This window comes from Leptolyngbya sp. FACHB-711, from assembly GCF_014695615.1.
Lineage (GTDB): Bacteria > Cyanobacteriota > Cyanobacteriia > Elainellales > Elainellaceae > Leptolyngbya_A.
Map to the genome: position 1 here is coordinate 1 of NZ_JACJOR010000515.1, position 46,781 is coordinate 46,781.

Genomic DNA, 46,781 nt, shown 5'->3' on the forward strand with positions numbered 1-46,781 from the left:
TGCTAGGTGAAAGCTTTTCGGGAGCTGTAGGCGTACAATTTAATCAGCAAAAGCGCGGCAAAGAAGGCGTTCCTGATGGGGAAATTGTCCAAACACAATTCTCAAAGGTTGACAATGCAACAGATTTAGCTGCAAAGCCGGCAGGAAAAATTTGGGATAATTATGCCTCCCTATCCTGGAGCAGTAATTGAATGAGCACAGCTCTTTTACTATAAAGAATGCAAAAAGAGGCAAAATATAATTCGCCTCTCGTTGAGATATTCGATGAAATTGAGCAGAATTACGCTTGAGTTAATACCTGAGCAGCAGCAGCAACGCCAGCGCCAGGAGATGAGTTCTCGTAGTGCAGCTCTTGCAGTGCAGCTTCGATCGCACTTACTGCAGTCAGAATATCGCGATCGCTGACAAATCCCAGGTGTCCGACTCGGAAGATTTTGCCTTTGAGCTGATCTTGTCCGCCTGCCAGGATAATATCAAATTTCTTCTTCAGAATCGATCGAATCTGCTCAGCTTCGACATTGACTGGAGCAACGGCAGTAATCGCAGGGCTTGCATTCGAGTCAGCCGCAAATAGGGGCAGTCCCAAGGCTTTCATAGCAGCGCGGGTCGCCTCGGTATGGCGACGATGGCGAGCGAAGATATTTTCTAGCCCTTCTGCTTGCATTAGCTTCAGAGCAACCTGAAGCGCGAAGAACATATTGACTGCGGGAGTAAAGGGGGTGCTGTTTTCTTTTGCAGATTTGCGATATTTGCCCAGATCCAGGTAGAAGCGCGGCAGTTTTGCGGTTTCGTATGACTTCCAGGCTCTGGAACTAACTGCGACAAATCCTAATCCGGGCGGCAGCATGAATCCTTTTTGTGAACCAGATGCGACGACATCTAAGCCCCACTCATCGATCGGTACACTGGTTGCACCTAGACTGGTAACAGCATCGACCATGATCAGAGCTTCGCCGTGCGCTTTCACATACCGGCTGATCGTTTCCAGATCGTTCAATACCCCAGTTGATGTTTCGCTGTGGGTGACGATCACCGCTTTGATTTGCTTTTCGGTGTCGGCTTCGAGACGCTCCCGGAAAGCTTCAGGATCAACAGGCTTGCCCCATTCTGCGGTGACCTGCTCGACGTTGACGCCATAAACCTGACAAACTTTTGCCCAGCGTTCGCTAAATTTGCCGTTGTTGCCCACTAGGACTCGATCACCCGGACTCAGGAAGTTGATCATTCCGGCTTCCATTGCCCCGGTGCCGCTGGCTGCCAGAATCAGCACATCGTTTTGCGTTTGATGCAGCCACTTCAAGCCCTCGACCACTTCTGCCATAATCTTGGCAAAATCGCCGCTGCGATGTCCGATTGGGTGCTTTGCCAGTGCCAGCAATACCTGTTCGGGCACAGGGGTTGGACCCGGAATCATCAACATTAACTTATCGTCCATTGCTCTGTCCTGCTGCTCTGATCTGTGGAGTTCGTTGTGATAAGATTCAAACCCTGATCATACAACTTTTAAGCCTATCCAATTTTTTGATGCTCAGAAGCTAACGTTGTCATTCTCTAAATTTCAGGCAGTCATGACGTTGCAAGGATGATAAGGGAATCGAGGGAATGTAGGAAGGCAAATGGGGTGCAGTTGGGAGATGGCTCTGGGAAGGAGCAGGAATCGGGGAAATAAGGGGAACTAGGATTAGCAATTCTGCCCAATGCATTTTGTCTGAAGTCAATTTTGTCTGAACTCAAGGTGCGATCGTCTGGATTGAAACACAAGCATGAAAGCGTTTGGCGAACCAGGAAGAGGACTAAGCCTGATTAGTTCCTGCACCTGAATCTTTGCCCTGATCTTTTACATTTTGGGCGCGACGACGCACCAGAAAATCGGGAAGTTCAACCGTTGTGAGCCGTAGCGGAGAAACGCTGGAAGAAGATTCCGCAGAATGAGCCATAACCGATTGAAACGACTGGAGCAACTCTGGGGGCAGAGCATGAGCCGAGGCGTGATGGGTAAGAAGCTGCTGAATTAAGGCTTTGATCTGAGCGATCTGTCCCTGCCCGCGATTGTAGTGATCTTTCCAATATTGCACAGCAGTTTCGTACTCTGTTCCCTGCTGTGCTTGATGCAAAATCTGCTCCTGCATTTCTGCCATGCGTTGTTCTAGCGTTGTGAGTCGTTCTTGGAGCAGCTCCCGCTCTGCTTCTAGCTCTTGCTGCTGTTGCTGCCAGCGGCTTTGCTGAATGGTGTACTGAACAAGCTGTTGCTCCAGATTTTCGACCTGGCGGTGGGCGGCTTCTAGATCTCGTTCCAGAGTGGTTTTGCCCTGGCTCTCGGTACGATGAATTACCTGCTGCCAGTGGGCAATACGCTGCTGCTGTTCGACCAGGGCAGCCTGCATTCGCTTGAGCTGTGCTTCGAGCTGGGAATAGCTGCTCTGCTGCTGAAAAAGATGGTTTGAAAGCTCGTGAATCTGCTGTTGAGCGACTTCGAGCTGTCCCTGAAGGGTTACCGAAAGCGATCGTGCTGCCAGGGTTTCCGATTCGAGTTCAACGACGCGCTGTTGGCGTAGGTCCAGGGCGTCTTGTAAGTCCTGAATCTGCTTGGCAAGGCGGTGTCTCTGATTTTGATTTTCGAGCTGATCCTGTGCGAGCCGCAGCCGCAACCGCTCAACTTCCTGCTGCTGAAGCCGAGTCATGGCCTCGATCGACTGCAATAGCTCCTGAATCGCCTGATCGCGCTGCTGGGTTTCGATCCGCTGGGTTTCGATTGCCTGCTGCTGCTCCGAAAGCTGAAGTTTGAGTCGGGCGATCGCCTGCTGCTGCACCTGAGAAAATTCTTCGGTGACAGCAAGCTGTTTTTCAAGAATGCTTTGCTCCTGCACCTGAATTCTGACTTCATCCAGATAGGCGAGTGCCTGATCGAGAGCTTGCTCCAGGTGATGGATGCGAGTTGTCCGCTCTTGATCGAGGTCTCGCGCCTGCTCCAGCTCATTCAGCAATGCCTGATAGTCCGCAGCCGTAATTGACAACCCCGACTCTGCCAAACTGGTGGATTCGGATGGAATCGTCTCTGCTGGCATCGCGGAAGGATGAGGTATCATGCTGCGATCGTGTAGCGCATCGGACTGGGACACTCCCAACCTCCAGGGAATCACGCAGGAAAGAATCCGGTCAATATCCGTCTAAAAGACGCTGCCAACAGTCTACCGGATGAATTCCAAAGTGGCACTTTTCCAATCTAAATTTCTTGAACTGCCACTCTTGGAGAATGTTTGATTCAGGATTAGGGGTTCTGAATCGCCCCCTAAATTTCTATTTGTCAGAGACTGATTAGCCAGGGACTTTAAAACTTAATCTGGAAGAGGTTCTGTCAGGAAAAAGAGAGCTTAAGCCTGCTGCTTAAGCAACACTTACTTTCAGGTCAAACCACTTGTCCAGCACAAGCCTGGGCTTAGGATTGAGGCTGACACAGATCCGGTGGTAGTGAGTTTGCCGAAGTGGAGTTCAGCGACCAGCGGTAATCGATCGGCAAATTGGCTCGCTGGCAGCTCTCTTCGAAGTGCTTTTGCTGAGACAAGGCTTTTCGCAAAGTGATGATTAGCTCATGCACTTGCTCCTGCTGGGGAGATTGATATCCAACTGCTTGCATAGTTTGACGTTCAAGCAGTTGGAGCAATAACTCGTAGTGGATATGTGAAGGAAGAGGAATAGGCTCCATGCAACCTGGGGATTAGGAATTGTAAAAAAGCTGCAACATGACTTAAGTATGCACTTAAATCTTTAAACCTGCGAGTAAATCGATCGCTCAGCGGCGCGAATTTACCAAAATCGCTTCAACGGCTTGCTGAAGATCGGGCTGCTTGACTAGCGATTCTCCGATTAAGACTGCCCCTGCACCTGCCTGACGAACTCGCTCTAGTTCCGCTGGAGTATGCAGCCCGGACTCGCTGACTATTAGGATTTCACGCGCTCGAATTTCCTCGCTCCGTGCCGCTAGCAAATCTTCAGTCGTTTGCAGATCTACCGTGAAATTCTCCAGGTTGCGGTTGTTGATCCCCACCAACGTCGCTCCTTCCAAAGCCAGGACGCGATCGAGCTCCGCCAAGGTATGCACTTCGATCAGAGCGGTCATGCCCAGAACTCGCGCAATTTTCAGGAAATACTGCAAGTCTTTGTCTGGCAAAATTGCTGCAATCAGCAGGATGGCATCAGCTCCGTTGTTTCGTGCCAGGTAGATTTGATAGGGATAAATGATGAAATCCTTACAAATCAACGGAAGATCGATCGCTTCTCGGATTTGCTTTAGATTCTCGAAGCTGCCCTGAAAGAATTTTTCGTCGGTTAGCACCGAGATACAGGCAGCTCCTCCTTGAGCGTAAGATTGGGCGATCGCCACTGGATCAAAATCTTCCCGCAGTATGCCTTTACTAGGAGAAGCCTTCTTCACTTCCGCGATCAGGGCAGGATGACTGGGAGCTGACTTGAGTGCAGCCAGAAAATCCCGGACAGGCGGCGCAGTTTTTGCCTGTTGCTGAAGCTCGATCAGGGGCAGACGCTCCCGCATTTTATCGACTTCTTTTTCTTTCTGCCAAACGATCTCTTCAAGAATATGGCGCGGCTCCGCATCTTGAAGCTGAGCTTGATAGCGGACAAACTCGACAGCGATCGTGGGGTTAGGTTGGCGGCGACGGATTTGCATTGAAGGGAGTCGGTGAGGGGGTGTATGGGTGAGGGAAGGGTGAGGTAAGGGGTAAAAAGTGGGCAGTAAAGAAGTGGGCAGTAAAGAAGTGGGCAGATGAAAGAAGCAGGGGGTAAAGGGTGATGAAATAAAGGCAGTCAAGGGAGCCAGGATAAAGAAGTAGGGAGCAGAATTGCCCCAGGGATCCAGCTTCCCCTCATCCACCGAGCCACCTACTTACTCCCTCACTGCCCCAATCCCTTCATCAATGCGCGACAACTGCCCGCTTATACGCCTCATCTAGCACTTCAGATAGCGTGGGATGGGTGTGAACAGTAAAGGCGAGGTCTTTGATCGATCGCCTTTCTGCGATCGCGTTGGCGGCTTCCTGAATCAGGTCAGAGGCGTGGAGTCCCAGGATGTGAACGCCCAGCACTTCTCCCGTATCTTCGCGGTAAATCACTTTTGCTATTCCATCAGTTTCGCCCTCGGCGATCGCTTTCGAGTTGCCTTTGAAGTACGACCGTGTCGTTGCCACTTTGAAGCCTTCGGCTTTGGCAAGTTCCTGGGCGGCGGGTTCGGTGAGCCCGACAAAGCTGACTTCGGGATGGGTAAAGGCGGCGGCTGGAATGCTGCGATAGTCCACGATGCGCGACCGACCGCAGATGTTTTCAACGGCGATAATGCCCTGCGCCGAAGCCGCATGAGCTAGCATCATTTTTCCAGTGGCATCGCCGATCGCCCAGAGATGGGGCGCAGGCTGACCGTCTACAAGAACTTCTAAGCGATCGTTCACGGGGATAAAGCCTCGGCGATCGAGTTCAACGCTGACAGCTTCCAACCCCAAATTTTGGGTGGCAGGGATGCGTCCGGTTGCAACGAGGCAAGCATCGACTTCCAGCACGTCAACGACTTCTTTGGTTTTCGCGTCTGCAAGTTCGATGACTACGGGCGAACCGGGGATCACTCGCTTTGCCAAGGTGCTGACTTTGGTTTCGATATCACGAGGGGCAATCAAAACGCGCTGTGCCTGCTTCGCAATGTCGGGATCAAAACCAGGCATCAGCTGATCGAGGGCTTCAATCATCGTCACTTCGCTGCCTAGCGCAGTATAAATATCAGCAAACTCCAGACCGATATAGCCACTGCCGATAATCGCGATCCAGTTAGGCAGGGATTCGAGCCTAACACCGTCATCGCTGGTAAAGACTGTTTTATTATCAATCTCGATTCCTGGCGGCACAAACGGCACAGAGCCCGGCGAGAGAATAATGTCTTTGGCGGTAATCGTCTTTTCGCCTGTGCTGGAGGTCACTGTGACTTTTTGCGGACCTGCAATTCGACCGCGCCCGCGAATCGTTTCAACCTTCAGCCGCTTCAGGCTATTCGTCAGGTCATCTCGAATTTTTGCAACCAGATTGTTGGCATGGGCGGCGATCGACTCCCGCTCGAATGAAACTTGTTGAACCTGAATTCCGAATGCTTTCAGGTGATGAGCATTTCGCAGCTCCCGCACTCGCCCAGAAGCTGCCAGTAGTGCCTTTGAAGGAATACAGCCGCGGTTGACGCAGGTTCCCCCCATATCTTCTGCTTCAATAATGGCAGTCTTTAGCCCACAGCTTACGGCATGCAGCGCGGCTCCATGTCCACCTACGCCCGCCCCAATAATCACTAAATCGTAGTCGAATTCGTGACTCACTTCGCTCTTCCTCTGCAATGCTCAGTCTTCCATTTTCGGTGTTGAAGGGACGATTAGACAACTGTTTACCTAATTTACCTCAGCGATTTCGATGTTTTATGCAAGAGTCAGGCTTTTGCACGGTGAAAAGATCCGTAATCCTACGTGGCAGGGTGCGATCGGATCAGCAGCTTCTGGACGAATTCTAGGAATACGTTTTCAAAAACCATCAGCGATCGACAGAGATAGTTTCAATGACTTCCGAATATCTTTACCAGAAGACAATTGAAGGGTTCCTCGGCTCTCTCAATCGCCTGGGAAACAGCAGTTGGGGGAACAGCAGTCGGCTCGATTGTCAGTTTCACCCCAGGCAAGTGCGCCAAGGGCTTCTCAAGATACCCAGTCTGCTTCTTTGCTGAGCGAAAAAGAAACTCAAATTCTCGAAGAGGCGGTTGCAGATATAGAGCAGACCGTGAAAAAGCAGCCGAAATTGCTTTGAAGCAGCCTTCGAAATCGAATCCTCATCTCAGCCTTTCTAATCCTCGGTTTGCTACTCTCGCTTGAGTTCTCGCTGGCGACGTGCTTCATACAAAATCAAAGCGGCGGAGATTGCCACGTTCAGCGACTCTACGCCTGGCACAAGCGGAATTTGTATTGCTACCTCTGCAAATGCCGCGATATCTGGCGACAGTCCGGCTCCCTCGTTGCCCAGCAGAATCAGACTGGGTAGGGTCAGGTCAATTTCCCAGTAAGTGAGGGTAGCAGTCGGCAGGGTGGCAACAATCTGAACCCCGTGACGCTGAAACTGAATCAGGTCGGATTTGAGATCGGGCGTAACAGTCATGGGCAGGCGAAACCACTGCCCAGCAGTTGCTCGCAGCACTTTGGGATGATCTAGATCCACACTGTCGGCGGTCAGCCATAGCCCTTCTGCCCCTGCAGCGGCTGCCGTGCGAATAATCGTTCCCAGATTACCTGGGTCTTGCAGCTTGTCCAGAGCGATCGCTAGCCGCAGATCATAGCCGATTGGCGTAAGAGTATTTCGCCGCACCGTTGCCACAACGCCATCGGGATTCACAGTCGTGGCGATTGCCTGCAACACTTCTTCGCTGACTAACTCCGAGCGATCGGCTTGCTCACTCACCTGTTGCCAGAGTTGTGGATGAGCCGCCTGCCACTCAGGAGTACAGCACACGACGACTAGCTCAGCATGGGTCGCACAGGCTTCTTCAAGCAGATGGGTTCCTTCGAGCAAAAACACCTGCTGTTCTCGTCGCTCTTTTGCCCGGTGCAGTTTCCGAAGTTGCTTGACGAGAGGATTTTGCAAACTGGTCAGCATTTTGGGGCTTCTACTTCGCCTTGGTCGGCTGCTTGCAGAGAATTGCAGTATCGATCAGGCTATCATTTTCGCTCTGGAGTGGACTGGGAATAGGCGAAATTTGTGGTGGCTATCGCGGCTGAAGGACGAGGTGCAGGATTTCTACCCCGTCGTGCTTCAATTCATCCTATCGATTCATCCGATCGATAGGAGTGGATGTACAGCAACAGCCCCTACAATAAAGCATTAGGAAATCACTAATTCAGAGAAGCCAGCCCGGAGCAGGTTTCTCCAGGCTTGATCGCTTCAAGGCTAATTTTTTCCAGTTGGCTTATTCAGGCTCAAGATTCGCTTGAATTTAGCTTGAGCTTATTCTGGCTTAAAATGCGGAACCCGGGACTTGAACCCGGAAGTCTTTGCAGACACTAGAACCTGAATCTAGCGCGTCTACCAATTCCGCCAGTTCCGCACGTTTCTTCGACCTCGCCTGTTCCTTGCAGACTTTCTGCTCGGTTCGGCGAACGGTTTAGCCTGCTGTGTGTCGCATCTCAACCGCGATTTCTAATCTTGCCTTAAAGTCTTTCATTCGTCAACTGGTTCGGCAATTATTTTTGAAACGGACGAGTTCTGCAAACCTACGCTATACAAATCTGCGGCTCACCTTTACACTCGTTCTGGACATTTTGAAACTTTCCGCTAGAATCATTACCAAATTTATTTCGTTTCTAGGTAACTTAGTTGCCAACCCCATTCGCTTATTTGGAGGACAGAGCCATTACTTCCACTCTTAGCCTATCGAGCCAATCTGCTCTACCCGAAGAAGACAAATCGATGCTGCAAATTTTGGGAGGGCACTCTCTTTCCGGAGAGGTCAGCATCAGTGGTGCGAAGAACTCTGCCCTTGTGATCATGGCAGGTGCGCTGCTTTGTTCAGGTGATTGTCGCCTTCGCAACGTTCCGTCTTTGATCGATGTCAGGCGGATGGGCGAAATTTTGTCTGCTCTGGGAGTAAAATTGGAGCGGCAGGGCAACGTGCTGGACATTAATGCCAGCCAGTTTGAAGTGACTAAAGCTCCCTATGAGCTGGTCAGTCAGCTTCGCGCCAGCTTTTTTATCGTGGGTCCGATGCTGGCGAGGTTGGGTGTCGCGAGAGTGCCGTTGCCGGGGGGATGTGCGATCGGGGCGCGTCCGGTCGATTTGCACGTTCGAGGTTTGCAGGCAATGGGAGCCGATGTGCAGATTGAGCATGGCACCGTTCATGCCCACATCAAGGGCGGCAAAAAACGGCTTCAGGGCGCAAGAATTTACCTCGACTGTCCCAGTGTGGGCGCGACTGAAACCCTGATGATGGCGGCAACCCTGGCAGAAGGGGAAACGATTCTGGAAAATGCGGCTCAGGAACCCGAAGTGACTGATTTGGCGAACTTTTGCCGATCGATGGGAGCCAACATTCAGGGCGCGGGAACCAATACAATCGTGATTTCAGGCGTTCCCCAGCTTCATTCGACCGATTACCCAATCATCCCCGATCGCATTGAAGCTGGAACCTTTTTGGTGGCGGGTGCGATTACTCGATCGGAAATCAGCCTGTTCCCGATCGTGCCGGATCACCTGACGGCGGTGGTGGCGAAGCTGAAAGAAATTGGCGTGAAGGTGGTGCTAGAGGCTCCCGATCGGATGCGGGTAATTCCGACGCAGCAGCATCGGGCGACCGATATTGAAACGATGCCTTTTCCCGGCTTTCCGACGGATATGCAGGCGCAGTTCATGGCACTCCTGACCCTGAGCGACGGCAATAGCATTATCACCGAAACGGTGTTTGAAAACCGTCTGCGCCATGTCGCTGAGCTGAACCGGATGGGGGCTGATATTCGGGTGAAGGGCAATATTGCGATCGTGCGGGGAGTTCCCCTGCTGTCGGGTGCGCCCGTGGTGGCAACGGATTTGCGGGCTTCAGCTGCGCTGGTGCTGGCAGGGCTGGCGGCAAATGGAACGACTACGATTCAAGGGCTGCATCACCTCGATCGCGGCTACGACAACCTGGAAGGCAAGCTCAAAGGGTTGGGCGCAAAGCTGGAACGAATCAAGGGCGATTCAACCGAGGCGATCGCGTTGCTGAGTCCTGCTCCCGTGGGTTAATCAAACCTGCGTGAAGTTAATCCTTGTGGTAAGGGTGGGCAATGCTCACCTTTTTTAGTCAGATTTTAGTCAGAATTTTTAGAAGAATGCCGATCGGAAGAGTGATAAATTCTAAAGGCTGATCGAAGGAGGAGATTTGAAGCGTTTTTGAGATCCTGCATTGCCCGCTAAATCCCCCTTTATAGGCGACTTGGAGATCCTAAAGTGAGCTAGGTTCCTCGCAGCGCAGGAAAACTAGAGAGACAAACATAATTTTAACTATCCTCCTGAACAGCTCACCCTGCTGCACCTGTGTTTTTCACTGCTGTTATTCATGCAAACCTATAAACTGCTGGCTCCTGCCAAAATTAATTTGTATTTAGAGATCATTGGCGATCGTCCCGATGGGTTTCACGAGCTAGCCATGATTTTGCAGAGCGTTGACCTTGCCGATCGACTAACGCTGCGGGCGAACGGAACCGAGCGAATTCAGGTATTGTGCAGCAATGCAGAAGTCCCATCGGATCAAAGCAATCTGGCATATCGGGCAGGAGCTTTGATGGCGCAGCAGTTTCCAGAGCAGTTTCAAAGATTTGGCGGCGTGGAGATTACGCTGGAGAAGAATATTCCGATCGGGGCGGGGCTGGCGGGTGGTTCTGCTGATGCTGCTGCCGTCATCGTTGGCATTGACCTGCTGTGGAATTTGGGACTGACGCGAGTGGAACTTCAGGAACTTGCCGCCCGCCTCGGATCAGATATTCCCTTTTGCGTCATGGGTGGCACGGCGCTCGCCACAGGTCGGGGAGAGCAACTTGCCCCTTTGACCAGTCCCGATCCGCTTTATGCAGTGCTGGCGAAGTATCAAGATTTGCCTGTTTCCACCGTTTGGGCCTATCAGACTTACCGCAAACAGTTTCAGCATACCTACGCACCCGATCGCGAAACGCTGTTAGGACGCAGAAAGAGCGTGCATTCAAGTGAGCTGGTTGCGGCGATTACTCAGCGCAACAGTCAGCAGATCGGGCAGCTTTTGCATAACGATCTGGAGAAAGTCGTTTTGCCTGCCTATCCGCAGGTAGCAGATCTGCGCCGAGTGATGGGCGAACTGGGGACGCTGGGTGTGATGATGTCTGGCTCTGGTTCCACGGTGTTTGCTCTAGTGGGCTCTCAGGCTGAAGCTGATCGAGTGAAGCAAGCTCTGCGCGATCGAATTCCTGATCCGAATCTCGGCATCTGGACAACTCGTTTGATCGGACAGGGAATTCAAGTGCTGCAATAGAATTCATTCCAGCGTTCATTCCATAAGATAAGGAAAGGAGGCTGAGTTCAATCTGCCCTCGCCTTTATTTTCTGGAGATATTGTTATGACCGAGCCAACCCCTCAACCGTCTGGACAAAGCGCGGTAGAAAGCAGTTCCCCTTCTAAGCTAAATAAAACAACCGACAGTTCAGGCTATGTACCGCCGACGCCCCTGCGCTGCTTTACCGGATCGGCGATCGCCGCAGGATTTGCCTATGTGCTGTATCTGCTCACGCAATCGATTGTTTCCTCGTTTGCGGCAAAGCCGCTTTCTTCTACAAATATGCTGGCAGCCCGAATCGGAGCAGCCGTAAGAACGCTTGTGGTCGGCATTAGCACCATGGGAACCGGAATCTTTGTGATCGCGGCGATCGGGCTGCTGGCGTTGGGGATTCAGCTTGTGTTTAAGCAGCTTCGGCAAACTGGCGATGCGAATTAAAGTGATTAACGGAAACACCTTTGAGCCCATGACGCGGGGCATTGATGAATCGGCTCAGGCAGTCCGCTCGCCTCAGACGGAAATTATCACCACGCAGCCGAAGGCGGGTCCAGAGTCGATCGAGGGCTATTACGACGAGTATCTAGCGATTCCCGGCATTTTGGAAGAAGTGATTTTGTCGGGCGATGAAATTGATGCGTTTGTGATTGCTTGCTGGGGTGATCCGGGGGTGGAAGCGGCGCGAGAGCTGACGACTAAGCCCGTGGTTGGCATTGCGGAGGCAAGTATGTATGTGGCGAATATGGTGGCGGCTCGCTGGGGCGTAGTGACGACGATGCACCGCGCCCTCGACATGATCGAGAAAACAATTCATCGGGCTGGGTTTTCCCACCGCTGTGTTTCGATTCGCACCACAGGCTTATCGGTAATCGAAACCGAAACGGCTCGTCAGGCCACGATCGCTGCTCTGGAAACTGCCGGACGGTTAGCCATTACCGAAGACAAAGCTGAAGCTCTCTGTCTAGGCTGTGCCGGAATGAGCGGACTCGATAAAGCACTGGAAGAGCGGCTCGAAATTCCCATTATTGATGCGGTGGCGGCAGCCGTCAAAATGGCAGAGGCGATCGTTGGTCTTCAGAAACAAACCAGCAAGGCTCTGACGTATCAGCGTCCTGAATCGAAGCGCATTAAAGGCTTCCCGGACTATATGCAGTTTTGAGGGATAGGGCTTGCCAGACTTCCTGAGGGCTTGACCAGTGCTGCGATCGCCTGGGTAAGCGTTTCTAGGGCAAGCGGTTTGGCAAGGTGTTGCTGAAATCCTGCGGCAAGTGCCTGCTGCTGATCTGTATCGCTGGCGTAAGCACTCAACGCGATTCCCGGAAGATTGCTGCTCTGACGATCGGGCAGTGTCCGAAGCCGGCGCATCAGGGTATAGCCGTCCATTCCGGGCATCCCAATGTCGCTGATCAAGACATCAAAGCTCAATCGCTCCAGTGCCGCTAACGCTTCTAGGGCAGAGCTGACCGGAGTAACGCAAAGCTGCTGCTGTTCGAGCAGATAGGCAATCAATGCTTGAGTATCGACATCGTCATCCACCAGGAGGACTCGCACTCCTTGTAGATTGGGTGCGGTTTGCCCGCTGGGTTGACGATCGTTTGCCCGCTCAGCCATTAGCATCAGGGGCAAATAAATCGAGAAGGTTGTCCCTTGTCCTTCGCCTGCACTTTCCACAGAAATCGTGCCGCCGTGCGCTTCGACCAACTGGCGGACGATCGCTAGCCCTAAGCCTAAGCCGCCAAATTGCCGGGTCGTTGAACTGTCTTGCTGCCGAAAATGCTCAAATACGTGGGGCAAAAACTTAGGGCTAATGCCTTTTCCGGTATCCGCAACCTGAATCCGGACGAAGGGAATTTGACAGGTGGGTGGTTTTTGCTCTAGGGACTCCAGAGGAGAAGGGAGGGAGTCAGGGGAGCTAGGGGAGGATGGAGCCAGCAGGGCATGGGGTTCTGAGGCAGCAAGTTCTGATGGAACCGACAGCCGCACGGTGACTTTTCCGCCCTGGGGTGTGAACTTAATGGCGTTACTAAGCAGATTCCACATCACCTGCTGCAGTCTGCCCGTGTCCCCAAATACACGCTGTATCGGCGCATCAAACTGCGTTGTGAGCTGAATTGCCTTCGCTTCGGCAGCAAGCCGTACGGTTTCGAGAGCGGCGGCGATCGGGTCAGCTAAATCAACAGGCGTCATTTCCAGTACCAGCTTGCCGCGCAAGATTCGCGAAATGTCGAGCAGGTCATCAATGAGCTGTGCCTGAAGCTTGACATTGCGTTCGATCGCCTCCAGCCCTTGCTGCACTTTATCTGGACTGAGTTGTCGATTTTGCAGCAGCTTCGACCAGCCTAGAATCGGGTTCAGGGGCGTTCTCAGTTCGTGAGACAGCACGGCTAAGAATTCATCTTTGATTCGGTTTGCCTGTTCTGCCTGAGCACGGGCAGTTTGCTCTTGTTGCAGAAGGCCATAGCTCTGCTCGGCGAAGCGTTCGCGCTCTAGGTCGATCTGCTTGCGATCGGTGATGTCAGTCGCGATGCTGCAAACGGCGTAGGGTATACCATCCACATTGACCAAGGGAAATTTCACCGAGAGGTAAGTGTGCACACCGTCCGGCAGGTAGAGCCTTTCTTCAAACTTGAGCGGCGTTCCGGCTTCTAAAACATCGCGATCGTGTGACCAGAACAAATCAGTGGCTTCCGACTCACGCCCTGCATCGTTGGTTTGACCCTGCTGCGCCTGGGTCTGCTGACAAAGCATTTCATACTGGCGGTTGACCAGCAAATACCGCCCCTCGGTATCTTTGAGATAAATTACCGCTTCGGACTGATTTAGAATTGCCTGAAGCCGCTGTTCGCTCTCCTGGAGGGAGGCTTCTGCCTGCTTGCGATCGGTGATATCGGTATTCGTGCCGTACCATTTCACGATTTGACCCTGCTGATTTCGTAGCGGACGCGCCTGTCCTAAAATCCAGCAATATTCTCCGTTGGCTGCCCGTAGTCTTGCCTCTGCCTGGTACTCCGTGCCCATTTTTACTGAGGCAGCCCACGTCTGGGTAATTTGTGCTAAATCATCTGGATGCACAATTTCTGTCCAGCCGTCATTCTGGAGCTGTTCGACCGCCTTCCCAGTGAACTCACACCATCGCTGGTTGTAGTAATCAATGTGACCGTCAGGGGTTGCTGTCCATACCTGCTGTGGAATGGTTTCTGTGATCAGCCGGAGCTGATCTTCCCGCTGTTTCAGGGCTGCACCCGATCGCTGCCGTTCGATCGCAACACCTGCCAAGTGAGAGGCGATCGTGATTAACCGCTGTTCAGTAGCATCCGGCTGGCGTGGCGTGCGGTAATAAAGGGCAAATGTACCTAACACTCTGCCTTGGCTGTCCAGAATTGGGGTAGACCAGCAGGCTTTCAGATTGTACTGCTGAAGCAGCATCCGACTTGCCGCCCAGCGATCCTCAGCATCAATATCAGAAACAATTACTGCCTGATGGGTATGGGCAACTGTGCCGCAAATGGTGTCGATCGAGTTGCCCAAAACTCCGTCAGCAAGGTCATAGCAGAGGCTTTGTGGCAAACTAGGGCTGGCAGCCATATAGAGTTTATTGGTCGTGTCATCCAGCAGCAAAATCGAGCAAATTGCTTCATTCGACTGGGTTTCGATCAATTGCGCCAAGGTTTCTAGCACTTCACTCAGACAGGCACCCGCTGTAATAAGCTCCAGGATGTAATTTTGCGTTGCCAGGAGCACTTCACTGCGGCTGCGATCGGTAATATTTTGAGTCAGCACCATTCCTGCAAAAATTTCACCTTGTTCGTTGTGAATTGGAACAGTGTGTACCTCATAAATCTGATCCTGAAACGGCATTTCGTACGCCATTGACTGCCCTGCTAGCGTTGCCCGATAGTAGGGTTCGATCGCCGCACAAACGTCAGGCGGAAAGGCTGCCGATAGCGTTTTGCCAACCAGGTTTGAGCGATCGAGGTTCACTTGTTTGAGTCCATCGCCTTCGACCAGCAGATAGCGTAAATCGCGATCAAAAAGGAGAACAGCTCCATTGGGAATGTGCTGTGCCAGTGTTCGATAAAGGGCTTCTCGCTCCGTCAGAGCTGCATTTGCCTGCTGGAGCTGGTCAGTTCGTTCCGCAACGCGCCGTTCTAGCTCCTGGTTTGCCTGCTGGAGTGCCGCTTCTAACGCTTTCCGCTCGTCAAGTGCCAGCACCCATCGCTCCTCACGCTGACGCAACTCAGTTTCTGCCCGCTGATATTGGCTGATATCCTGCCCCACGATGTAGACCAACTGCTGTTCGACCATGGGAGTCATTTGCCAGGCAAACCAGCGATCGCTTACCGTTTCTCCTACGGAATGATTGAGGCTGCCCTGATTCCCCAGGCGGCTCTCGATTTGCCCTGCCCCTCCAGATTGAATCAATGCCTGCCACTGCTCTAGCACAGTCGCCCGATCGCTTGGGTGAATGAGGTCAAACCAGGAGGAAGTAATTTCTAACTGGAAGTTTTTGAACAGGTTGCGAAAAGCAGGGTTAATCTGCTGCAAACTACCATCAAATCTGATGATTGCTAGAGGGTTACCCGCATAGGTGAAAAACTGCTCGATTTCCCCCTCAGGTAACGGCGAAGCAATTGGCTCTGTAGCACCACTGTGCCTTTTGTCGCTTGACGGTTGAGGAAAAGGAGAGAACAGACCCATTGGAAACAGCAACGACTCCTGAGTATCCATAGGAATTTAAAAAAGGAAAATAAAACGGATGCAACGATAAAAACTTGTTTCGATCGGGCTTAGATTTATCGCGTTACTGAATTCGGATATTTTGATTGACAGAAGTAGCAGCTTAATAACTTCCTCATGTCAAAATCATCAGACCTAAAGTTCCGAACTCAAAAAAATCTGCTTTGAATCCTGGCGTTCATTGCTCCTAACTGGATTAATTTTCTAAAAAACTGCTAATTGTTTATAACAAACAGGTCTTTTCAGGAACGGGTTGTATTGCCCACTCCTGACGTTTGAACTGGCGTTCGATCGAACTGTTTGATCAACCAGATTGAGCTGTTTTACTCATCACTTATCCTTTGCAACAAATTCTTTGCAAAGAAGGCTGAGAAATGCCGCTTTTAAGGGTAGAAATCAGACCGAAAAGGAATTGAGGAGAAATGCCGACTGAACTTATAACCCTGGAACTACTACCCTGGAAATATCTTAACTCCTACCTGAAGAGAGAAGCTGATTTAGCGTCTTGCACTCCGGCTTTAGGGAATTTTTTGTAGGCTGACGATCGAAGCCAACGATTGAAAAGCTCTCCAGAACTTCGATTTGCCCGTATTGCTTAATGGATTAAATTACTTGACGAATCATTGCCAGAGGTAAACTAACCAGACAAGTTATATTCGCTTCACCCTGCCAGGTCTTTTCACGCGCCTCCATACGCTCCAGGATTCAGTCACTTGCCGAGCGCAGTTATGTTGAGAAGGATATACCGTGAGAAAAGACAAAAAAATTGCCTGACCCTATAAGCCCCCAAGGTCAGGCAGTCTCACCTGTAAGGACGCGCTTTAACCAGAAGAACCTGTACAACCAAATTGCCCCCTAGTTGTTCAGTTTTTCTGAGTGCGTTCTCCAGAAGTGAATTCATTGTGTCTTTTCCCCACGCCTTATCACGTCGAGACAAGTACGGAAGTTATACGAGAAACGGCGGCTCGACGAATCAGAAATCCGTAAATTTACCTTTTGCACTGAACTCTTTCCGGCTTAATAGGTTTTGAGGTTCGTGGGGTGGAGGAAGTTGAGGGGAAGTTGAGGGGGAAGCGGGCAGATCAGGAGTAGATTAGGGGCAAATCAAACAGACTGATGCTAGGCTCAGAGCAGTGATTCCGTCATTTTCCGGTTAACCGATCGCATCTTCAGGCTATGTTGATTCCTTTAACGCGCAAGAAATTTGAGGAACTGATTCCAATCTTTGCTACCGGAGGACAGTACAAGTATTACTGGGGCAAACCTTCAGACTTTTTGCGGCGATTTCTGTTTTCGCTGACGGCGGTGGTGGCGATCGTTCTAATTGAATTTCTTCTGGGCGGGGCGTTTCGGAATATCTTTTTCATGCTTGGTTTTGCGACAGCGTTTTACTGGCTGTGGTCGCCCATCTTTTTTTCCACGCAGCGAAATCTGGCTTGTCGGCGATATAAATATAGCGGCTTTTTGCAGGCAGAAGTCCTGGATGTGTTTTTTAGCGAAGAACTGATCGGCACAGAAGAAACTGTGAATAAGCGCGGCGATCTGGTAGTGATTGAAAACCGGGAACGCTGCCTCAACTTGGAGATTGGTGACGATAGCGGCTTTGGTACAAAAATTCAGGTGCCGCTTCAGCGTGAACATCGGGGCATTCGTCCGGGCGATCGCGCAGCTCTGGTAGTGATGTCCGATCGGCGCGATCTCAGCCTGATCTCCAAAATTTCAGATGTCTATTTGCTTGACTATGACCTCTGGGTGTCTGACTATCCCTATTTGCAGCGGCAAATTTTTGCTGAACTCTGTCAGCGCATGGAGCGGTCAGCGCAGGACTTTGACGATTCCTTCCAGGAGCGGCGCAGCGATCGATTTGATCAGCGATACGACGATTATTCTGGGGAACTGGGCAACCAAAATGACGATCGATACGGCGATCGACTTGCAAACAACGAGCCATACGATCGTTTTGACGACCCTGGAGCCAGAACGGAGCGTTACCGAAATCGCTCTCGCGGCAATCGTGCTAACCCTGATCGGCAGTCTCGTCGCTCCCCGCGCAGGCCTCCGCTCCAGCTTGATTCCTATCCTGATGATCTGCGAGACAATTAGCCTTAGTTCGGCTTTAGTTCATTCGCCTCGCTGATTTAATTGTCCTTACCGTATGCCTGCCACGCCAGGTCAACTAAGCTATTGACGATCGCCGCCGCAACCACTGCACTTCCCTTGCGTCCTTGAATGTGGATATAGGGCACGAGCGAATCTTTTAACCGCTCCACTGCCTTGCCCACCCCCACAAATCCGGCAGGCGTACCAATCACCAGGGCGGGCTTGATTTCTTCGGTTTCGATTAATTTCACTAGCTCAATTAGGGCGGTTTGTTCCTGTCCAATGACAAAAATGCCCTCTGGGTAGCGATGTGCCAGCGTTTCGATACCCCAGGCAACGCGGGTTTTTTCGCGCTGTGGACGAGTGAGTGCATCCATGCTGCAATAAACTGGATTGGAAAACGTGCTTTGAATAAGCGGCGCGATTCCGACCTGCACCATTGGCACATCGACCACGATCGTACTGCGGGCAGCGAGGGCAGCAGCTCCGGCTTGTAGAGCTTGATCTGAAAAGCGAATCAACGACTTGTACTCGAAGTCAGCCGTTGCGTAAATAATCCGACGTACAATCTCATATTCCGAAGGTGAAAAGGAATGCTCACCGATTTCGGTATCAATGATTCTGAGACTTTCAGCATCGGTGATATGCCACTCCATCACTACCCCGAAAATGCAGACGACTGATGCAGGCGGAATGAGCAGATTGCGATCGAAAAAGCGATCGAGACATTTGCATTAGACCGCAGACCTGCTAGATCATACGCGGAATTCAGTCTGCTGTCCAAGCTTAAAGGAGTGATTCAATGGGCAGCGGGAAGCAGTTTCCCCTTGAGAGTCATTGAGCAACATCAGGTTTCAGAGGTTGAAGATGAATTACGAAGCATGGGGGACAGGTATGCAACCAGCGCGCCCAGCATAAATCCGGCAATGTTGCGGAAGAGAGGGAGCCAGTCTGAAGTCCGGGTCACAACAGGTCCAATGCCAAAGGCAATAAATAAAATGCCCCAAAGCGGTGAAAAAATCAGTGCCCACTGCCAGGAGAAGGCTTGCTTTGAGCCACGCGGCTGAGCGGCAAAGCCAAACACCACGCCGCCAATCAGCGAAGTAATCAGGGTGAGAATCCACTGCTCTCGCGGAAGCCCCGGTACAACTTGGCAGCCCCCCTGCCGGATACAGGTTTTAATCGAGCCCAGCGCACCCAGAATCGAGGCATCTTCCCCGTTGTCTCGTACAAAGAACTGATTGCCGTAGCGCGTTTGCAGCTCGATCCAGAAAGTGCGTGGCATTAAATTAAAGAGATCATCTCCAACGCTGAAGTTGAGCAAATTGCCACCGCGCGGGTCAGCTACCAGCATCACGCTGTGGTTGTCCAGCCCCCAAAAGTCTTTGACAGCTCGCCCTGGTGTGCGATCGTACTGAGTTAATACCCGCAGTTTCCAGCCTGTCTCATCCTCAAACTGGGCTAAATCCTGCTCTAATGTCTCTTGCTGAGTCGTGGTGAGAGAGTCTGCCAGATCAATTACTGGGGTTTGATGATCAGGAAGCAGCTCAGGATTGTTGTAGGCGTGAGCGACAGGAGCGATCGACCAAGACAAAACCGTGATCAGCAGGGTTGCCAGAACGCTAAACAGAACTCGAACCGAATAATTTTTATCAGCTTGTTTGGACATTGACGCGATTTAGAAACGGGTTGAGATAGGGAAAGAAATGGACTGAAAAAGCCCTCTCAACGAGTTCGTACAGCAGAGCAAGCTAATGCGGCAGAGCAAGCTAATGCGGCAGAGCAAAAATGAGAGTGGTAACAGCCTGTTCTTAATATTTGTTTACTTTAATCTAATAATAATCATAGTAGGGGGCAAACCCAGTACCGTCAATGTTCTTTTTACGCTTCACCAATGGGAGCCGGAATGCCATCAGGACGCTATTCTCTAGTCCGTCCACAAGCTTCTCAACGAACAAAAGCCCCCGGCTGACCTGAACCGGGGGCTTCTCTGGAGTAAGGGGCACTTGCCTGATTGTGACGAAGGGTTAATCGAATGACACTCTAGCTAAAGGCAGATTCTCTTTGTTTCGAAGGGAAAAGCGCGATCGAAAAAGAAGAACGACAAAATCCCCCAACCTACAGGCTAGTCGGGGGTTAATGGATTCACTATTTCGTCCAAAGCATATCCTAAGAATGAAGAAAAGCTTAATCTCTCGCAGGATAGATCCTGTTCTAGGCATTCTTATATAAAGGCTTAGCTAGAAGCAGCTAGAAGCGTAACGGTTCAGCTTTGGTGCAAGTCAGGGACAAGAGCCGGGAAGACTGCTTACCTGACGGATAACATGGTTTCTGTTGATTTGCTTGCTGACTCACTGCGGACTTTGAAAATAGACTGCCGTACCTGTTGCCGTAATCAATAGCAGGCTACCTGCCTGATCGAGGCTAATCGTGCCTGTGTCTACTTTGATTCCAATCACGGCATTGGCTCCTAGCTGTTCTGCCCGTCTTGCCAGTTCGTCCAGGGCTTCTTGCTGTCCTCGCTCAAACACCCGCTCATAGCTGGCAGTGCGTCCGCCGATGATATCCCGAATTCCAGCAAAGAAATCGCGCAGTGCATTTGCACCGTAGACCACTTCTGCCGTTACAACTCCCAAATAGGACTGGACGATCGCGCCTTGAATGACATCGGTTGTTGATAGAATCATCTATTGGTTGTCCTCACATTGACAAGTTGATTCTAGATGAACTTTTTACCCTTGCGCCGCCCTACTCTATTCACTGTTGGCGTTTTGCTTTCGGCGAGTCTTGCTAGCGTACCCCCCCTGCTGACGATCGCCCAGCCTGGTCTGGCTCAAACGACCGCTGCGGATAACGACGAGCGGCTAAATCAGCTCTTTGAGCAAGGACAAAATCTGGTGCGGGCAGGCAACCTGTCCCAGGCGGTCGAGGTTTATCAGCAAGCCGCCACGCTCGCCCCAGACAATGCTCGAATTTTTTCGGCGATCGGTTTTCTTCAGGCGCGACAAAACAACTTTCAGGCAGCCGCAGAAGCCTATGAGAAGGCAATTTCTCTAGAATCAGACAACGCCGACTTCTACTATGCGCTGGGGTTCAGTCAGGCAAGCTTGGGCAACTATCAAAACGCGGCACAGTCTTATGAGCGCGCAACCCAGATCGATCGCAATAATGTCGATGCCTATCTGGGGCTAGGAATTGTGCTGGCACGTCAGGGCAATCTGGAAGGCGCGATCGCAGCCTATCAGCGGGTGCTGGCTCTGCGTCCTAACAATGCGCGCATTTATGAGTCGATCGGCTCTGCCTACCTACAAAAAGGAGACTATCAGGACGCACTTCAGGCACTTCAGCAGGCGGCTCGGTTGGATGCCCGTCGCGGCAGTATTCAGCTTAATCTGGGTGTCGCGCTGCTGAATCTGGGCAATACTCAGGCAGGCATGGATGCGCTGAAGCGGGCTTCAGATCTAGAGCCGCGCAACGGTGTGATCCGCATGCAGATTGCTGATGTTTATCAGGCACAGGGAAATGTTGAGCAGGCGATCGCCCTTTATCAGCAGGCAATCTCGGTGCAGCCCAATCTGAAAGAGGCTTATGTTGAACTGGGTCAGCTTTATCTGGAGCAGCAAAACTATTTGCTGGCGATCGTTACCTACCGGGAACTGACTGAACTCGTACCGCAGGATGCCGATGCGCATTTCTATCTAGGTCAAGCCCTTCAAGGACGAAACCGCGCTGATGAGGCGATCGTTGCATTTCGGCAAGCCCGCGACCTTTATGAGCAGCAAAATAACCGGGATGGTCTGGCTCAGGCAGAAGCCGCTCTGGAAAAATTGGGTCAGGGCTAGCGCGATGAACTCGTCCAAGTTCTGACTTTGGGTAACTGCCAGATCCTAGAGAAATATGGCATTCTTAAATCCATAATCTTCTTGGAGTCTTGCTCCAGCTTGTTCGGTTGCATTCTATGTTTCAAGCCCTCAGCCGAGTCCCACGCTTTATCACTTGGGGATTGGCGTTTCCACTTCTGTTTCTGAATGGTTGGCTGCTGCTGCTCGTGGTGCGAGAGCTGGAACCCCTTGTCAGCATTTTAATTTCAGCAACGGTGATCGCCTTCCTGCTCGATTATCCGATTCGGTTTCTAGCACAGCTCAATATGCCCAGAGGCATTTCGGTGACACTGGTTTTTCTAGTGTTCATCTTTTTGCTGATTACGCTGGGCTTTTTCCTGGGTCCGCTAATTCTGCGACAGGCAAACGAACTGCTGACACGCTTGCCGGAATGGATCGAGTCGGGTCGGCAGCAGCTCAACAGTCTGGAAACCTGGGCAGCCGAGCAGCAGCTCCCGATCGACATTCGGGAAAACGTGGTGCAGAATATTGCCCAGCTGGGCGATCGGCTCTCGCGCACCCTGCGGCTCTTGACCGGACAGCTCGTGAGTCTGGTATTTGGGGCGATCGGCAGCATTGTGAATGTGTTTTTGACGATCGTGTTTGCGGCGTTTCTGGTGCTGCGAGGGGAGAGTTTGTGGACGGGGCTACTGAGCTGGCTCCCGGCACAGTGGAATACACAGATTCGCGAATTTCTGCCGGACAACTTTGAGCGGTTTATCGTGGGTCAGGTAACGCTAGCAACGATTTTGAGCGTTGAGCAGACCACGACGCTGTTTATTCTGGGTGTGCCGCTCGCGCTGCTGTTTGGTGTGGTGATTGGAGCCTGTAGCCTAGTGCCCCTGGGTGGCGTAAGCAGCATTATCGTGGTGAGTCTGCTGCTTGCCCTGCAAAATTTCTGGCTTGGCGTCAAGGTGCTGCTGATTGCGCTGATCGTGCTGCAAATTAATGACAACGTAGTGGGTCCGCGCATTATTGGCGACATTACTGGGCTGAATCCTGTCTGGATGCTAATTTCGCTGTTTATTGGTTTGAAGATTGCAGGCGGTTTAGGGCTGATTATTTCCGTGCCGATCGCCAGCTTTATTAAGGAGACAGGCGATCGAATTCGAGCTTCTAAGTTTGATCCGTTAGCAACGGCTCCGCCCACGACGCTGTTGATAGATGCGCCAGAACAGCCCCTGCCAAAGAAATAAGAACAGGCATTGAGGCACAACGGCTAATTTTAGACTGGCTGCTTTCTAGACTTAAGATGACGGCGCGATCGAAAAGGAATTGCCGCAGCCACAGTTTTGCACTGCATTGGGATTGTGAAAGCGAAAGCCGCCGCCCATCAGGTCTTCGGTATAGTCCAGCGTCAGTCCTTTCAGGTATTGCAGGCTCTGGGAATCGATCACAATCTGCACTCCATCGCAGTGAATGATTTGATCCCCTGACTGCTGCTGCTTGTCCAGTTCCAGCACGTAATGCAAATCCGCACAGCCTCCTGCCTGAACGCTCAGCCGAAATAAAGGTTGAGCCTTGCTTGATTGTGCCTGGATGCGGTTTACTTCGGTCACTGCCGCCTGGCTCAGGTGAATCATAGTCTTTGCTATCTTCTTTTCGCGGTTTTTATCGTTCACTATCTTACTGCGATCGATTTTTTCTATTCACACTTTCTATTCATACGGAGTAAAGCGATCATTATTTTCCCTGTGCCAAGGAGAATTAGAAATCCTGCGTCAAGGAGAGCCAGAAATTCCGTGACGGTTTGCGAACATTAAAAAAAGGGGCTTACTGCCCCCAAGCCAACGTCTCAATTGTTTGAATTCGTCGAACGCCGATCGACAGAACTGCGAGATTCGTCTATTTTTCGCGGGCGTAGTCATCCTGAAAGCGAATGATGTCATCCTCGCCCAGGTACTCACCGTTTTGCACTTCGATCAGCACGAGGGGAATGACTCCGGGGTTTTCCAGGCGGTGCTGGGTGCAGGCAGGCACATAGGTGGACTGGTTGCAGAACACCAGCTTTTCTTCGTCACCGCAAATAACTCGCGCTGTGCCCGATACAACAATCCAGTGTTCACTACGGTGGTGGTGCATCTGTAGGCTGAGGCGATGTCCCGGTTTTACTTCAATGCGCTTGATCTTGTAGCCCTGCCCTTCTTCCAGAACCGTAAACGCTCCCCAAGGGCGAAGTTCTGTTGCTGCAATGCTGGGAGCATTTACAGGGCTGGTCAGACTCAGGGCTGCCGATTTAGTTGCTTCTTTGGCTTGAGCCACGACTTTTTTCCTCCAATGCTGACAAAGCTAAGTTGAATGCTTAACGGCTGGAAATTGATAGGGCTGGAATCTGTAGGGCTGGAAGTTGAGAGGGCAAGGATTTGTAGGAGTTGGGCGAGTAGGACTGACAAGAACAGACGAGGGAGCCAGTTTGCAGCTTTGGATGAGACGATCGATTCAAAACAGCGATCCAATCCTGAGGGCGAGTTTGAGCGGGGAGAGAACAAGCATGACGTGAATTGCCGTTCTGGAGTGAATATAGCAAAGTCATCTAAGCTGCCCCAAGACAATTGCCTCCAGTTCATTCAATTCACATACCCTCTTTACAATCTAAGCCGTCAGAGCCAGTCTGACTTTATGAAACTTTTTGCCGCAACCGAAGGATTACTTAGAACGCAAGCGGCTGCATTGCCAAACCTCGGCATAACTTCGGCACAGCTTCGGCATAACTACAGCCTAGGCTGCACAAATACGCCAATTCCGTTGTGGACCCGGGCAGCAGTGCTGGCAGGACGATCGATTAACTGACCTCCAAGATAAAGGGACGTTGAGCTACCTCCGTCTAAATTGAGGGCGTTCATTGCGCCAAGCTGCTGTGTGATCTGTGCAGTTTCTGCAAGGGTTGGACCCGCGCCCCCAATGCGGTTATGCACGGTGATGAGCATGAGTTTACCTGCCCCAGTCGTTGCAATCACGCTTCGAGAAGCAGCCTGCTGAATAAAGGCGGTTGAAAACTGCTCTGCTGTTGGATTCAGCACAATTTGCCCATCAAGCATGAGGACTGGACCACCCCCCAAAATTTGGCTGTAGCGGCTAAAGTTATCCGGCTGGACTGCCATCTCGATCTGGACAGAAGTTCCAGCTCTAAGGGCTTCCGAGGCAGTTCTATCCGATCGCACGACGAGCAAGTAACCGTCTGAAGGAATAGAAACCGGCGTTTGTCCGGCAAGACCCATTTGCTGCTGCCGCACGACTTGATTATTCTGCACCGTCATAACCACTTCGTTATTGAGGATTGGCGTATAGCTGGCTCCCCACTCTCGCGTATATCGGGCTGTGCCTGCATTGACAAAGCCACTGTTGAGCGATCGCAGCGTGATTCGATTGCCGTTGCCAGCAAGGAGGGTTTCCTGAATGCTGAGCTGTGCGATCGTGACATTGCCGTTTTCATCCCAGCCGATCGCGCCCCGATTCAGGATTGGACCCGACATCCAGCGCCCGTCTCGTCGAATTGCGCCCAAAGGCAATTGATTATTGCGGTTAAAAAATCCACCGTTAATAGCTGCGGCTGCCTGCGATCGCTGAGCCGTTGTCACCAAAGGCTGGGTGCCCTTCATGTCTGGATTGCCCCAGATTGGCTTGAGCTGCACTTCTGAACTGCGGGGATCAATTTCTAGCGCAACCACCGGAAAGCGATCGCCGCCCAAATTGACATACTGCTGAGCCCAGCGCATTCCCGGCGACCAGGCAATACTCTGCTCTTGCAGCGCATCGGCACGGATGTCAACCAGAATCCGGTTGGGATTATTCAGCGACCAGACCCTTGGACGGGCAGCATCAGCAAACCGGAGGCGGATCACGGTGCGATCGCCGCTGCTTGCCACATTCAATCCTCGGATATAGCTGCCCGGTCGCCCTGAAAACCCCCGCAGCAAGGCAGGCGCGATCGGGGCATCGAGAGTAATGACGGCTGCATTGCCTTCTTCGCTGATTTGCCAGGGCGTTGCCCGATCGAGATCAATCACAATGCGATCGCCCCAGGACTGCCGCCCCTGCCGGACAGACAAAATTTTTGCGGGCGGGGTGTTGATTTGCAGATTTGCCCCTGATATCTGCATCTCCCAGCCAAACTGTTGCGCCAGAGTCGAGATATTGAGATAGCGATATTGCTCGGTCAGCCAAGTGCTTAGCTTGAGCGGAGCCTGTGTGCCATCGGCAGTATTAGAAAACCACTCGATCGGCTGCTGAGTTTCGTCGTTGCTGCTCAGAAGATTGACGCCGAACCTGCGGGCTAAGGCAGCATCGCTGATGCCAATTTGCTGCTGTCGCTGGCTCCAAATCGCGTCGAGCGGACGACCATTGAGCGTGATCTGCCCGCCTTGACGAGTGAGCGGAACTGGAATGGTTGCCTGCGCCAGGGTGGGAACCCAGGCAGGACTGAGAAACGCTTTTTGAGGAATGGGCTGCTCAAAGGTATTAGCAATGACGCGCTGCCTTGTGAGGGCCAGGGACAGAGCAACGACCAGCAGGGGAGCGGTTAAAATCCAATGAACCCGCTTCAGGCTGAAGGTCTGAGGAACGTAGGTCAATCGGCGTTGATGATACCGACGACGGCGATGGGTGCGAATTCTAGGGTTAGTCACGGTGTGGGGAGAGAAAAAGAAGCAACCAGAAAACTGCTGCTGTTCAGCATAGTTTCTTTCCTTTTAGAATTCCGTCGATTGTTTCAAGTTGCCGCCAGACCGTTACAAATTGTTGTTAACTTGTTATCTACCGTTTTGTCTTTGAATTTTCTACCTTTCCAGTGAAATTATGTTTCCTGCCGATCGCTTCAGATGTCAGCTAATCCTGAAAATTGGGCGCGATTGCCCCTAGGAACGTAAAGTTCGCTTCATAATAAAGAAAGAAGCATGATCAAGCTTGCGGAGACGATCGCCTCAATCAGTGGGATAAACCCGACAGGGTAAACCACTGGCATACCAGAACTGCAACCCTTAAATAGACTCAACTGAGGTGAGGGATTGTCAAGGACATTGAGTTTTTATAAGATCTTCACTCTGTCTAAAATTTCTGCATTGCCAGCCTCTGGCGCAAATTGGTGATTTTTGCCTCAGCTCCGAAATTGGGTCGAAGGGCGATGACCTTTGTGAGTGTTTGAGCGGAGTCATTAGAAGCAGTGGCGACAGTACAGCTTGGCAGTCTCTCATGGCTGCGCCTGCATAGAGAAACCAGGGGAAAGAATCGCGGAAAATTTATATCAGGAACGAATCAGAAATGGTGCGGCTGTCGTTACCCAGCACCCTCAGGGGATGAATTGAATCAGCGGGCAAGTTCAGTGGGCAAGTCTAATCACCTCATGGGAGTAGTTCAAGCGTGAATCAGGATCGTCAAAATCAACAGGGAATCAATATGGGTTATGCAGGGCAGCGTTGGCTAGTTGAGGAGCGGGATGCTTGCGGAGTGGGCTTTATTGCCGATCAGCAGGGGCGCAAAAGTCATGAGCTAGTGCAAAAAGCACTTGCCGCTGCAACCTGTTTAGAGCATCGGGGTGGCTGTAGCGCAGACCAGGATTCGGGAGACGGCGCAGGGGTAATGACGGCAGTTCCCTGGGAGTTGTTGCGCGATTGGCTTTCGGCACAGGGCATTCAGGCGGCTGACACGGCTACTTTGGGCGTGGGTATGGTGTTTTTGCCCCAAGATAGCTCGATCGCCTCAATGGTGCGCGAGATAGCTAACGGCGTAATTCAGGCGGCAGGGCTGAAGGTGCTGGGCTGGCGCGAAGTCCCGGTAAAGCCTGCGGTATTGGGCATTCAGGCACGGGAAAACCAGCCGCAGATCGAGCAGGTGATTGTCCAGTCTGATTCCCTTCGGGGCGATGATCTGGAGCGACGACTCTATCTGACCCGCAAGCAAATTCAGCAAGCTGTTGAAGATGCCGCCGCGCAGGAGCCCAAATTGAACGAGCTGTATATTTGCTCTTTCTCGAACCGCACAATTGTTTATAAAGGCATGGTGCGATCGGTGGTACTGGGCGAGTTTTATCAGGATTTCCAGAATCCGCTCTATCAGAGTGTGTTTGCGGTGTATCACCGTCGCTTCAGCACAAACACGATGCCCAAATGGCACTTGGCACAGCCGATGCGTTTGTTGGGTCACAACGGCGAAATTAATACGCTGCTGGGCAATATCAACTGGATGATGGCGCGAGAGCCGGGCTTGTCGCATCCGGTGTGGGGCGATCGATTTGCTGACCTGATGCCCGTGGTCAATCCCGAAAACAGCGACTCTGCCAACCTGGATAATGTGATGGAGCTGCTGGTTCAGTCGGGGCGACAGCCGCTTGAAGCCGTGATGATCATGGTTCCAGAGGCGTATCAAAATCAGCCTGACCTGGCAAATTATCCCGAAATTACTGATTTCTACGACTACTACAGTGGACTTCAGGAACCCTGGGACGGTCCCGCGCTGCTGGTGTTTAGCGACGGCAAGATTGTGGGTGCAACGCTCGATCGCAACGGTCTCCGTCCGGCACGCTATAGCATCACCAAAGACGGCTACATTGTGGTGGCATCGGAAGCAGGCGTGACCGATCTGCCCGAATCTGAGATTCTGGAGAAGGGACGGCTCGGTCCGGGACAGGCGATCGCCTTCAACCTGGAAACGAATGAAGTTCTGAAGAACTGGGAACTCAAGCAGCAAATCGCCCAGCAACAGCCCTACCGACAATGGCTTCAGCAATATCGCTGTGAGCTGACCCTACAGGAATTCCCCGATGCGCGTCAGCTCGAAGCACCCGCCCTGCTGCGTCGCCAGACTGCCTTTGGCTACACCACGGAAGACGTGGAGATGATCATCCAGGAAATGGCATCTCAGGGCAAAGAGCCGACCTTCTGCATGGGTGACGATATTCCGCTGGCAGTGCTGTCGAGTAAGCCTCACCTGCTGTATGACTATTTCAAGCAGCGGTTTGCCCAGGTGACAAATCCGCCGATCGACCCCCTGCGGGAAAGCCTAGTGATGTCGCTGGGAATGTCGCTGGGTGAGCGGGGCAACTTGCTGGAGGCGAAGCCAGAGTTTGCGCGGCTGCTGAAGCTGGAATCTCCGGTGCTCAACGATGGCGACCTGGAGCAGATTCGTCAGTCGGGCTTAGAGACGGCGACCCTGTCTACTCTCTTTAAAGTGGCAGATGGTCCTGATGGACTTCAGCGGGCAGTGACACAGCTCTGTCAGGAAGCGACGGCTGCGGTGCGATCGGGTAAGCAAATTTTGATTCTCAGCGATCGATCGGGCGAGGGTGATCTAAGTCAAGAATACAGCTATATCCCGCCGATGCTGGCAGTAGGCGCGGTTCACCATCACCTGATTCGTCAGGGACTGCGGATGAAAGCCTCGCTGATTGTAGATACGGCACAGTGCTGGAGCACACATCACTTTGGCTGCTTGATTGGCTACGGAGCCAGTGCGATTTGTCCATACCTTGCCTGGGAAACGGTGCGCCACTGGTGGTTTGATGCTAAGACCCAGAAGCAGATGGAAACGGGCAAACTCTCGGCGATCAGCATTACGGGCGCACAGTATAACTACCGCAAGGCGGTCGAGGCAGGTCTGCTCAAGATCCTCTCGAAGATGGGAATTTCGTTGCTGTCAAGCTATCAGGGGGCGCAAATCTTTGAGGCGATCGGCATTGGCGACGATCTGCTGCACCTGGCATTTGAGGGAACTGCGTCTCGCGTGGGTGGCATCAGCATTCGTGAGTTGGCACAGGAAATCATTGCTGTTCACAGCCGCGCCTTCCCCGAACTGACGACGAAGAAGCTGGAGAACTTTGGTTTCTTCAACTACAAACCGGGCGGCGAGTACCACATGAACAGCCCGGAAATGGCAAAGTACCTGCACAAAGCGGTGGGCGACAAGAGCTACGACCACTACGAGCTGTACAAGAAATACCTGTCGGAGCGTCCGGTGACGGCTCTGCGCGACTTGCTAGATTTCAAAGGCGATCGTCCCTCTGTCCCGCTCGAAGAAGTGGAGCCTGTGGAAGAAATCGTCAAGCGATTCTGTACGGGGGCAATGTCGCTTGGATCGCTGTCGCGGGAGGCGCATGAGACTTTGGCGATCGCGATGAACCGCCTGGGCGGCAAGTCGAACTCTGGCGAAGGTGGCGAAGATCCGGTGCGCTTCAAGGTTCTGAACGATGTGGATGAAAACGGCAAATCGGCTGCGTTCTCCCATCTGAAAGGCTTACGCAATGGTGATACGGCAAGTTCAGCAATCAAGCAGGTGGCATCGGGTCGTTTTGGGGTGACTCCTGAATACCTGATGAGTGGCAGACAGCTCGAAATCAAAATGGCGCAGGGTGCAAAACCGGGTGAAGGCGGACAGTTGCCCGGTAAGAAGGTCAGCTCTTACATTGCGATGCTGCGTCGATCGAAGCCCGGAGTGACGCTGATTTCCCCGCCGCCTCACCACGACATTTACTCGATCGAGGATTTGTCCCAGCTCATCTTTGACCTGCACCAGATTAATCCGGCAGCCCAAGTATCAGTGAAGCTGGTGGCAGAAGTGGGCATTGGCACGATCGCTGCGGGTGTGGCAAAGGCAAATGCCGACATCATCCAAATTTCCGGTCACGATGGCGGCACGGGCGCATCACCTCTCAGCTCGATTAAACACGCAGGCGTCCCGTGGGAACTGGGCTTAACCGAAGTGCATCGGGTGCTGATCGAAAACCGATTGCGCGATCGCGTCCTACTACGGGCAGATGGCGGCATCAAAACAGGTTGGGATGTACTAATGGCGGCATTAATGGGCGCAGAGGAATACGGCTTCGGCTCGATTTCGATGATTGCTGAGGGCTGCATCATGGCGCGGATCTGCCATACCAACAACTGTCCGGTTGGCGTGGCAACCCAACAAGAAAAGCTGCGTCAGCGGTTCACCGGCATGCCAGAGCACGTCGTTAATTTCTTCTACTTCGTGGCAGAGGAAGTTCGATCGCTCTTAGCACGGCTGGGCTACCGATCGCTGAAAGACGTGATTGGACGGGCAGACCTGCTGAAGGTGCGGGAAGATGCCAGCCTCACCAAGACTCAGGCGATCAATCTCGACTGCCTGACCCACCTGCCGGACACACGCACCGATCGAAGCTGGCTAGAGCATGAAACGGTTCACAGCAACGGCGCAGTGCTGGATGACGAAATCCTGGCAGATGCCGAAATTCAGCAAGCGATCGCGACTCACGGCACGATCAGCAAGGCTTACCGGGTGGTCAACACCAATCGATCGCTGGGCGCACGAATTTCGGGAGCGATCGCGAAGCAGTATGGCGACACGGGCTTTAGCGGTCAGATCACGCTCAACTTCACGGGCAGCGTCGGTCAGAGCTTTGGTGCGTTTAACCTGGCGGGTCTGACGCTCAACCTGGAAGGCGAAGCAAATGACTACGTGGGCAAAGGCATGAACGGCGGCGAAATTGCCATCCGACCCTTTGCAGACGCAACCTATGCTCCTTCCCAAAATGTGATTGTCGGCAATACCTGTCTTTACGGCGCAACGGGCGGTAAGCTCTTTGCTAACGGACAGGCAGGCGAACGCTTTGCCGTGCGGAATTCGCTGGCGCAGGCAGTCATCGAAGGAGCCGGAGACCACTGCTGCGAGTATATGACGGGCGGTGTTGTCGTTGTTCTAGGTCGCGTCGGACGCAACGTGGGCGCAGGCATGACGGGCGGTTTAGCCTACTTCTTCGATGAAGATGGCAGCTTCCCTACCAAGGTCAACCCGGAAATCGTTAAAGTTCAGCGCGTTGTCACCCCCGCAGGCGAACAGCAGCTCAAAGACCTGATCCAGGCTCACGCCGATCGCACAGGTAGCCCCAAGGCAAAGGAAATCCTGGAAAACTGGTCAGAGGCTCTGCCGAAGTTCTGGCAGGTGGTGCCGCCGTCTGAAGCGGAAAGCTCGGAGGCAAATCCGAATGCTAGTGAAAAGGTGCTGGCTTCTGCTCAGTAATTAAGGCGATCGTCTGAATCGATCTATCTAATTGAGTTTCATCACTGTTCCTGGTTCGCCGGGAGCAGTTTTTTGTTGTCGATTTTTGGTTGTCATTTGTTGCAAGTTAATTACAAAAAGTCTCGTAACAAGGGATTACCCTTGAGGGTCCTGCTGAGGCACGATTGGGTGACTTAGATTGAGGGCACAGTATTTCTAATCCAAAGTTTTTATGGATAGTAATTCTTTGCCGAAACCTCGTCTATCGATCCGAGAATTGATTGAATTAAACCAGCTACGCGATTTCGAGCAATTGCCAGTTTACATCGATTTCGAAAAGTACTTGCCGCTGCTTAAGCAGCGCATCTCAATCCTCATCGTGACTGATGGGATCACCTTCGGCGATGCGGATTTTGGCTTAAGCATGATGATTGCTGCACTCGAAGAAAACTTCTCTTCGAGTGTTTATTTCTCTGTAAAGAAGGCAACACGAACAGGTAGTTTCTCATTTAATCCCAATCCATCTGTTGGGGAACCTCACTACACAGGTTTTCGATTTAATAGCACTCAAGACGGCAATCTAGTTATCGATCAATTTCAGCAAATTTGGTGCTTTGGGCTGCAGCCCGGTAATGGCGCTTTTATCGATACCGAAGTAACCTCGCATCCGCTATATGCTCAAGATGCAGAGTTAGCCGAATTGGCGCGCTGGATGAATGAACGCCAGGGCGGTGTTTTCGCAACAGGTGACCATGCCCATTTGGGTGCGAGTATGTGTCACCGGATTCCGCGAGTCCGGACGATGCGTAAGTGGTTGATAGCTGACAATCCACCCACGTTTGAAGGCTACGATCGCTTCGATACAAATCGACCTCGCAATCCTGGAGACACCAACATTCCAGGCGAGAATCAAGCCGATGCAACGCCACAGCCGATCGAATGGATTCCAGAGTACTCAAAACGAACTGGTGCTTTCACAATTCAAAAAGAACCTCATCCAATCCTGTGTGCGGGTAGCCTGGGACCAATCAATGTTTTCCCAGATCATCAGCACGAAGGGCAAGTCATTGAAGACAACCAGGTCGTTGTGACAGGCACGTTCAGCTTCTCTGCCGCAGATGGAACAGTGTACTCAGGCCCAGAGTATCCGCAAACAGGTGCAACTCAGACACGACCAAAAATCATTGCCCGTGCCCATACCCTATCGGAGCCATCCTATACCTTTGATAAAGGACCAACCCCTGCACGCGATTTTGGCTTAGTGGGAGTTTACGATGGGTCTAAAGAAGGCGTGGGTCGCGTGGTTGTTGATTCCACCTGGCATCACCAGCTCAACATCAACCTGCGATCGCTTGCTGCCGATACCGCCTCAAGCAACTACGCCAAGATTAAAGCTTACTATCGCAACATTGGGTTATGGCTTGCAAATCGCAGCTCGCGCTATCAAGTCTTCCGCAATGCGGCTTGGAATAGCCTTTATACTTACCAAGCTTCGCAGGAACTCGCGTTTGAAGGGTCGGTGTTTGAAGTTGGGCAAAGATTCAAGGATATCTTGAAGCACGTACTGTCACCCTGCTTGGTGACGGAGTTCATCCTTGACTTCTTGCCGCCTGAATTAATCGAGCCGCTCCCCCTACCAATCGATCCAACTCCTTGCTTAACCTGTCCACCATTTGAATTGTTCGAAAGTGCAATTTTAGGTGAGGTTGTAGCATCAATGCATCCAGCCTTTGCTGAAGCAGAGCAAGTGCGAGCTAAAGAGTATCGAGCACAGTTTGAGCCTGATGTTCAAGCGATCGACAAGGCAATGGTTGTTGGTGTCCAGAAAGGATTAGAAACGATCACAAGTTTTTATTGCAGCCAGCTTGAAAAGGGTCGAGCAGTATTATCACTGCTTGAAAGAGTTCAGACGTTGGACGTGCTGAAAGAAGTATTAGTTTGAGGTGTTTTCATCAAACTAGCCAGAGGTAGAGCTTCTTCGGGAGACTCTACCTTTCACTATAATCACTGGTAGTTTGAACAACATGTCTTCTACTCAATCATGACTTCAGGAACCCTTTATCGTCTGTCCGCCTTTACAACGACTCCTGATGGAGGCAATCCTGCGGGTGTTTGGGTTGGAGATACGCTTCCCGATCCTGAAACCATGCAGCGGATCGCCGCTGAGGTTGGTTTCTCGGAAACTGCCTTTGTCGCGCCTGCCGCCGGAGCCGATCGAACGGTTCGTTACTATAGCCCTGAAGCCGAAGTCTCGTTTTGTGGACACGCCACGATCGCCACTGGAGTCCTACTGGGCGAAAACGACGGCAATGGAACCTATCGGTTAGAAACCTTGGTTGGAACAATACCTGTTACAGTGTCCCAGCGCGACGGTCATTATGAAGCGTCTCTGACTTCTGTTGAGCCTTGCTCTGCGCCTGCGTCTGATGCGCTCGTCAGCCAAGCTCTTGCTGCACTGAAATGGGCACCCGACGACCTCGACCGATCGATTCCTCCTGCAAGAGCCTACGCTGGGGCATGGCATTTAGTGCTTGCGGTTGCGGAGGCACAGCGTCTGGCAGAACTGAACTACGATTTCGAGGCACTCAAGGCACTCATGCTGCGGGAGGGTCTGACGACGCTACAACTTGTGTGGCGTGAGAGCGATACTGTCTTCCATGCTCGCAATCCTTTTCCAGTCGGGGGCGTGGTAGAAGATCCGGCAACGGGGGCTGCGGCGGCTGCGCTCGGCGGGTATCTGCGATCGGCTCAACTCATCCCAGTGCCAGCTACACTCCTGATTCTTCAGGGAGCAGCGATGGGTCGCCCCAGTCAGCTTGGAGTAAAAATTCCGACCAGCGGCGGGATTGTGGTGACGGGTAAGGCGATTCGGATTTAGCGGAAAGGGCACGATCGCCCGTTTTAGCGGAATTGGTGAAAGTCTGCTGCCGATCGTTCAAGCTGCCAAATGAGGCGCAGAAAATAATCTGCATCAGGTTGAAGAGAATCGAGTTTCATACGATTAGAGGAAGTAATAGCAAGCACGCCGTGCCTCGTAAACGCTACTGCACCTCATTTTTGCCGCTGATCAGCAAGACAAGCTCTGATTCCTTCCAATAGGCCGGAAAAATTGCACAAAGAGATTGACAAAACCTGAAAATGTAGGGCGATGTTTAGCCAACAGAATCTTCTTCTGGATCACCCGTCATATTAGGGCTGATCAGGGTAATGTCATATTCATCTGGTGGCACAGTTGTAATTGCATCGCGCTTTAGCAGGTGATAGATTGCCTGCACTCGCGGTCCAAAAATGACTCTATCTTCGTGCTGGAGGTTGTGTGCTTGCAGCTTGCGCCCATTGATCAGCAGTCCGTTTGCGCTGTATTGCCCTCTGAGATTGCCGTCTACAATTCGGTAATAGTAGCTGCCGTCTTCGTTGGGCTGCTGAATAAGCGTGGCGTGACGACGGGAGACGAACTGAGAAACCAGCCGAATATCGCACTTAGGGTCACGACCGATCGAATAGATTGGCTGATCCAGGGTGTATTCACACCGTCCTTTGTCGTCTTCGATGATTAATAGATGGCTCTGATGCGGTGCTGAAGTCATTCGGCAGGAAGTAGTGCAACTGCGAAGGGTAGCCCAGAGATCCGGTGGTTGGATCTCACTGATCAATTCTAGACCCAGTCACTCCAGGGAACTTTAGACCAAGTTAGGAAGAGGCATCGAGTGCCAATTGGCTTACCCATCATCTTGGCTTACCCATCATCCTATCAGGCAGAGCGACTGCCGATCCGTTGCTTTATCTTAGCCGCTTGCGATCCTTCTGAAGGATAGAAAACCGTCGATCGAAAACTACGAAAGTCTAGTTTAAATTTAGTTAAAGTTTAATGGAGTCCAGGGTGCAGGAGTTGAACCCGCCTGAGGCGAATTATGAGTTCGCTGCCTAAACCGCTCGGCCAACCCTGGTAATATTTCAGTCTTTTGACTTCTCGATCTTTTGGCTTCTATTGTATCCTGATGCTTGACGAATATCAGCAGCATCCGTGAATTCAACCGTTGTATTAACGCTTTTTTTGCTGACCGTGATGGTGGGGGCAGGGGTCGGTAGTGCCGCTTGGGGTTATCGTACTGGGCGAGAGGCACTCAAGGGAATCACTCAACCTGATGCCCGTCCAGTGAACAATGTGACCGATGCCCAGGGTAAGCCTGTTCGCCGAGAAGGGCTAACCTTCCTTAAAGAGGAGGACATTTTGCAGCAGGTGAAAGCCAAAATGGAGTCAGGCAAATAGGCTTCTTGAGAGGGTGCTTTGAAGATGTATCAATGCGTCCCGAACCGCCCCCTCGCTCCCTTCATTCTGGGGGAAGCCGAGCCTTCTCTGCGCTTCAAAGTCGCCCAATGTTGGGGGATCTAGGGGACGCTGTCGGAGATTGGCAACTCCTCAAACATTCTCTAAACCGTTTTCCTCCTGCTAGACTGCTGTTTCTAGACTGCTTTTAAGTTGATCAAATCAATGGTTTCTCCTGCCCTAAGCGCATCAGCCGATACACTCCCGGTTTTGAGCGGTTCCGATGTGCTGCTGCGAGTGTTGGCAGTGCTGCTGTTGATTATGATTAACGGCTTTTTTGTGGCAGCTGAGTTTTCGATCGTCTCTGTACGTCGATCGCGAATTAGCCAGCTTGTGTCTGCCGGAGATGTGCAGGCAAAGACAGTGCAGGACTTGCAGCGTGGGATCGATCGCCTGCTGTCTACTACTCAAATTGGCATTACCTTATCCAGTTTGGCACTGGGCTTTATTGGCGAAAGCACGGTAGCGGTGCTGCTGTCGGTGTTGCTGCTGCGGCTGCCCCTGCCGTCTGGGGTGGGGAACGTGCTAGCTCATTCGCTGGCGTTGCCGATCGCCTTTTTGCTGATTGCCTATCTGCAAATTGTACTAGGTGAGCTTTGCCCAAAATCAGTGGCGTTAATGTATCCAGAGCAGTTGGCTCGCTTTTTGGGTGCGCCAAGTCAGGCGATCGCCCGCTTTTTTAATCCGTTTATCTGGATTTTGAATCAGTCTACGCGCTGGCTGCTGCGGTTGCTGGGTGTTCCCTACACGGGGCAGGGCTGGTACAACCGGGTCACGCCCGAAGAACTGGAGCTGATCATTGCCACCTCGACCGAATCCCCCGGATTGGAGGAGGAAGAGCGAGAATTGCTGAGCAATGTGTTTGCCTTTGCTGACGTGACTGCCGGAGAAGTGATGATTCCCCGGATCAGCATTGTGGCACTGCCGCGTGAAGCAACGTTCCAGGATCTTTTGCAAGAAGTCGCTAGTTCTGGACATTCGCGCTATCCGGTCATGGGCGAATCCTTAGACGACATTACCGGAATCTTGCACTTCAAAGAACTGGCAGAACCTTTGAGCCAGGGAATGCTGAAGCTTGATAGTCCGGTGCAGGCATGGGTGCGTCCGGCACAGTTTGTGTCGGAAAATATTCACCTCAGCGAATTGTTGCAGCTCATGCAGCGATCGGGCCAGCCAATGGCGATCGTTGTAGATGAGTTTGGGGGCACGGCAGGTCTGGTGACACTGCAAGATCTAGCAGCCGAGATTATGGGTGATACCCACGAAGGCGAAGATCTGGAAGAACCCGACATTGAAGTAATAGACGACCAAAATTTCAGAGTGCAGGCGCAAACCGATCTAGAAGAGGTTAACGAACTGCTGGATCTGAATTTACCCCTATCAGAGGATTATCAAACGCTGGGCGGATTTTTGATTTATCAAATGCAGAAGATTCCCGCTGTCGGAGAAAAGCTTCAGTACGAAACCTACGAGATGACTGTTGAGGCGGCAGATGGTCCCAGACTTCAGAAAATTTTGATTCACCGTCTGGAATCATCGCTCAGTTCTGATGAGGCGGATTTATTGGCTGAGACGATTCTGTCAGAGACAGGCGATCTGATTGATACGCTAACTGACCGCGGTACAGACCTTCCCGACCCTCCGCGTCCTGCTCAGAAGCAAATCTAGCAGGGCTGCAAATGTAGCAGGGCTGAAGTCGGGGAGCAGCTAGAACTGGGCTTAGTTCGATCGCTTCTGGTAGAGAAAATAAGTTCTCATTTCCCCTTTGCCTTTGATATCAACCAGTCCACGTTCTTCAAAATCATACTGCTGCTGCAAAAGCTGATAGGTTGTATCCGTAACCTGAATTTTGCCGGGAACGCCCTGGGATTCCATGCGGCTGGCGGTGTTGACGGTATCGCCCCACAGGTCATAGGAAAATTTGGTTGTGCCAATCACGCCTGCACCCACAGCTCCTGTATGAATGCCGATTCGCATCATCAGGGTTCTGGTTCCTCCGTCAGGAGTTGGCACGGTGAACTGCGCGATCGCCGCCTGCATTGCCAGAGCCAAATCTGCTACGGCTTGAACGTGATCAGGACGAGGCATTGGTAAGCCACCCACCGCTAGATAGGCATCTCCGATCGTTTTAATCTTTTCCAGTCCGTGCTGTTCGACGAGCTGATCAAACGTGGAAAAAATCTGATTCAGTAGTTCGACCAGGGCGGTGGGAGACAGCGAGACCGACAACTGCGTAAAACTGACAATATCGGCAAATAACACCGTCACTTCGCTAAAATTATCGGCGATCGTATGCTGTCCCTGTTTCAGACGATCGGCGATTGGTTTGGGCAGCACGTTGAGCAGTAGCCGCTCTGATTTTTCTTGCTCGTCCTGAATGCGCTGAAGATAGGCTTGTTCCTGATCACGCAGCCGCTTTTTCTCCAGGCTGGCTCCGATTCTAGCTTTGAGCAGTGTTGGGTTAAAGGGCTTAAACAAATAATCTTCTGCGCCCAGCTCAATACAGCGCACCACGCTATCGAGATCATCTAGCGCAGAGATCATAATGACCGGAATATGGCGCAGGTCGGGGTCTGCCTTCAGGCTTTCAAGAAGCTGATAGCCGTTCATCACGGGCATCATAATATCGAGCAGCACAAGGTCAAACGGCTGCGATTGAAGCTGTTCTAGAGCCTCCTGCCCGTTTTCTGCCATGGCGATCAGATGTCCCTGACGCAGAAGCCGCCGAGATAGCAGATCTCGATTCATCTCATTATCATCTACTACCAGTACGCGCCCCTGGTCTGTCATATTGCTGCCTCTTTGACCAGCAGTGCTTGGATTTTACCCATCAGACGGGTGAATTCGATTGGCTTGGTGTCATAATCGTCGCAGCCTGCTTCCAGGCATTTGTCGCGATCGCCTGCCATCGCGTGAGCAGTCAGCGCAATGACGGGAATCTTTTGCGTGGCAGGAGTGGCTTTGATTTGGCGAGTAGCAGACCAGCCATCCAGCACCGGAAGGCTCATATCCATCAGGATCAGATCGGGAGACTCGGAAAGTGCAAGGGCAACGCCCTGTTCTCCGTCTGTCGCAATCACAACCTGAATTCCTTTGCGAGTTAGCCGCCGAGAGAGCATATCTCGGTTCATTTCATTATCTTCGATTAAGAGAATCTTGGGCATCTCTTGTTCTCCCAGATGGCACCTCATGTAGGGGGATTGACGCAAATCCGTATGATGAGTTGCTCATAGCCAACTACAGTACGATCGACTGCAATTTCATTAAACTCAAAAATTTAATCACCTAGTGGATGCACATACTGACTTCCTACCCTAGAGTGCCCGAAGTTTGCCTAGAGCCAACAGGCACCTGGTATAGCGATTTTCTCCCAGTCCCTTCTATCGGATTGGTTCCTGCTGCAAATGGGAAAGAATATAGGGCTGTACCTGTTGAAGCAGTGGATTTTGCAGAACGCTTCGCTTCATCAGCTGAGCCACGCTGGTATTTAAGAACTGATAGCGAGCCGGAGTTAGATCGCTGGCGATCGTGGCGATCGTGGGAATAGATTTCCACTCGCGGATCTGCCGCAAATTAGCAAGCAGTTCAAAGCTACCTGGTTTCGAGGTGAGCAAATCAATCAAAATCGCATCGGGCGGCTGGGCGCAGGGACGCAGGGCAGTCGAAAGGTCTGCGGTTAACACTTGCCATCCGGCTTTGGTCAGCAAACGGTGGAGGATTTGTTCGGTGGTTCGGTCTTCTTGGATAAGCAGGATTTCCTGAGTCGATCGTGGGTATGCCTGAAGCAGTGCGGTGAGTCGCTTAAAGGAGTTGGCATCGGTCAACACTTCGCAGATGCCTAGCACAAATCCGGCAGGCAGGGCACAATAGCTTGCTTGATGATTTTCCGGGTGATGGCTTTCGGGGTGATGATTTTCCTGATAATAGCTTTCGTGCGTTCCCTGCACGACGACGGGAATATTTGCCAGTAGCGGATCGGACTTGAGCATTGACAGCACGATCCAGCTATCCATCTGCGGCATTGCCATATCCAGCATGATCAGCCCCGGCATTAGTTCTCGCGCTAGCCTTAGCCCTTCACTGCCCGACCAGGCTGTAACGACCCGGAAGCCGTTTTGGTTAAGCTGCTGCACCATAACATCGCGAACGCTGCGATCGTTGTCGATTACCAAGATCAGGTCGGTGAAGGTGGGTTGGCGGGGAGTGGAGTGAGGGATGGGGGAAGGAGTGAGGGATGGGGGAAGGAGATGGGGGGATGGGGGAAGGAGATGGGGGGATGGGGGGATGAGGGGTGGAGAGTGAAGCGGTTCTTTTTCAGGATGAAGGGAAGCTGAGCGATCGACGGTGACGGGCAGCATTACGGTAAACGTTGTGCCTTTGTAAATTGTGCTGGAAACAGTGATTGAGCCGCCCATCATGGTGCAAAAGCGATAGGCGATTGCCAATCCTAAGCCTGTGCCGCCGTATTCTCTGGTGCTGGATTCGTCGCCCTGGGTGAAGGGCTGGAAGATGAAGGGCTGTTGTTCTTCGGCGATGCCGATGCCTGTGTCAGTGACTTCAAACAGAATGTGGGGAACAGGGGAGATCAGGGAGTCGGGGGTGGTCAGAGCGCTGGGGGAGATCGATCGGGACTCGACTTTGAGCGTCACCGTGCCATTGCTGGTAAATTTGGCGGCGTTGGTAAGCAGGTTCCAGAGGATCTGACGGACTTTGCTGAGGTCGGCGTGCAGGGTTCCCAGGTCGGGGGTGCAGAAGACTACCAGACGATTTCCGTTTGCTCCAATAAGGGGCTGCACTTCCTGAACGACTTTGCTAATCAGCGTTTTCACCTCAAAGCTTTCGAGATACAGATCCATTCTGCCTGCTTCGATCTTGGCGATATTTAGCAGATCGTCGATCAACCGCAGTAGGTGTTTGCCTGAGGTATGAATTCTTTCCAGGTCGGGCAGGTAGTCGATCGCCCCTTCGCTCTGCAAGTCTTCCTGCAAAATCTCGCTGTAGCCAATGATGGCGTTGAGGGGAGTCCGCAGTTCGTGGCTCATATTGGCGAGAAAGGCACTTTTTGCGCGATGGGCGGCTTCGACCTGCGCCTTTTCTTGCTGAAGCTGATGCAGGTATGCCTGCTCCTGATCGCGAAGCCATTTGCGCTCCAGACAGGCATTAATTCTGACGTTGAGCAGCGTGGCGTTGAGCGGTTTTGCCAGGTAGTCTTCTGCCCCTTTTTCGATACAGCGAATGGCGCGATCGTGGTCATCGCTTGCAGAAATCATAATGACCGGAATCGACCGGAGGGCAGGATTGGCTTTAATTTGCTCCAGCACTTGATAGCCGTTCATCTCCGGCATCACTACATCCATCAGCACCAGATCAAAAGATTCGGTATGGAGCCGCTCTAACGCCTCGCGCCCATGAGTCACCAGCGTCACATCGTACTGCTGTTGCAGTTGACGGGCAATATAAAGCCGGGTGACCTCGTTATCGTCAACGACCAGAATTTTGACAGTGGCTGGTTTCATACTCATGGCTTATCCTCTCGCTTGCCGACGCTGAACCCAGCTCAGAGTTAACTCACGCACTTCGTGCAGCAAAGCGTCTCGATCGTAAGATCCTTTTTGTAGCACTTGCTCGACGGAACTACTCAGGTATAGCCGATCCTGTGGGGTCAGATCCATTGCGGTCACAACAATCACGGGTAACGATCGCCACTGGGGATGCTGGCGCAGGGTATGGATAAACTGAAAGCCGTCGATTTCAGGCATCATCAAGTCCAGCAAGATCAGATGAGGAGTCTGCTGTGCAAGGGAGTCTAGGGCAATTCGACCGTTCGCGGCTTCTGTCACTTGCCACCCTTCTTTTTCTAGCATCCGCCGAAACATTTCGCGGGTTGTGCGGTCGTCTTCTGCAATCAGCACTTGTCCGATCGCGGGTCCGGCTTGAGCGTTTGGCAATTCCGGGTCGTTTTCTGCTTCGGTAGACTTGGGGCGATAGTGTTCGAGCAGACGCGTTAATCGTTTGTAGTCGATCGGCTTGGTGAGATAATCCGAGGCTCCCAGCGTGAAGCCCTGCTGCTTATCGTCAATAATGCTCATCATGATCACGGGAATATCTGCCAGATCCGCATCCGCCTTGAGCATCGAGAGAACTTCCCAGCCGTTCATTTGAGGCAGCAGCACATCCAGCGTAATCACATCGGGACGCTTCTGGCGGGCAAGCTCTAAGCCTTCGTTTCCAGACGCAGCAACCATGACTTGCAGCCCATCGCGGTTGAGGTAATGGATCATCAGTTCGCGAACGCTTGGATCGTCATCAATCACAAGAATCGTTCCAATCTGAGCTTCAGGAGCAAATGGCTTTAGAGCAGACTGGGCTGAGGTGGACTGGGAATGGAGTACAGGGTCAGCCGTTGCTCCAAAACCATTATTTGCAAAACCATTACCTGCAAAACCGCTGCTGCGCCGTGAATGCTGTTCCTTAGGGTTGGTGACTGCGATCGGCAAATAAATTGTAAACGTTGATCCCTCGCCGATTTTGCTGCTAACTGTGATTTCGCCGCCCATCATCTGGCAGAAATGGCGTGTGATTGCCAGTCCCAGACCTGTGCCGCCATACTTACGCGTGGTTGAGGCATCTGCCTGCGTAAATGCCTGAAACACCTTTTGCACCTGCTCTAGCGTCATGCCAATTCCGGTATCGCTGACTTGGAAGGTGAATTGGGGTGGACGCAGGGCAGTTTCCTGCTGGCGATCGACGGTAAGGGTAATCGTGCCGTGTTCGGTGAACTTGCAGGCATTGCTAAGCAGATTAAATAAAGCCTGGCGCACTTTGGTGAGATCGGCGTGCATTATTCCCAGATCGGGATGGCAATGAATTTCGAGCCGATTTTTGTTTTTCTCGATCAAAGGTTGAATTGTGCTTTCGACCTCGGCGACGAGCTGGGCAATGTCAAATGTTTCCAGATAAAGCTCCATTTTTCCGGCTTCGATCTTGGAAATATCTAGAATGTCATTAATCAGTGCCAGTAGGTGTTTTCCGGCTCCGCGAATCTTTTCGAGATCCGGCACAATGTCGCTGTGTCCCAGGTCTTCGGCGTCTTCTTGCAGCATTTCGCTGTAGCCGATGATGGCATTGAGCGGGGTTCGCAGTTCGTGGCTCATGTTGGCGAGAAACTGGCTCTTGGCGCGGCTAGCTTCTTCGGCGTCTTCTTTGCTTCTTCGCAGCGTATCTTCTGCCTGTTTGCGTTGGCTAGTATCGCGCTGCACTGAGATCCAGTGAGTGGTCGCGCCGTGTTCGTTGGCGATCGGAACCATCTCGAGTTCTAGCCAAAACTCTGAGCCGTCTTGGCGATAAGCCAGCAGTTCGGTTTGAATTACTTCTTGCTGAATCAATGCCTGCTGTAATCGGTCGACAACGGCGCAATCGGTTTGTTCTCCAATCAGCATCATGGGCGATCGACCGATCACTTCTTCGGGAGTGTAGCCTGTGATTCGGGTAAATGCCTGATTGACGTAGACAATTTCCAGAAGGGGTGGATTGAGGGTTCGCGTTTCGGCAATGATCACCGAGTCATTTGTGTTAATAACCACCGATTGCAGTAGCCGCAGGCGTTCTTCGGTGCGTTTGCGCTCGGTGATATCGACAATCACGCCGTCGAGACAAACGACCTGCCCATTGCCGTTCAGAATTGCCTGTCCTTTCTCGTAGACCCAGCGGATCGAGCCGTCTGCATGACACAGGCGATACTCTGCTGCAAAGGGGCGGCGTTTCTCGATTGCTTGGTCAACCATTTGTTGGACAGCAAGTTTGTCTTCGTCTGCAATGACATCTGCATAAGCCAGTGTTTTGTTGTCGATAAAGGCAGCGGGCGGATATCCGGTGATCTGCTCTACCGCATCGCTGATAAATTCCATTGTCCAATGCTCATCGTAGGCGCAGCGATACACCGCTCCAGAGATGTTATTGAGCAGGGTCCGAAACCGTTCTTCCCGCTCTCGTAGAGCTGCTTCGCTTTGTTTGCGCTCGGTGATATCTTGAACAATGGAAATGAGTCCACCGTTATCTAGCGCGGTCAGCGATATCTCTTGCAGAAACAGGCTGCCGTCCTGACGCTGACCGATCGCCTCGCCTCGCCAGTAGCCCTCCTGAAAGAACTTCGGCATAATGGTTTGCTCAAAACGTGCCAGCTCGGTCGGTGAATATAAAACCTTCCAGACTTTGCCGATCAGATTTGCAGAACTGGGGTAGCCATAAATGCGGGCGTGGGCAGTATTCACATAAACGTATTGTCCCCGTGCGTCGAGCATTGCGATTCCGACGCTTGCCGCCTCGATCGCTAAAAGCTGCTGCTGCAACGCTTCCTGCGATCGTTTGCGCTCGGTGATATCTTCGACTGTGCCTTCGTAGTAAAGCAGCCTGCCAGAGTCATTTCGGACGCTGATCACATTCTCGCTAATCCAAATTACCTGCCCGTCTTTGCAATACACCTGCGACTCAAAATCTGAAACTGCCCCTGTTTTTTCGATCAGATACACAAATTCCTCGCGTCGATTGGGGTCCACATAAACCTGCTGCGCGATGTCATGAATGCGATCGATTAACGCTTCGGCTGAATCATCGCCGTAAATCTGTGCCAGAGCTGGATTCGCGCTGAGATACTGCCCTTCTGGAGTGGTTTGAAAGATTCCCGTTACCGCATTCTCAAAAATACTGCGATATTTTTCTTCTGCCTGCCGCAGCAGTCGTTCGCTGGCTGCCAGCGAGATTTCTGATTTTTTACGATCGGTAACGTCCATCGAAACGCCTGCCATTTGCAGCGGCTGACCTGTCTCATCGCGAGACACTCTGCCCCAGCTAGCAATCCATCGCACATTCCCGCCCTCACAGAGAATGCGAAATTCTGCTGCGTAGTCCTGATTGCCTGCGAGTGCCTTCGCCTGCGCTTTCTGTAGCCGTTCGCGATCCTGCGGATGCACCAAACTAATAAATGTGTCGTAATCCCCTTTAAAGGAGCCTGGCTTCATGCCGAATAGCTGTTCAATCTCCTCAGACCAATGTTCCTGACCTGTCTGGATATTCCAGGTCCATGCTCCCATTCGGGCTGCCCCCAGAGCGAGCCGCTGCACTTCTTCGCTTTGCCGCAGGGCGGATTCGGTGTGCTGCCGCTCCATAAACTGTCCGATTTGTGCACCGATCGCATTCATCAGATCGAGCAAGCCGCTATCGATCGGGGCCACTCGATGGCTATAAAACGTCACGACTCCTAAGACCTGCTGATTGGCAACGACCGGAAAGCCACAGACCGCATGAACCCCCGCTGGAACGATCGGCTTTCGCACAAAATTTGGATCTTGCTTGAAGTCAGGAATCCAGAGTGGCTTGTTTTGCTGCCAAACATGACCGGCCAATCCAACTCCGATTGGCAGGGTTATTTCCTTCGATCGGGCTTCAAATTCTGCTGCGTCTAGATCTTCACGATGCCACCCTGCAATCCATGCCAAAGCATTGTCGGACTGGTTTACCTCCCAGAGTTCGCCCATCTCCCAGTTCAGGCTCTCGCAGACTGCCTTGAGGATTTGGGGGGCTGCTTCTTCTAGCGAAGGAGAAGTCGCCAGCACTCCTGTTACGGCGTATTGGGCACTGATGTGTCGCTCCGATCGGCGCTGTCTAGCAAGATTGCGATCTGTAAGGAAAAATAGCGCAAACACCGTCATGATGACGACGATTGCAAATGCTTCAACCACCATAATTTTTTGCTGTGCTTTTTGCATTCGAACTTGGAGCAGGCGATCGAGCTGCTGTGCGGCTTGCTGCCACAGGGTAGAGCTGGTTTCAAGAGCCTCTGCTGCAAGATTGAGTTGGGCAGACGTAAAGGAAAGGGTTTCAGGCTGAATCGCTGGCTGCTGGGTCGCTGTCTGAAGCTGCTTTAGCAACCGGCGGGTTGTACTTTGTAATTGTTCAACCAGGGCAGTGAGAGCCGTTTGAAGCTGTGGCTGGTGATTCTCCTGAAGCACAGTGGCAAAGCTGCGATCGATTTCCTGCTGGTTAATCTGAATCTGCCCGATCAGGGAAAGGAGTTTTTCGCGTACCTCCGATCGAGAGACAAACGGATGCATCCATTCAGCTTCCTGAAGGCGAGCTTGTGCCAGCAGTTCCTGTGCTTCTGGTAGTTTGAGCAGCACCAAATTCATTAGATAATAGCTGCTCAAATCTGGGTCAAGAATGAGATTCGAGAGATCGCCCACTTGAAGCATGAGCAGCCGAATCTGTTGAATAAGCTCACTGTAAATTTCATCTACGACAGCGATCGAGCCTGCTTCAATTGACGCTGTTTTGGAGGAGGGCTGCGAACGCAAGTGAGTTTCGACCTGCTGGAGGACTGCCCAGGTTTCTTGCGCTTGCTTAACTCCGGCTGCCGTTTGGAGGCGTTGTCTAACCTGCTGATTCACTGCTGCCAGGGTTGCCAGATCGCGATCGATCTTTTGCGCTTGTGCTTGGAGTTCTTCGCTGAACTCAGACTGGTGCAGAAGCCACTGCGCCTCTGAGACATCGTGCAAGAGCTGCTCCAGCCGAGGAAGGTATAAAACGCCTTGTCGCTCAGCGTTGGCAAACTCTAGCCGATCGCCAATTTCGCCTACAAGCTGATAAACGACCAGCGCAAACGGCAGGATAAAAATGAGCAGCAATGCCATGATGCCGACT

General features: G+C 52.1%; 34 protein-coding genes and 2 tRNA genes. 14 read left to right on the plus strand and 22 right to left on the minus strand.

Annotation, left to right across the window (positions count from 1 at the left end; all coding sequences use genetic code 11):
- Window positions 1–191: hypothetical protein (locus H6F80_RS24905; protein WP_190794206.1), on the plus strand; the 191-nt coding region annotated here is incomplete at its 5' end.
- An 89-nt stretch (window positions 192–280) separates the two neighbouring features.
- On the opposite strand, the gene H6F80_RS24910 is transcribed toward H6F80_RS24905, so the two are convergent.
- The 5 genes from H6F80_RS24910 to lpdA all read right to left on the minus strand — a co-directional run bounded on the left by H6F80_RS24910 (window position 281) and on the right by lpdA (window position 6,362).
- On the minus strand, window positions 281–1,435 hold the full coding sequence (locus H6F80_RS24910) for a pyridoxal-phosphate-dependent aminotransferase family protein (protein WP_190794207.1): 1,155 nt from the start codon (window positions 1,433–1,435) through the stop codon (window positions 281–283).
- A gap of 358 nt (window positions 1,436–1,793) precedes the next feature.
- Window positions 1,794–3,119, minus strand: a complete 1,326-nt coding sequence (locus H6F80_RS24915; RefSeq protein ID WP_190794208.1) for a coiled-coil domain-containing protein — start codon at window positions 3,117–3,119, stop codon at window positions 1,794–1,796.
- A 317-nt stretch (window positions 3,120–3,436) separates the two neighbouring features.
- Window positions 3,437–3,703: a DUF5340 domain-containing protein gene (locus H6F80_RS24920; protein ID WP_190794209.1), complete on the minus strand. Its 267-nt coding sequence runs from the start codon at window positions 3,701–3,703 to the stop codon at window positions 3,437–3,439.
- A gap of 87 nt (window positions 3,704–3,790) precedes the next feature.
- Complete coding sequence (gene trpC / locus H6F80_RS24925; RefSeq protein ID WP_518523644.1) at window positions 3,791–4,888, minus strand: indole-3-glycerol phosphate synthase TrpC; 1,098 nt, start codon at window positions 4,886–4,888, stop codon at window positions 3,791–3,793.
- 40 nt (window positions 4,889–4,928) lie between these two features.
- A complete protein-coding gene (lpdA, locus tag H6F80_RS24930; RefSeq protein ID WP_190794210.1) occupies window positions 4,929–6,362 on the minus strand; it encodes a dihydrolipoyl dehydrogenase in 1,434 nt (477 codons plus the stop codon).
- A 331-nt stretch (window positions 6,363–6,693) separates the two neighbouring features.
- On the opposite strand from lpdA, the gene H6F80_RS24935 reads away from it, so the two are divergent.
- A complete protein-coding gene (locus H6F80_RS24935) occupies window positions 6,694–6,840 on the plus strand; it encodes a hypothetical protein (protein ID WP_190794211.1) in 147 nt (48 codons plus the stop codon).
- A gap of 51 nt (window positions 6,841–6,891) precedes the next feature.
- Here the strand turns inward: H6F80_RS24935 and H6F80_RS24940 are convergent, their stop codons facing one another.
- Together H6F80_RS24940 and H6F80_RS24945 are read right to left on the minus strand one after the other, a co-directional pair.
- Window positions 6,892–7,680, minus strand: a complete 789-nt coding sequence (locus tag H6F80_RS24940) for a TrmH family RNA methyltransferase (protein ID WP_190794212.1) — start codon at window positions 7,678–7,680, stop codon at window positions 6,892–6,894.
- Window positions 7,681–8,044: 364 nt separating this feature from the next.
- A tRNA-Leu gene (locus H6F80_RS24945) sits at window positions 8,045–8,128 on the minus strand.
- A 269-nt stretch (window positions 8,129–8,397) separates the two neighbouring features.
- On the opposite strand from H6F80_RS24945, the gene murA reads away from it, so the two are divergent.
- The 4 genes from murA to H6F80_RS24965 all read left to right on the plus strand — a co-directional run bounded on the left by murA (window position 8,398) and on the right by H6F80_RS24965 (window position 12,234).
- Window positions 8,398–9,798 (plus strand): UDP-N-acetylglucosamine 1-carboxyvinyltransferase, encoded by a 1,401-nt coding sequence (murA, locus tag H6F80_RS24950; RefSeq protein ID WP_518523645.1) that lies wholly within the window; start codon window positions 8,398–8,400, stop codon window positions 9,796–9,798.
- 313 nt (window positions 9,799–10,111) lie between these two features.
- Window positions 10,112–11,056 carry a 4-(cytidine 5'-diphospho)-2-C-methyl-D-erythritol kinase gene (gene ispE, locus H6F80_RS24955; protein WP_190794213.1) on the plus strand — a complete coding sequence of 315 codons (945 nt, stop codon included), beginning with the start codon at window positions 10,112–10,114 and terminating at the stop codon, window positions 11,054–11,056.
- An 85-nt stretch (window positions 11,057–11,141) separates the two neighbouring features.
- Window positions 11,142–11,516 (plus strand): DUF3082 domain-containing protein, encoded by a 375-nt coding sequence (locus tag H6F80_RS24960; RefSeq protein WP_190794214.1) that lies wholly within the window; start codon window positions 11,142–11,144, stop codon window positions 11,514–11,516.
- On the plus strand, window positions 11,506–12,234 hold the full coding sequence (locus H6F80_RS24965) for an aspartate/glutamate racemase family protein (protein WP_190794215.1): 729 nt from the start codon (window positions 11,506–11,508) through the stop codon (window positions 12,232–12,234). Before H6F80_RS24960 ends, H6F80_RS24965 begins: the two co-directional genes overlap by 11 nt.
- Here the strand turns inward: H6F80_RS24965 and H6F80_RS24970 are convergent.
- Window positions 12,219–15,803, minus strand: a complete 3,585-nt coding sequence (locus H6F80_RS24970) for a PAS domain-containing protein (protein WP_190794216.1) — start codon at window positions 15,801–15,803, stop codon at window positions 12,219–12,221. The genes H6F80_RS24965 and H6F80_RS24970 overlap by 16 nt on opposite strands.
- 1,185 nt (window positions 15,804–16,988) lie before the next feature.
- Here H6F80_RS24970 and H6F80_RS24975 point away from each other — a divergent pair.
- Window positions 16,989–17,915, plus strand: coding sequence for a DUF8619 family protein (locus H6F80_RS24975; protein ID WP_190794217.1), 927 nt, complete (start codon window positions 16,989–16,991; stop codon window positions 17,913–17,915).
- A 35-nt stretch (window positions 17,916–17,950) separates the two neighbouring features.
- Here the strand turns inward: H6F80_RS24975 and H6F80_RS24980 are convergent, their stop codons facing one another.
- From H6F80_RS24980 to H6F80_RS24995, 4 genes are all read right to left on the minus strand, one after another.
- Window positions 17,951–18,568, minus strand: a complete 618-nt coding sequence (locus H6F80_RS24980; RefSeq protein ID WP_190794218.1) for a precorrin-8X methylmutase — start codon at window positions 18,566–18,568, stop codon at window positions 17,951–17,953.
- Between the two features lie 191 nt (window positions 18,569–18,759).
- On the minus strand, window positions 18,760–19,581 hold the full coding sequence (locus tag H6F80_RS24985; protein ID WP_190794219.1) for a TPM domain-containing protein: 822 nt from the start codon (window positions 19,579–19,581) through the stop codon (window positions 18,760–18,762).
- 163 nt (window positions 19,582–19,744) lie between these two features.
- Window positions 19,745–19,918, minus strand: coding sequence for a hypothetical protein (locus H6F80_RS24990; RefSeq protein WP_190794220.1), 174 nt, complete (start codon window positions 19,916–19,918; stop codon window positions 19,745–19,747).
- Window positions 19,919–20,263: 345 nt separating this feature from the next.
- A complete protein-coding gene (locus tag H6F80_RS24995; protein WP_190794221.1) occupies window positions 20,264–20,599 on the minus strand; it encodes a YbjQ family protein in 336 nt (111 codons plus the stop codon).
- A gap of 36 nt (window positions 20,600–20,635) precedes the next feature.
- Between H6F80_RS24995 and H6F80_RS25000 the strand changes: the two genes are divergently transcribed.
- A complete protein-coding gene (locus H6F80_RS25000) occupies window positions 20,636–21,754 on the plus strand; it encodes a tetratricopeptide repeat protein (RefSeq protein WP_190794222.1) in 1,119 nt (372 codons plus the stop codon).
- Window positions 21,755–21,870: 116 nt separating this feature from the next.
- The gene (locus tag H6F80_RS25005; protein WP_190794223.1) at window positions 21,871–22,989 is read left to right on the plus strand and encodes an AI-2E family transporter; all 1,119 of its coding nucleotides are present in this window, start codon (window positions 21,871–21,873) and stop codon (window positions 22,987–22,989) included.
- A gap of 51 nt (window positions 22,990–23,040) precedes the next feature.
- Here the strand turns inward: H6F80_RS25005 and H6F80_RS25010 are convergent, their stop codons facing one another.
- The 4 genes from H6F80_RS25010 to H6F80_RS30955 all read right to left on the minus strand — a co-directional run bounded on the left by H6F80_RS25010 (window position 23,041) and on the right by H6F80_RS30955 (window position 26,418).
- Entirely contained in the window at window positions 23,041–23,376 is a 336-nt protein-coding gene (locus H6F80_RS25010; RefSeq protein ID WP_190794224.1) for a HesB/IscA family protein, read from the minus strand.
- Between the two features lie 262 nt (window positions 23,377–23,638).
- A complete protein-coding gene (locus tag H6F80_RS25015) occupies window positions 23,639–24,019 on the minus strand; it encodes a phosphomannose isomerase type II C-terminal cupin domain (protein ID WP_199296816.1) in 381 nt (126 codons plus the stop codon).
- A 76-nt stretch (window positions 24,020–24,095) separates the two neighbouring features.
- Window positions 24,096–24,326, minus strand: a complete 231-nt coding sequence (locus H6F80_RS25020; RefSeq protein ID WP_190794226.1) for a hypothetical protein — start codon at window positions 24,324–24,326, stop codon at window positions 24,096–24,098.
- A 178-nt stretch (window positions 24,327–24,504) separates the two neighbouring features.
- Window positions 24,505–26,418, minus strand: a complete 1,914-nt coding sequence (locus H6F80_RS30955) for a phosphodiester glycosidase family protein (RefSeq protein WP_190794227.1) — start codon at window positions 26,416–26,418, stop codon at window positions 24,505–24,507.
- A 730-nt stretch (window positions 26,419–27,148) separates the two neighbouring features.
- Here H6F80_RS30955 and gltB point away from each other — a divergent pair.
- The 3 genes from gltB to H6F80_RS25040 all read left to right on the plus strand — a co-directional run bounded on the left by gltB (window position 27,149) and on the right by H6F80_RS25040 (window position 34,637).
- Window positions 27,149–31,780: a glutamate synthase large subunit gene (gltB, locus tag H6F80_RS25030; protein WP_518523646.1), complete on the plus strand. Its 4,632-nt coding sequence runs from the start codon at window positions 27,149–27,151 to the stop codon at window positions 31,778–31,780.
- A 358-nt stretch (window positions 31,781–32,138) separates the two neighbouring features.
- Complete coding sequence (locus H6F80_RS25035; protein WP_190794228.1) at window positions 32,139–33,701, plus strand: hypothetical protein; 1,563 nt, start codon at window positions 32,139–32,141, stop codon at window positions 33,699–33,701.
- 99 nt (window positions 33,702–33,800) lie between these two features.
- Entirely contained in the window at window positions 33,801–34,637 is an 837-nt protein-coding gene (locus H6F80_RS25040) for a PhzF family protein (RefSeq protein ID WP_190794229.1), read from the plus strand.
- A gap of 274 nt (window positions 34,638–34,911) precedes the next feature.
- On the opposite strand, the gene H6F80_RS25045 is transcribed toward H6F80_RS25040, so the two are convergent.
- Complete coding sequence (locus H6F80_RS25045) at window positions 34,912–35,346, minus strand: FHA domain-containing protein (protein WP_190794230.1); 435 nt, start codon at window positions 35,344–35,346, stop codon at window positions 34,912–34,914.
- A 287-nt stretch (window positions 35,347–35,633) separates the two neighbouring features.
- A tRNA-Ile gene (locus H6F80_RS25050) sits at window positions 35,634–35,706 on the minus strand.
- A gap of 77 nt (window positions 35,707–35,783) precedes the next feature.
- Between H6F80_RS25050 and H6F80_RS25055 the strand changes: the two genes are divergently transcribed.
- On the plus strand, window positions 35,784–36,029 hold the full coding sequence (locus H6F80_RS25055) for a hypothetical protein (protein WP_190794231.1): 246 nt from the start codon (window positions 35,784–35,786) through the stop codon (window positions 36,027–36,029).
- Between the two features lie 222 nt (window positions 36,030–36,251).
- On the plus strand, window positions 36,252–37,754 hold the full coding sequence (locus tag H6F80_RS25060) for a hemolysin family protein (protein WP_190794232.1): 1,503 nt from the start codon (window positions 36,252–36,254) through the stop codon (window positions 37,752–37,754).
- Between the two features lie 51 nt (window positions 37,755–37,805).
- On the opposite strand, the gene H6F80_RS25065 is transcribed toward H6F80_RS25060, so the two are convergent.
- The 4 genes from H6F80_RS25065 to H6F80_RS29305 form a co-directional block, all read right to left on the minus strand.
- On the minus strand, window positions 37,806–38,876 hold the full coding sequence (locus tag H6F80_RS25065) for an adenylate/guanylate cyclase domain-containing protein (protein WP_190794233.1): 1,071 nt from the start codon (window positions 38,874–38,876) through the stop codon (window positions 37,806–37,808).
- A complete protein-coding gene (locus tag H6F80_RS25070) occupies window positions 38,873–39,250 on the minus strand; it encodes a response regulator (RefSeq protein ID WP_190794234.1) in 378 nt (125 codons plus the stop codon). Before H6F80_RS25070 ends, H6F80_RS25065 begins: the two co-directional genes overlap by 4 nt.
- 216 nt (window positions 39,251–39,466) lie before the next feature.
- Window positions 39,467–41,608, minus strand: coding sequence for a response regulator (locus H6F80_RS25075; RefSeq protein ID WP_190794235.1), 2,142 nt, complete (start codon window positions 41,606–41,608; stop codon window positions 39,467–39,469).
- Between the two features lie 3 nt (window positions 41,609–41,611).
- Window positions 41,612–46,771 (minus strand): PAS domain S-box protein, encoded by a 5,160-nt coding sequence (locus tag H6F80_RS29305; RefSeq protein WP_199296815.1) that lies wholly within the window; start codon window positions 46,769–46,771, stop codon window positions 41,612–41,614.
- Between the last annotated feature and the right edge of the window lie 10 nt (window positions 46,772–46,781).

What these genes read in the sequence shown, in the direction of transcription:
- H6F80_RS24995 (WP_190794221.1), bottom strand. Translation starts at nt 20,599, where the DNA reads ATGATTCTATCAACAACCGATGTCATTCAAGGCGCGATCGTCCAGTCC.
- H6F80_RS24910 (WP_190794207.1), bottom strand. Translation starts at nt 1,435, where the DNA reads ATGGACGATAAGTTAATGTTGATGATTCCGGGTCCAACCCCTGTGCCC.
- H6F80_RS24965 (WP_190794215.1), top strand. Translation starts at nt 11,506, where the DNA reads ATGCGAATTAAAGTGATTAACGGAAACACCTTTGAGCCCATGACGCGG.
- H6F80_RS25060 (WP_190794232.1), top strand. Translation starts at nt 36,252, where the DNA reads ATGGTTTCTCCTGCCCTAAGCGCATCAGCCGATACACTCCCGGTTTTG.
- H6F80_RS24970 (WP_190794216.1), bottom strand. Translation starts at nt 15,803, where the DNA reads ATGGATACTCAGGAGTCGTTGCTGTTTCCAATGGGTCTGTTCTCTCCT.
- H6F80_RS24975 (WP_190794217.1), top strand. Translation starts at nt 16,989, where the DNA reads ATGTTGATTCCTTTAACGCGCAAGAAATTTGAGGAACTGATTCCAATC.
- ispE (WP_190794213.1), top strand. Translation starts at nt 10,112, where the DNA reads ATGCAAACCTATAAACTGCTGGCTCCTGCCAAAATTAATTTGTATTTA.
- H6F80_RS25005 (WP_190794223.1), top strand. Translation starts at nt 21,871, where the DNA reads ATGTTTCAAGCCCTCAGCCGAGTCCCACGCTTTATCACTTGGGGATTG.
- H6F80_RS25000 (WP_190794222.1), top strand. Translation starts at nt 20,636, where the DNA reads ATGAACTTTTTACCCTTGCGCCGCCCTACTCTATTCACTGTTGGCGTT.
- H6F80_RS24960 (WP_190794214.1), top strand. Translation starts at nt 11,142, where the DNA reads ATGACCGAGCCAACCCCTCAACCGTCTGGACAAAGCGCGGTAGAAAGC.
- H6F80_RS25045 (WP_190794230.1), bottom strand. Translation starts at nt 35,346, where the DNA reads ATGACTTCAGCACCGCATCAGAGCCATCTATTAATCATCGAAGACGAC.
- H6F80_RS24920 (WP_190794209.1), bottom strand. Translation starts at nt 3,703, where the DNA reads ATGGAGCCTATTCCTCTTCCTTCACATATCCACTACGAGTTATTGCTC.
- H6F80_RS25020 (WP_190794226.1), bottom strand. Translation starts at nt 24,326, where the DNA reads ATGACTTTGCTATATTCACTCCAGAACGGCAATTCACGTCATGCTTGT.
- H6F80_RS25065 (WP_190794233.1), bottom strand. Translation starts at nt 38,876, where the DNA reads ATGACAGACCAGGGGCGCGTACTGGTAGTAGATGATAATGAGATGAAT.
- H6F80_RS24940 (WP_190794212.1), bottom strand. Translation starts at nt 7,680, where the DNA reads ATGCTGACCAGTTTGCAAAATCCTCTCGTCAAGCAACTTCGGAAACTG.
- H6F80_RS25075 (WP_190794235.1), bottom strand. Translation starts at nt 41,608, where the DNA reads ATGAGTATGAAACCAGCCACTGTCAAAATTCTGGTCGTTGACGATAAC.
- H6F80_RS25070 (WP_190794234.1), bottom strand. Translation starts at nt 39,250, where the DNA reads ATGCCCAAGATTCTCTTAATCGAAGATAATGAAATGAACCGAGATATG.
- H6F80_RS24980 (WP_190794218.1), bottom strand. Translation starts at nt 18,568, where the DNA reads ATGGAGTGGCATATCACCGATGCTGAAAGTCTCAGAATCATTGATACC.
- H6F80_RS25010 (WP_190794224.1), bottom strand. Translation starts at nt 23,376, where the DNA reads ATGATTCACCTGAGCCAGGCGGCAGTGACCGAAGTAAACCGCATCCAG.
- H6F80_RS24985 (WP_190794219.1), bottom strand. Translation starts at nt 19,581, where the DNA reads ATGTCCAAACAAGCTGATAAAAATTATTCGGTTCGAGTTCTGTTTAGC.
- H6F80_RS29305 (WP_199296815.1), bottom strand. Translation starts at nt 46,771, where the DNA reads ATGGCATTGCTGCTCATTTTTATCCTGCCGTTTGCGCTGGTCGTTTAT.
- H6F80_RS25040 (WP_190794229.1), top strand. Translation starts at nt 33,801, where the DNA reads ATGACTTCAGGAACCCTTTATCGTCTGTCCGCCTTTACAACGACTCCT.